At 44.7% G+C, this 57,671-nt stretch carries 37 protein-coding genes and 1 tRNA gene (1 of these 38 running past the window's edge); 21 read left to right on the top strand and 17 right to left on the bottom strand.

The features are described 5' to 3' along the window. Together DWX84_RS16385 and DWX84_RS16380 are read left to right on the top strand one after the other, a co-directional pair. A protein-coding gene (locus tag DWX84_RS16385; RefSeq protein WP_048927943.1) for a phosphatidylcholine/phosphatidylserine synthase crosses the window boundary here: on the top strand, nucleotides 1–39 show its 3' end. It extends 663 nt beyond the left edge of the window; only the last 39 of its 702 coding nucleotides appear in the window; its start codon lies beyond the left edge, outside the window; its stop codon occupies nucleotides 37–39. 56 nt (nucleotides 40–95) lie between these two features. Further along, nucleotides 96–374: a DUF4834 family protein gene (locus DWX84_RS16380; protein WP_008773877.1), complete on the top strand. Its 279-nt coding sequence runs from the start codon at nucleotides 96–98 to the stop codon at nucleotides 372–374. Nucleotides 375–377: 3 nt separating this feature from the next. Here the strand turns inward: DWX84_RS16380 and DWX84_RS16375 are convergent, their stop codons facing one another. Both DWX84_RS16375 and DWX84_RS16370 read right to left on the bottom strand, forming a co-directional pair. Continuing rightward, entirely contained in the window at nucleotides 378–818 is a 441-nt protein-coding gene (locus DWX84_RS16375; RefSeq protein WP_008780688.1) for a nucleoside deaminase, read from the bottom strand. Beyond that, nucleotides 815–1,042, bottom strand: a complete 228-nt coding sequence (locus tag DWX84_RS16370) for a hypothetical protein (RefSeq protein WP_005866807.1) — start codon at nucleotides 1,040–1,042, stop codon at nucleotides 815–817. Before DWX84_RS16370 ends, DWX84_RS16375 begins: the two co-directional genes overlap by 4 nt. Nucleotides 1,043–1,111: 69 nt before the next feature. Here DWX84_RS16370 and DWX84_RS16365 point away from each other — a divergent pair, with 69 nt between their 5' ends. The 11 genes from DWX84_RS16365 to DWX84_RS16315 all read left to right on the top strand — a co-directional run bounded on the left by DWX84_RS16365 (nucleotide 1,112) and on the right by DWX84_RS16315 (nucleotide 14,137). Continuing rightward, entirely contained in the window at nucleotides 1,112–1,477 is a 366-nt protein-coding gene (locus DWX84_RS16365) for a YraN family protein (RefSeq protein WP_008773876.1), read from the top strand. A gap of 12 nt (nucleotides 1,478–1,489) precedes the next feature. After that, nucleotides 1,490–1,849, top strand: coding sequence for an MmcQ/YjbR family DNA-binding protein (locus DWX84_RS16360; RefSeq protein ID WP_048927944.1), 360 nt, complete (start codon nucleotides 1,490–1,492; stop codon nucleotides 1,847–1,849). Further along, nucleotides 1,836–2,588 (top strand): biotin--[acetyl-CoA-carboxylase] ligase, encoded by a 753-nt coding sequence (locus DWX84_RS16355; protein ID WP_122297532.1) that lies wholly within the window; start codon nucleotides 1,836–1,838, stop codon nucleotides 2,586–2,588. The genes DWX84_RS16360 and DWX84_RS16355 overlap by 14 nt, the downstream gene beginning before the upstream one ends. Before the next feature lie 399 nt (nucleotides 2,589–2,987). Continuing rightward, the gene (locus DWX84_RS16350; RefSeq protein ID WP_048927946.1) at nucleotides 2,988–6,311 is read left to right on the top strand and encodes a DUF6383 domain-containing protein; all 3,324 of its coding nucleotides are present in this window, start codon (nucleotides 2,988–2,990) and stop codon (nucleotides 6,309–6,311) included. A 1,316-nt stretch (nucleotides 6,312–7,627) separates the two neighbouring features. Beyond that, entirely contained in the window at nucleotides 7,628–8,407 is a 780-nt protein-coding gene (locus tag DWX84_RS16345) for a ParA family protein (protein ID WP_005861254.1), read from the top strand. Next, nucleotides 8,395–9,282 (top strand): ParB/RepB/Spo0J family partition protein, encoded by an 888-nt coding sequence (locus tag DWX84_RS16340; RefSeq protein WP_008773872.1) that lies wholly within the window; start codon nucleotides 8,395–8,397, stop codon nucleotides 9,280–9,282. The genes DWX84_RS16345 and DWX84_RS16340 overlap by 13 nt, the downstream gene beginning before the upstream one ends. Then, nucleotides 9,279–9,989, top strand: a complete 711-nt coding sequence (locus DWX84_RS16335) for a DUF5683 domain-containing protein (RefSeq protein ID WP_005866821.1) — start codon at nucleotides 9,279–9,281, stop codon at nucleotides 9,987–9,989. The genes DWX84_RS16340 and DWX84_RS16335 overlap by 4 nt, the downstream gene beginning before the upstream one ends. A 5-nt stretch (nucleotides 9,990–9,994) precedes the next feature. After that, nucleotides 9,995–11,530 (top strand): lytic transglycosylase domain-containing protein, encoded by a 1,536-nt coding sequence (locus DWX84_RS16330; RefSeq protein WP_048927948.1) that lies wholly within the window; start codon nucleotides 9,995–9,997, stop codon nucleotides 11,528–11,530. Nucleotides 11,531–11,598: 68 nt separating this feature from the next. Next, nucleotides 11,599–12,657, top strand: a complete 1,059-nt coding sequence (locus tag DWX84_RS16325; RefSeq protein ID WP_172514233.1) for a sensor histidine kinase — start codon at nucleotides 11,599–11,601, stop codon at nucleotides 12,655–12,657. 6 nt (nucleotides 12,658–12,663) lie between these two features. Then, the gene (locus tag DWX84_RS16320; RefSeq protein ID WP_048927950.1) at nucleotides 12,664–13,419 is read left to right on the top strand and encodes a LytTR family DNA-binding domain-containing protein; all 756 of its coding nucleotides are present in this window, start codon (nucleotides 12,664–12,666) and stop codon (nucleotides 13,417–13,419) included. A 319-nt stretch (nucleotides 13,420–13,738) separates the two neighbouring features. Further along, nucleotides 13,739–14,137: a hypothetical protein gene (locus DWX84_RS16315; RefSeq protein ID WP_005861266.1), complete on the top strand. Its 399-nt coding sequence runs from the start codon at nucleotides 13,739–13,741 to the stop codon at nucleotides 14,135–14,137. Nucleotides 14,138–14,239: 102 nt separating this feature from the next. On the opposite strand, the gene DWX84_RS16310 is transcribed toward DWX84_RS16315, so the two are convergent. After that, nucleotides 14,240–15,529: an O-acetylhomoserine aminocarboxypropyltransferase/cysteine synthase family protein gene (locus DWX84_RS16310; RefSeq protein WP_048927951.1), complete on the bottom strand. Its 1,290-nt coding sequence runs from the start codon at nucleotides 15,527–15,529 to the stop codon at nucleotides 14,240–14,242. Nucleotides 15,530–15,697: 168 nt separating this feature from the next. On the opposite strand from DWX84_RS16310, the gene DWX84_RS16305 reads away from it, so the two are divergent. Next, nucleotides 15,698–16,168 carry an Lrp/AsnC family transcriptional regulator gene (locus DWX84_RS16305; protein WP_005861270.1) on the top strand — a complete coding sequence of 157 codons (471 nt, stop codon included), beginning with the start codon at nucleotides 15,698–15,700 and terminating at the stop codon, nucleotides 16,166–16,168. 97 nt (nucleotides 16,169–16,265) lie between these two features. Next, nucleotides 16,266–18,551 carry a bifunctional (p)ppGpp synthetase/guanosine-3',5'-bis(diphosphate) 3'-pyrophosphohydrolase gene (locus tag DWX84_RS16300; RefSeq protein WP_005861271.1) on the top strand — a complete coding sequence of 762 codons (2,286 nt, stop codon included), beginning with the start codon at nucleotides 16,266–16,268 and terminating at the stop codon, nucleotides 18,549–18,551. A 45-nt stretch (nucleotides 18,552–18,596) separates the two neighbouring features. Here the strand turns inward: DWX84_RS16300 and DWX84_RS16295 are convergent, their stop codons facing one another. From DWX84_RS16295 to DWX84_RS16280, 4 genes are all read right to left on the bottom strand, one after another. Continuing rightward, nucleotides 18,597–19,547: a calcium/sodium antiporter gene (locus tag DWX84_RS16295; protein WP_005866891.1), complete on the bottom strand. Its 951-nt coding sequence runs from the start codon at nucleotides 19,545–19,547 to the stop codon at nucleotides 18,597–18,599. Nucleotides 19,548–19,553: 6 nt separating this feature from the next. Beyond that, on the bottom strand, nucleotides 19,554–19,955 hold the full coding sequence (locus DWX84_RS16290; RefSeq protein ID WP_005866893.1) for a DUF3127 domain-containing protein: 402 nt from the start codon (nucleotides 19,953–19,955) through the stop codon (nucleotides 19,554–19,556). A 79-nt stretch (nucleotides 19,956–20,034) separates the two neighbouring features. Then, nucleotides 20,035–20,391: a MerR family transcriptional regulator gene (locus DWX84_RS16285; protein WP_005861277.1), complete on the bottom strand. Its 357-nt coding sequence runs from the start codon at nucleotides 20,389–20,391 to the stop codon at nucleotides 20,035–20,037. Between the two features lie 14 nt (nucleotides 20,392–20,405). Then, nucleotides 20,406–21,389 (bottom strand): M23 family metallopeptidase, encoded by a 984-nt coding sequence (locus DWX84_RS16280; RefSeq protein ID WP_005861279.1) that lies wholly within the window; start codon nucleotides 21,387–21,389, stop codon nucleotides 20,406–20,408. A gap of 98 nt (nucleotides 21,390–21,487) precedes the next feature. Between DWX84_RS16280 and alaS the strand changes: the two genes are divergently transcribed. From alaS to DWX84_RS16260, 4 genes are all read left to right on the top strand, one after another. After that, nucleotides 21,488–24,109 carry an alanine--tRNA ligase gene (gene alaS, locus DWX84_RS16275; protein WP_122377562.1) on the top strand — a complete coding sequence of 874 codons (2,622 nt, stop codon included), beginning with the start codon at nucleotides 21,488–21,490 and terminating at the stop codon, nucleotides 24,107–24,109. 154 nt (nucleotides 24,110–24,263) lie between these two features. After that, nucleotides 24,264–25,325 (top strand): 3-dehydroquinate synthase, encoded by a 1,062-nt coding sequence (gene aroB, locus DWX84_RS16270; protein ID WP_048927955.1) that lies wholly within the window; start codon nucleotides 24,264–24,266, stop codon nucleotides 25,323–25,325. A gap of 36 nt (nucleotides 25,326–25,361) precedes the next feature. Then, nucleotides 25,362–25,436: transfer RNA gene (locus DWX84_RS16265), tRNA-Pro, on the top strand. Between the two features lie 866 nt (nucleotides 25,437–26,302). Beyond that, the gene (locus DWX84_RS16260; RefSeq protein WP_121961099.1) at nucleotides 26,303–29,224 is read left to right on the top strand and encodes a DUF6383 domain-containing protein; all 2,922 of its coding nucleotides are present in this window, start codon (nucleotides 26,303–26,305) and stop codon (nucleotides 29,222–29,224) included. Between the two features lie 759 nt (nucleotides 29,225–29,983). Here DWX84_RS16260 and DWX84_RS16250 read toward each other — a convergent pair. The 10 genes from DWX84_RS16250 to DWX84_RS16205 all read right to left on the bottom strand — a co-directional run bounded on the left by DWX84_RS16250 (nucleotide 29,984) and on the right by DWX84_RS16205 (nucleotide 52,408). Then, complete coding sequence (locus DWX84_RS16250) at nucleotides 29,984–31,255, bottom strand: ATP-binding protein (RefSeq protein ID WP_048927957.1); 1,272 nt, start codon at nucleotides 31,253–31,255, stop codon at nucleotides 29,984–29,986. A gap of 239 nt (nucleotides 31,256–31,494) precedes the next feature. Continuing rightward, complete coding sequence (locus DWX84_RS16245) at nucleotides 31,495–32,913, bottom strand: calcineurin-like phosphoesterase family protein (RefSeq protein WP_122377561.1); 1,419 nt, start codon at nucleotides 32,911–32,913, stop codon at nucleotides 31,495–31,497. A gap of 38 nt (nucleotides 32,914–32,951) precedes the next feature. Beyond that, nucleotides 32,952–36,122, bottom strand: coding sequence for a TonB-dependent receptor (locus tag DWX84_RS16240; RefSeq protein ID WP_121961100.1), 3,171 nt, complete (start codon nucleotides 36,120–36,122; stop codon nucleotides 32,952–32,954). Between the two features lie 169 nt (nucleotides 36,123–36,291). After that, on the bottom strand, nucleotides 36,292–36,942 hold the full coding sequence (locus DWX84_RS16235) for a hypothetical protein (protein WP_005866912.1): 651 nt from the start codon (nucleotides 36,940–36,942) through the stop codon (nucleotides 36,292–36,294). A gap of 267 nt (nucleotides 36,943–37,209) precedes the next feature. Then, nucleotides 37,210–40,899, bottom strand: a complete 3,690-nt coding sequence (gene purL / locus DWX84_RS16230; protein ID WP_121961101.1) for a phosphoribosylformylglycinamidine synthase — start codon at nucleotides 40,897–40,899, stop codon at nucleotides 37,210–37,212. 178 nt (nucleotides 40,900–41,077) lie between these two features. After that, complete coding sequence (locus DWX84_RS16225; RefSeq protein ID WP_005866917.1) at nucleotides 41,078–42,670, bottom strand: RagB/SusD family nutrient uptake outer membrane protein; 1,593 nt, start codon at nucleotides 42,668–42,670, stop codon at nucleotides 41,078–41,080. Nucleotides 42,671–42,719: 49 nt separating this feature from the next. Then, nucleotides 42,720–45,836: a TonB-dependent receptor gene (locus tag DWX84_RS16220; RefSeq protein ID WP_005866918.1), complete on the bottom strand. Its 3,117-nt coding sequence runs from the start codon at nucleotides 45,834–45,836 to the stop codon at nucleotides 42,720–42,722. Nucleotides 45,837–46,381: 545 nt separating this feature from the next. Then, complete coding sequence (locus DWX84_RS16215) at nucleotides 46,382–48,865, bottom strand: prolyl oligopeptidase family serine peptidase (RefSeq protein WP_122377560.1); 2,484 nt, start codon at nucleotides 48,863–48,865, stop codon at nucleotides 46,382–46,384. A gap of 74 nt (nucleotides 48,866–48,939) precedes the next feature. After that, nucleotides 48,940–51,261 carry a glycoside hydrolase family 20 protein gene (locus DWX84_RS16210; RefSeq protein ID WP_122377559.1) on the bottom strand — a complete coding sequence of 774 codons (2,322 nt, stop codon included), beginning with the start codon at nucleotides 51,259–51,261 and terminating at the stop codon, nucleotides 48,940–48,942. A gap of 295 nt (nucleotides 51,262–51,556) precedes the next feature. Further along, complete coding sequence (locus tag DWX84_RS16205) at nucleotides 51,557–52,408, bottom strand: MBL fold metallo-hydrolase (protein WP_008780703.1); 852 nt, start codon at nucleotides 52,406–52,408, stop codon at nucleotides 51,557–51,559. Between the two features lie 373 nt (nucleotides 52,409–52,781). Here DWX84_RS16205 and DWX84_RS16200 point away from each other — a divergent pair, with 373 nt between their 5' ends. Both DWX84_RS16200 and DWX84_RS16195 read left to right on the top strand, forming a co-directional pair. Beyond that, complete coding sequence (locus tag DWX84_RS16200) at nucleotides 52,782–55,844, top strand: SusC/RagA family TonB-linked outer membrane protein (RefSeq protein WP_005866926.1); 3,063 nt, start codon at nucleotides 52,782–52,784, stop codon at nucleotides 55,842–55,844. 16 nt (nucleotides 55,845–55,860) lie between these two features. Further along, entirely contained in the window at nucleotides 55,861–57,567 is a 1,707-nt protein-coding gene (locus tag DWX84_RS16195) for a RagB/SusD family nutrient uptake outer membrane protein (RefSeq protein WP_005866928.1), read from the top strand. Nucleotides 57,568–57,671 lie beyond the last annotated feature (104 nt).

The following is a 57,671-nucleotide window of genomic DNA, read 5'->3' as shown; positions in this document are numbered from 1 at the left end:
TTATATATAGTCTTGTCTATTTTTAACAAAAAGGGATAAACAAGAATTCTTATCTTTGTGTTTGTGATAGTAAAGAATCATTTAAGTATCGGATTATGTTTAAGTTTTTGTTTGTAATATTCTTTTTCTTTATCCTGTTGGTGTTTCTGATGGGTTTCTCCATCTTGCGTACCTTTAAGAACATCTTTTTTGGTAGCGGAAACAACACTCGTAAGGGAGAACAACGTCGTCAAACAAATAGCAATACTTCCGGACATCGTTCTACGACTACTACCGCCCGGGACGATGATGATGATCGTACACCTTATGTGCACCGTAAGAAGATATTCGCCAAGGATGAAGGGGAGTATGTGGATTACGAGGAAGTTAAATAGAGCTTAGCGTCTTTGCTTGAAGAAACGCTGCATTTCTTCCGCGCACTCTTTTTCAAGGATACCTTTTTTGATAATCGCTTTCGGATGGAAGGCTTGAGGGGCGAATTTGGAGAAACCTCTTTTATCATCGGATGCCCCGTATACGATCGTGCTTAATTGTGCCCATCCGATCGCGCCGGCACACATTATGCAGGGTTCCACGGTTACGTATAGACTACAATTTGTTAGGTATTTCGCTCCTAAGACTCCGGCGGCGGCCGTAATCGCCAACATCTCGGCATGTGCGGTCACGTCGTTCAAGCATTCGGTTTGATTATGCGCCCTCGCTATGATCTGGTTGTTGCAGACGATAACAGCTCCTACGGGAACCTCACCCTCGGACGCTGCCGCACGAGCTTCCACCAACGCTTGCTTCATGAAATATTCGTCATTGAAAGGATTCATCTTCTCATCTCATTTTCGTTGAAAAGAGTCGGATAATCCTCCTCCAAGGTCTTGAGGATGTGAGAAAGGATCGTCTCTCGGTACCAACGGGACTTGTTCTCGATCTTGTAGCGTGAAAGATAACGTTTTACCGCTTTATGCTCTTCGTCATTCAGCATAAAGGTCACTTTGTGTACCCTCGGATGATTGGGGTGAGCCGATGAATATTTACGTTCTTCTCTCATACATTTGCAAATGTACGAGTGAATAGCCGAATAACAAAGAAAATGGCTATATTTGTGCAAATTAATGCGATGGCAAGACAGAACGATATGGGTCGGGAAGGTGAGTCTGAGGCTCGTGCCTATCTGGTAAAACATGGATATAACGTGTTGCATACCAATTGGCATTGGCATCATTATGAACTGGATATTATCGCTGTCAAGGAAGATGAGTTAATCGTGGTGGAGGTAAAGACACGCTCTGAGGATTTTTTGCTTTCACCGGAAGATGCGGTAGACACCAAGAAGATTCGGAGGATTGTCGCCGCTGCGGATGCCTATGTCCGTTATTTTAATATAGACTTACCAGTCCGTTTTGATATCGTGACATTGATCAAGAAAGAGACGGGTTTCCTGATCGACCATATCGAAGATGCTTTCTATGCTCCTTGCCGTTAAAAGATAAAAGTTATGAATATAGAAGAAGTACGTGAATACTGCCTTTCCTTGAAGAATACCATCGAGTGTTTCCCGTTCGATGAGGTATCGCTGGTCTTTAAGGTAGAGAATAAGATGTTCCTGCTGCTTCCTTTGGATGCGGAGGAGCCTCATGTCTCCTTGAAATGCAGTACGGACTATGTGGAAGAGTTACGGGAGCATTATACGGCGGTTGAGCCGGCTTATCATTTTAATAAGAAATACTGGAATAGCATTTATCTGGATCGGGATATGGAGGACGAGGAGGTTAAACGTTGGATCTTCCACTCTTACCGGGAGGTGATCGCTAAACTACCAAAAAATATAAGGGAGATTTATAATGATGAGCACTGATAATGAATCTCCCCGCATCTTGCGTGTGGCGGAAACCACTTCTACGAATAGCCTGCTTCGTGAGTTGATCATCAAAGAGTCTCTTTCGGAAGGAAGTGTGGTAGTTGCCGATTTCCAGACTGCCGGACGTGGGCAGATAGGGAATGTCTGGGAGTCTGAGGCGGGAAAGAACTTGATGTTTAGTACAGTCCTGTATCCTACGTGCATCCCGGCAAATCGCCAATTCTTGATTTCTCAAATAGCAGCCTTGAGCGTGAAAGAGACGTTAGACTTATATACGGATCATGTCACAGTGAAATGGCCGAATGATATTTATTGGAAAGATAAGAAGATTTGCGGAATGTTGATCGAGAACGATCTATCAGGGCATAATCTATATTGCTCCATCATCGGGATCGGCATAAACTTGAATCAAGCGGTGTTTCGGGGAGATGCTCCGAATCCTGTTTCTTTGTTTCAAATAATCGGTAAGGAAGTAGATCGAGAAGAGGTTTTGGACCGTTTCCTCTCTGTATTCTATCGCTATTATTTATCTCTTCTCCAAGAGGAATACGAGAATATTCGTATCCGCTATCAATCCGCGTTGTATAGAAGGGAGGGCTATCATGCCTATAGGGATGAGGCGGGAGAATTCGAGGCCTGTATCCATGATATTGAATCAATCGGGCATCTTTTGCTAGCGTTACGGGATGGAAGCATCCGTCGTTATGCTTTTAAGGAGGTTTCTTATTGTAAGTGATGTTTTTGAGCAGCGAAGGTACGTGTTATTAATATATCTAGTTCCAGATAGCTCTATGTATTATTTGCGGAAAATAATATATTTATATATTAAGGTACGTGTACATTATATATAGATCTCTATTTATTAATGAAATTAATCGGAAAATATATATCTTTTGTACCGAACAATAGTGGGTTTGTCTTTGTAATCGGTGGTTTTGTAATGAATAGTCTATTTGATTGATAAGAAAGCCTATATGGCGAGAAAAAAATGATAAAGAAGGGTTGCGCGAATCAAAGAAACGCGTACCTTTGCAAATGATGAATAAAGTCGATCGCCGTTTGTTTTGATTTTTAAGAGAGCGATCGTTGTTAAAGAGCTTATTACACTTTAGTATTAATATTAAATTATTTAATTATGAACAAAAAGTTTTCTACTCTTTTGGCTGGTGTTGCGCTTTTAAGTGCGATGTCAGCAAATGCGCAGACAACACCGGCACAAAACGTTTTGCCTACGGCAAACGGTGCTTATTCAATCGGGAAATTAGTTGAGGGTGCTAACTCTGGCCTTTTCCAATTGAAAGATGAGGCATCCGGTAAGGTCTTGTCTATGGACGAAGATGGTGTTTTATCATTGGTTGCGTCTTCCTCTACTTCCACTGGCTTAGCAAACACGCTTTGGTGTGTTACTGTTTCTTCCGAGAATCAAGGTCAAGCTCCTAAGTTCGACTTCATGAACAAGGGTACAGGTCGTATGTTGGATATCACGATGGCTGAAATTTTGAAATCTCAAAGCCAAGTGGATTTGACTCCGACTACAGGTGGAGAAATCGCAGGTTGGGCTTTCTCTAGAACTATTACGAAATTGGAAGATAAGAGACCTTTGTTCTCTTACTTTACAACTGACTCTGTTGTTGGTTTCACTACTACCAATGGTGTGAAAGTTCAGAAATGGGCAGCTAAGGATGTTCAAAATAATACTTTTGCAGCATTTACATTGCAAGCTCCTGGACAGGTTTATTTGAGCGCTAACGAGTTGAACACTATCTTTGGTAACCAAAAAGCTGATGCTGGTGTTAAGTTAGGTTTCGATAAGGATATCTTAGGTACTACTTTGAAGAATCCGTTCAACGCTGAGAAGTTCGTTGCAGCTGAATCAGGTGAAGATAAATATTTGTATGTATCTGATGTTAAGAAAGAAGCTTATTTGAAAGTTGATACAGCTTATACAAATGAGACTGGTTACAAGTTCTTAGCTTATAACTGGACGAAAAAGGGTGAGACTGGTACAGCTCTAGATGCAGTAGAGAATAGTGCTATTAAAGATCAACACAAGTTCGCTTTCCTTTATTCTCCTGCTTATGATAGCTTGTATATCTATGTAAAACAAATTACATGGAAAGAAGATAACGTTAAGTATTGGGAAGATGCTGCTGCAAATACTGGTGCTAACTGGCGTGTTTCTTTGCAGGATTTGATCAAGAACGAGACTCGTATCTTGACTGTTGACAGCAAAGACCAAAATACTCATATCTCTTTGGGTTACAAGGATTGTACAGCTGTAGAGTCTACTAAGACTTCTTTGAAGGATGGTGTATATTACATCACAAATAAGGCTGGTAAGTATTTGGCTTCTCCGATCTACAGAAATGGTGAGATCGAGTGGACAACTGTTAATGCTAATGAGCAGAATGTAGCTCATATGCCGGCTTATCAATGGGTAATCTTAAAGAAGAACGTAACAGATAAGAATAATATCTCTACTTTAGAGGTTTATAACCGTGAGTTCTCTGATGGTGTTCTTGCTGATTATACTTTGAATTTGAATAAGAAGGCTGGTGCTACTTATTGGTACTTGACAGCTGATGTAAATTCTGCAAATGGTGTTACTATCAATTCTACAGATTCATTGTTCTTTGAACTTGTTCCTGCTGCTTCTGTAGCAGATTCATTGTTAGGTTACAAGAACTTGGATAAAGAAGAGTTGATGATCAACAAGTATACATTCAACTACTGGCATCCGTATGCTACAGACAAATACATCGCTAAGTCTTCAAAAGACTCTACGTTGACTGTATTAGAAGGTAAGACTGCTTTCAATTTGGATACTTTGGTAAATGACGCAGCTGCTGTTAAGGCTCAATATGGTTTCCCTGTTACTGCTGCGGTTGCTAAACGTATCAATGGATTAAAGAACCTTTACAGAACTGTTTATGTAGCAAGTAATGACAATGCTAAAAAGAATATTTGGTCTGTAAATAAGGAAGAGAAATTCAACGTAAGTCAATATTCTACTGACAATAACACGAAATTGACATCTGGTTACTACTTCAAGGAAAATAACCAAATCGATGGTAAGTGCTATCATGCTGTTATTGCTGTAACGAAAGAAGCTGGTAAATATGTGATGAAACTTACTTCAACAAAGGCTGGTGTATCTGACTATGATGGTGCTGCTACATTGAAAGCTCAAATGTTGAACGAGACTAGAACTTCTGCATTCTACATCGCTCCGGATGAGACTCCGTTGTATCGTCAATTCAACAATGCACTTCTTGGTGAGAACGTTGATAATTCAGCAGATAGCTTGATGTTTAAGGAAACTATCCGTGGTGAATATTTGATGGATGAGCATAATGGAAACTTGTTGAACAAGGATGTTGATTACGCAGGTATCTGGGGTGAAGCTAAAGCTGATGGTAAGTTAGCTTTCCGTATTGACACTGCATGGTTAACTCGTGGCGCAGGTAAGGTTAAACCTCAATACTTGGTTTCTGCTTATCGTGAGTTGATCGAGGGTGAGAAGATCATTCCTTGTACTGAGACAGGTAAGCACATCACTGCTGATGGTCAAGTTACAGACGACCCATATCAATGTGTACACGCTATTCATGTGAAGACTCCGGCATTTATCTATGGTAAGTATTTGGTTAACTACTCAGACTCTGCTGCTGCTGTTGCAGATCGTAAGGAGGCTCTTAACCCATACTTGTTCAATACGAAGGCTGTTTCTAACAGTAGCTACACTCGTGTAGGTTTCGTTCCTGCTGTTCAATATGGTGATACTTTGTTTGTCTTGACTGGCAAATACAAAGGTATGACTGCTGATCAATTGAAGAATGAGGGTATCGAGGCAATCAGCGCTGACTACCATAAGAACTATGCTAAGTTCATCAATGTATTGACAGGTGACAAGCACAAGAACGTAACTTGGTCATTCCGTTATGTAAATCCGGATAAGGCTGCATTAGCTTATTTAGATGGTGAAGAGGGTGCGAACAACTCATTCTTGATTGAGTCTAATGTATATGGTGCAACTGATAATCAATATCAGACTGTAGCTGGTGATGTTGCTAGTGCGATTGCTCCGACTAAGAAAGCTGCTTGGTTGAAGATGCACAATGGTTGCTTAGTATTGACAGATGCTAGCTCTAGATTTGATGCCGCTAAGACTGGTGGTGATGGTGCATTAGTATTCAATGCTTATCCTAAGACTGATGCTGATGATATGGTAACATCTAACGATAACATCAACAATGTTGAAGGTGTATCTGTAGTAGCTGGTAACGGTACTGTAACTGTTCAAGGCGCTGCTGGTAAGTCAGTAGTTATCACTAACATCTTAGGTAAGGTTGTTGCTGAGACAGTTCTTACTTCAGACAACGCAACTATCGCTGTACCTGCTGGTATCGTAGCTGTAGCTGTTGATGGTGAAGAGGCTGTTAAGACAATCGTTAAATAAGTAGAAAACTGACCGGATTTCCGTAAGGAAAGACACAGTTCATAAGATAGAGCCCCGTCGATGTATTTCGGCGGGGCTTTTGTGGTTTTGCCTATTTGCCTGACTGTAAGCGAAACCGCAGTTATCCGAACTTTTTGATGGATAAATGGGGATATGCGTGATAAAGCCCTCTTGTAAAGACGCAGAAATAGAGGGAAAGCGGTGGCTTCAACGGGCGTTTTTGACAGGAAAAGTCCCCTTTTTGCACACGATAGGCGGTTAAAGCATATGCGATAGGTCGCGTTGGGCAACGCCAGTAGTGCCGTTGGGCATCGTAAGTAGTCAAGAATAGGGTTGTCAATACTCTAGAATGGGCATCGTAACCCTGTTACTTCCCGGTCGTAACCCTATGGAATCGCCCGAAGAACTCAATGGATATGAATTACGATGAATAAATCTCGCTAGAATGAAAGGTCGTTTTTCGATAAAGGATTGTTATGCAGATGATTGTCGAATTTTTTTCTCGTATTTGCGCACGAACTGTCCGTATGCCCGGAAAAATCGATTCTCCGGGAGTTGATATTACAAATTGTCAGAATGATAATTGCGAAAATCCTCAAAGGGGAAGGCTAAGAATAAATAAATAAACATTGCTGATGTATTTTGATGAGCCCTTTTGTTTTTCGATATGAAAATATATTCTAACTTTGCATTAGTCACTAGGCTTGCCTGTGATTAGAGAATTTTCTCGAAAGTCGGGTTATTCTTCGTAATTATCCGGTAGAGTATAAGAAGATCTCCTCTTTTTTATTTTCCAGTGTGATGATGGAGTGCATTCCACCTTTGAGACTTATCGCTTGATTTAATGTAAAAGACCTCTGCTTACGGAACTAGAGTATAACTATAGGTGGTCTGGAAGTATTTGGAAAATCAACGTATAGAGGAACTAGCCTGTAGGACGGACGATAATTACCATACCGCTATTATTAAGTTCAAGAAGCCTCTCACTTTTAAAGAAAGCGCTGTTCTCCATATAAAAACAAGCAATGATGACGCAAAAGGAGATGCTCTCTCGTCCGGACGCAGGGTATTATTATCGTATTGATTGGGAGAAATAAGATGTGAGAGGAGCCTCTGTTTGTTTAAAACTTCGTTATCATTTCCAAAAAAACACCTATATACCAGCCTTATAACCCTCTATTTGATTTATTCTGCTTATATTTGCGAGTTATCAACAGTTAGGGCGATTTATCAACAAAACAAGCATTGTTTTGATTGAACCCTGTTTGGTTCAGTTTTTAATGTTTAGTTTTGCCCTCGAATTAATTAGGTATAGTATGGGAAAGATTATCGCTTTAGCAAATCAGAAAGGTGGAGTCGGGAAGACAACCACCACGATTAATCTGGCTGCGTCATTGGCCGCTCTTGAGAAAAAGGTGCTGGTCGTAGACGCTGATCCGCAGGCGAATGCCTCATCCGGTCTGGGTGTGGACATACGTAATGTAGAACTTTCTATCTATGAATGTCTGGTGAACGGTGAGGACGCGAGTGGCGCTATCACACAGACTGAAGTGGAAGGACTGGATATCATCCCCTCTCATATCGATTTGGTGGGAGCGGAGATCGAGATGCTAAACTTGGAGAATCGTGAACGGATATTGAAGCAGATATTGACACCGCTGAAAGAGAAGTACGATTTTATCCTGATCGACTGCTCTCCTTCTTTGGGATTGATAACCGTGAATGCCTTGACAGCCGCCGATTCGGTGATCATCCCGGTACAATGCGAGTATTTCGCCTTGGAAGGTATCAGTAAGCTGTTGAACACGATCAAGATTATCAAATCAAAGCTGAACCCGGCACTGGAGATAGAGGGATTCCTCTTGACTATGTATGATTCCCGCCTGCGTTTGGCGAACCAGATTTATGAGGAAGTGAAACGTCCGTTCCGCGATTTGGTATTTACTACCGTGATCCAACGAAACGTGAAGTTGAGCGAGGCTTCCAGTTACGGTAAACCTGTCTTATTGTATGACGCGGATTCGAAAGGATCTATCAACCATATGCAGTTGGCACAGGAGATTGTTGAAAAAAATAAAGGATTATGGCAGCATTAAAAAGATCGGCGTTAGGCCGTGGATTAGACGCGTTAATTACGATGGATGACCTGAAGACAGGTGGTTCATCGTCTATTAGTGAGATCGAGTTAAGCAAGATCCAGCCTAATCCGGAACAACCTCGATCTGTCTTTGAGGAAGAGACCTTGGAGGAGTTGGCTACCTCTATCCGCTCGTTAGGCGTGATACAGCCGATTACGTTGAAGGAAATCGGCCCCGAGCAATATATGATCATCTCTGGCGAACGCCGTTATCGTGCGTCGCTTAAAGCAGGTTTGGAGCGTATTCCCGCTTATATTAAGACGGCGGCCGACGAGAACGTGGTGGAGATGGCTTTGATAGAGAATATCCAACGAGAGGACTTGAACTCTATCGAAATCGCGTTAGCTTATCAAAAATTAATCGATAATTACGGCTTGACCCAAGAGGGGTTGAGCGAAAGGGTTGGAAAGAAGCGTGCTACGATCGCCAATTACCTTCGTTTATTGAAACTTCCGGCCGAGATCCAAGTAGGATTGAAGGATAAGAAGATCGATATGGGACATGCCCGGGCATTGATCCCGGTGGATGATCCGGAGGTTCAATTAGCTTTATATGAGCAGATATTGGCTCAAGGACTCTCCGTTCGTAACGTGGAGGAGATGGTGCGTAATATAGCCGAGGGAATACAACCGGAATTGCCGGAAAAGAAAAAATCGGATCGTAAGCCGATACTTCCGGAAGAGTTTAAATTGCTGAAAGATCATTTGTCCCGTTACTTCAATACGAAAGTCCAGTTGACTTGCAATGAGAAGGGAAAAGGTAAAATTACGATTCCTTTCGCCACGGAAGAAGAGTTGGAGCAATTGATCGGGTTACTGGATAAATTGAAATGAGAAATCGAATCATACTCCTTTTGATCGGATTCATGTGCTATGCCGGGATGGGTAACGCACAGGAGGATAAGACGGAGAAAGCCGTTCCTGCTATAGTTTCCGATTCCGTGGAGGTAGCTGCCCCGGATTCTACCGTGCAAGCCGTCTTGATGGCGGCCGATTCGGTGGGCGTACCGGAAGTGAAGATGAAGCTGGCTTTTAAGCCGAATCCGACAAAAGCGGTCTTGTTCGCCTTGGTTCCGGGTCTGGGACAGATCTATAACCGGAAATATTGGAAATTACCGATCGTTTACGGTGGCTTGATGGGATGTATGTATGCCGTGACTTGGAATAATAAGAATTATAAGGATTATTCGACGGCTTATAAGGATATCATGTATGATGCCGCTAAGAATCTGGAAAATCCGGATGCTTGGAGTAAAAGTTGGCAAGACTTGACTTCCATGGCTCCTGAGGATGCGATTAATAATTCCAATTTCAAGGATCAATTGAAAAGACAGAAGGATTATTTTCGTCGATATAGAGACTTGAGTATAATTATTACGGTCGGGGTGTATGCGTTGAGTATCGTGGATGCTTACGTGGATGCCCAGTTATTCGATTTTGATATATCACCGGATTTATCCTTGCATTTGGAGCCGGTTGTTAGTCCGAAGACGAGTGTCACGCCTCGTACTTACGGATTGAATTGCAGTCTAAAATTCTGATATACATGAAAAGATACCTGCTAGCACTCATTTGTTTAAATTGTTTGGTCTCATTGGTCTATGCGCAGGAAGAGACCCGAATTGAGGAAAAAGATACCTTAAGCTCGCTGGAGTCTGAGGTCGGATTGATTCCGGAAAGCTTGGATGCGAACGTGGATAGTTTGCTCCGTACTTGGCATGTGCAATATTTCTCAAAAAGAGAGGACTTTTGCCATGATGACGACGAGAATGTCTATTTCCCGGATTCGGTCTATATCGACCGCCTGTCTAGGCTTCCCAGCGTGATCGCTTTGCCCTATAATAATATAGTGCGTGATTGTATTGACTTATATGCGGAGCGTAAACGAAATTTAGTGCGTTATATGCTGGGGATGGCGGACTTTTATTTTCCGATAATCGAGCAGGTGTTGGATGAGCATGGCCTGCCTATTGAATTGAAATATCTCGCCGTCGTGGAAAGTGCCTTGAATCCGGTAGCCCTCTCTCGTGTGGGCGCTTGTGGTTTATGGCAATTCATGCTTCCTACGGGTAAGAGCTATGGCTTGGAGATTAATAGCTTGGTGGACGAGCGCCGGGACCCCTTGAAAGCGACCGAGGCCGCTTGTAAGTATTTCAAGGATATGTACGCTATCTATGGGGATTGGAATTTAGTGTTGGCATCTTATAACTGCGGGCCGGGCAACGTGAATAAAGCGATCCGTCGTTCGGGGGGCAAGACGGACTTCTGGGATATCTTCCCTTATTTACCGAAAGAGACTCGTTCATACGTCCCCTTATTTATCGCCGCCAATTACGTCATGAATTATTATTGCGAGCATAACATCTGTCCGATGCAAACCAGCTTGCCGTTAGCCACGGATACGGTCATGGTGAATAATGCCCTACATTTGCAGCAAGTATCGGATCTATTGCAAGTAGATATTGAGACGTTGCGTGCGTTAAATCCACAATATAAAAGAGACATCGTTCCGGGTAATACCCGCCCTTCGGTCTTGAAACTACCTGCGGCGGAAACCTATGCTTTTATCGATAAAGAAGATACGGTCTATACGCATCGGATCGAGGAACTGTTGGCGAATTGCATTTCTGCGAATAACTCTAATGGCTCTTTACCAAGTGGTGCGACCCGGGAAAAAATCACCCACGTGGTATTGAGTGGTGAGAATCTTTATACGATCGCTAATCGCTATGGAGTGACAGCGAAAGATATCCGTAAATGGAACGGGCTAGGCTCCAACCGGGTAGCGAAAGGAAAACGGTTAAGATTATATGTAGATAATGGGGGTGTCGCTTTTGCCTCGGCTGCCAAGACTCCGGTGAAATCAACTGCGACAACAACGAAAAAGTCGGCTTCCGTCGCTACAAAACAGATCGCTTCCGCCAATAAAGATTTTGTCTCTTATAAGGTTAAATCGGGAGATTCACTTTATTCGATTTCCAAGAAATACCCTGGGGTTACCGCTTCTTCCTTACAAAAGGTGAATGGGCTGTCAAGTCCGGATATCCGTCCGGGCCAAGTACTGAAGATACCGGTAGGATGATCATTCGGGGATAAATTCGTCTTTAACTCTTTTTTTTCGCTTTCTTCGTGCACTGGAGAAGGATGTGAATGATTTTTTATTCCTTTGTATACGAAAAAAGATACAATCGTATGGGTTCATTGGATGAAAAGATATCAGTGGTCAAGGCTAAACCTTGGTTGGTCAGTTTGGTTTGCGCAGTGTTTATCGCCTATCCGAATTTGGCATGGATCTTTTGTGACATGAGCTATCTGGCTCCGAACGATCATCAAGGGTTTTTGCTCTTCTTTGGGTTCCGTTTTCTTTACTTTTGGGGACTTATTTGGTTTTTGCTGAAAAGTAACTTGAAGCATGAGGATTGTACCTCCTTCTTCGAGCGGTTGTTCTGGAATGCCTTGTACGTTTCTGGAGGCTTTGTTGTCTATAAATTGATCTCCTTCCTGACTATTAGTTATGATCGTTTTTTGAGTATCATTATCTTCCAGTTTATCGTGTTGGCGTTGTTATGTACCTTGATCGGCTATATACAAATGCTATATCACAATCAACGGGAAAAGGATCAATTGATCGAGAATCTGCGTGTCGAGAATTTGCAGAGCCGCTGCGATGCATTGGTGAACCAGATCAATCCGCATTTCTTTTTCAATTCATTGAATGGAATCTCCTCCTTGATACGGAAGAAAAACGATGAGAATACCTTGTTGTATGTTACGAAATTGTCCGATATATTCCGTTATATCCTTCAGAGTGATAAAAAGAATTTGGTACCACTGTCGGAGGAGCTTGCGTTTATAGAGGCTTTTCAGCATGTAATGGTAGTCCGTTTCGCCAATAAGCTGACTTTTACGATCGAAGTTCCCGAAGATAAGCGGAACTTGCGAATTCCCGTATTATCTTTGCTTCCGTTGGTAGAGAACGTGACGGTACATAATATTATAGACAGCGAGCACCGAATGGATATCTTGATCCGGCTGAACGAGCGAATGGAACTGGTTGTTTCTAATCCAATCTATCCGAAATTGACCTTACCGGATACGAATGGAACCGGGCTTAAGAATCTGGAGAATCGTTTCTTTCTATTAATGAATAAACAAATACGGGTAGAATCTGATGAGGATGAGTTTCAGGTATACCTACCCCTAAAATGATGCTATATGAGAATACTGATCGTAGAGGACGAGACCGCCGCCTATGAGAACTTAGCGGATATGTTGGTTACAATAGATCCCACGATTGAGATCATGGGAAATACGGAGAGTGTCCGGCAAACGGTACGTTGGCTGCAAGCCAATCCGAGGCCGGATTTGATTTTTATGGATATTCATTTATCGGACGGTTCCGCTTTCGCTATTTTTGACCAGATAGAGGTGGAGGTACCGATCATCTTTACTACGGCGTACGATCAATATGCGATCGACGCTTTCAAAGTAAACAGCATAGACTATATCTTGAAGCCGATTAAGCCGGAAGAATTGAAACGGGCCTTAGATAAGTTTAGCCGATGGAATCATCAAGATATCATCCATTATTTATCCCAATTAACACAGTTGTCTACTACTCCTAAATACAAGGATAAACTACTGATTCCTGTTAAGGATAAATTGTTGCCTATTAGCTTGAAAGATGTGTCTTGTTTCTATACGGCTGATAAGAATACATATGTTTATTTAAAGACTGGTAATTCGTATCCATATGCTAAAACATTGGAACAGATAATTTCTTCTTTAAGTCCTGCTGATTTTATCCGTGCGAATAAACAATTCATCATTTCTCGTGATAGCGTGAAGGACATAACAATTTGGTTTGATAGCCGTTTGCTCGTTACTTTGGATATAGAAGTGCCTGAGCGTATATATATTAGTAAAAATAAAGCATCCGAGTTTAAGTCTTGGATAGTAAGTCTGGAATGATAATTAAATAGAAATGCCGGTTCTCTTAAAGCCGGCATTTTTTTGCCCTTTTCGTGTTCAATCCCCATTTTTTCCTTTTCGTCAACAATCGGAAACTGCCTATCCGATAATTCTTCATCTTTGCAATACAAACAAGGAGATACATCAATAAGATGTAAGTTGAAATTTTGATGTTAATCCGAGTTTTATCATACACATTAGATAGGTTAATAGGTTTGTAAAAAAGGATTAGTCCGAAACAAAAGAATGTTTAGGCTATCTTCTCTAAAATGAGTGTTTGTTTTGTGAATGGTTTTGTAATAGGTAAATTGTAGGTATTATGAGAAAGTTAATTATGGCGGTAGCGGTTTTGGGAATGAGTGCTACAATGAATTTTGCGAAAGCGCAATGTGTGAATGAATATGGGAATAAAGAACCGTTTGCGGTAGAGTTTAGCCGATTGAGTTCTTATCTAGGATTGGCTCCTTACCAAATGGAGGAGGTACTTAACATTAATGATTATTTTGTACAAGAACAAAGAAAGAGTTTGAGCAAAGACCTGAAGCGTCAGGATGAACGATTGCAAAAAGCCGTGTATGGCAATTTGAAGCTGATGAAAGAGGCGTTGACTGCCGATCAGTATCGCAAGTATGTCATATTGTTAAATGTAACTAACAACAATAACCGATTAACCGGAGCTGTGACATTTACGGATATCTATTTGGCTGAGAATAAATGAGTGTAACCTTGGCTCGATGTGATGTTGATTAGAAAGGCGATCCTTGTGTCGAACAGGGATCGTCTTCTTTGCTTCTGTCCTTTTCCTTTTGGAAGTGCGCTATCAGATTTTAGCGAAAGCTTGATCCAGATCATCTATAATATCATCTATATATTCGGTTCCGATGCTCAAGCGTACGGTGGATGGTGTTATGTGCTGTTGGGCAAGTTCTTCCGGACTCATCTGGGAATGAGTGGTCGTGTATGGATGAATGACAAGGCTCTTTACATCGGCGACATTCGCTAGTAGGGAAAAGATCTCCAGTGAGTCGATGAATTTCCAAGCGGCTTCCTGCCTGCCTTTGATCTCGAAGGTGAAGATACTGCCGGCACCATTTGGGAAATATTTATTGTAAAGTTCGTGGTCCGGATGGGTAGGAAGTGATGGATGATTCACCTTTTCTACTTTCGGATGTTTTGATAAATAATCCACGACTTTCAATGCGTTTGCTACATGGCGTTCCACGCGTAGGGATAAGGTCTCTAATCCTTGCAACAAGATAAAAGCATTGAAAGGAGAGATCGTTGCCCCGGTATCGCGAAGAATGACCGCACGGATACGGGTGACAAAGGCGGCGGAACCTGCTACGTCCGCAAATATGGCTCCATGATAACTTGGGTCTGGTTTGGCTAATGTAGGAAACTTATCGGCATTCGCCTTCCAGTCGAAAGTACCTCCATCTACAATTACGCCTCCTAGACTACTGCCATGTCCCCCTATGAACTTTGTGGCGGAATGGATGACGATGTCAGCTCCATGTTCGATCGGACGAATCAAGTAGGGGGTTCCGAACGTATTGTCTACGATTAATGGAATATGCTGTCGGTGGGCGACTTCCGCTACCGCATCCAGATTCGTTACGTCAGAGTTAGGATTCCCGAATGTCTCTACATAAATGGCTTTCGTGTTTTCCCGGATAGCTGCTTCTAATGCGTTTAGGTCATTTACATTGATAATCGTATTAGTAATGCCTTGGGAGGCCAGTGTATGGGTGATCAGGTTGAAGGAACCGCCATACAAATTATCGGCTGCGATAATATGATCTCCTGCCCTCACTATGTTCTGTAACGCATAGGTGACAGCCGCTGCTCCTGAAGCCACGGCCAAACCTGCCACGCCTCCTTCTAAGGCAGCTACACGTGCCTCGAAAACGCCTTGCGTGGAGTTTGTCAAACGTCCGTAAATATTCCCCGTGTCACGTAGGCCGAAACGGTCTGCCGCATGTTGTGCGTTATGGAATACATAGGAAGTTGTTTGATAAATGGGTACCGCACGTGCGTCGGTTGCGGAATCCGGTTGTTCTTGTCCTACATGAAGTTGTAATGTCTCGAAATGTAACTTCTTTGTTGCCATAGTCATCTTGTTTATTTAGTTCTTATTCTGTTGGCAAATGTATGATGTGTGTGCTTTTTGGACAAGATTCGTTGAGAATATAGAAAATAATACTATTTTTAGGGCTATAAATAGAATACATCTTCGGCGAAGGACGTTGGGGAATCAATCCGATAGAATTTTTTTCTTATGAATGTTTCAGATAAGTTAGACAAGGTGGATCTGCAAATCCTCCGAACGTTACAAGATAATGCCCGGTTGACTACGAAAGAGTTGGCGGCAAGGGTCAGTCTCTCGTCAACCCCGGTGTTCGAGCGTTTAAAACGTCTTGAGAATAGTGGATATATAAAGAAGTATATAGCGGTACTAGATGCGGAGAAGCTGAATCAAGGCTTTGTTGTCTTTTGTAGCGTGAAATTGGTTCGGCTGAATAAGGATATAGCTTTTGAGTTTACCCGGATTATCCAAGAAATCCCCGAGGTAACGGAGTGCTATAATATTTCAGGCGATTATGATTACTTATTGAAGATACACGCTCCCAATATGAAATATTATCAAGAGTTTATTTTAAATGTGTTAGGAACGATCGATAGTTTGGGCTCGTTGAGAAGTACTTTTGTCATGGACGAGGTTAAACACGACTATGGGATCCATATTTAAGCAGTAGATATTCTATTTTTGTCTTTTGTTAGGGTTTCCTTCCAAATATTTGTATATATTTGTGGCTATACAGTATAAAAATGGGAGGTGTAAAACCATGGACGATACAAAGGACACAAAAGATATAAAAGAAACGGGCGAGGCTGCGTCCGTTCTCTCTGCGGACGAACAGATGATACAAGATGGGTTCAATGCGTTGTTGAACGATTATTTGAAGTCAAACCACCGCCGTAAGGTCGAACGAATCACGAAAGCTTTTAATTTCGCTAATCAAGCGCACGCCGGAGTGAAACGGCGTTCCGGCGAACCTTATATAATGCATCCTATCGCCGTGGCTCGTATCGTATGCCGGGAGATGGGTTTGGGCTCTACCTCTATTTGCTCTGCGTTACTGCATGATGTCGTGGAAGATACCGAGTATACAGTGGAGGATATCCGGGATATGTTCGGAGACAAGATCGCCCAGATCGTGGATGGCTTGACGAAGATATCCGGTGGCATTTTTGGGGAACAGGCCTCGGCTCAAGCCGAGAACTTCCGTAAGTTGCTGCTGACTATGAGTGACGATATACGGGTGATTCTAATCAAGATCGCAGACCGTCTTCATAATATGAGGACTTTGGGTTCCATGCTTCCCGCCAAGCAATTTAAGATCGCGGGTGAGACTCTTTATTTGTATGCTCCTCTGGCGCATCGTCTGGGTCTCTTCTCGATCAAGACGGAGCTGGAGGATTTGAGTTTTAAATATGAGCATCCGCAAGAATACGATTTCATCAGCGCTAAGTTGAAAGCGACGGAAGAGAGCCGTAATAAATTATTCGAGCGTTTCGCCGCCCCTGTGGACGAGAAGCTGAAATCGATGGGACTTCAGTATGAGATGCGTGCCCGTGTGAAATCGGTCTATTCCATTTGGAATAAGATGGAAAGCAAGGGTGTCGCTTTCGAGGATATTTATGATATTTATGCGGTCCGCATTATTTTTGACCCGCTTCCCGGTGTGGACGAGAAAAACCAATGTTGGGATATCTACTCGGCTATTACGGATATTTACCGGATTCGTCCCGACCGTATCCGTGATTGGGTGAGCCGTCCGAAAGCGAACGGTTATCAAGCGCTTCATCTGACCGTTATGGGACCGGATGGACAATGGGTAGAGATCCAGATCCGTAGCCGCCGTATGGATGATATCGCAGAGAAAGGCTTCGCTGCCCATTGGAAATACAAGGAATCCAACGTGGAGGAGGATACGGAATTGGATAAATGGATACAAACCATTACCGAGATATTGGAGAGTCCGGACCCGAATGCGCTGGATTTCTTGGATACGATCAAACTGAACTTATTTACTTCCGAGATATTTGTTTTCACTCCGAAAGGAGATATAAAGACATTGCCCCAAGGGGCTACCGCCTTGGATTTCGCTTATGCGCTTCACTCCGATATCGGTAATAAATGTATTGGCGCTAAGGTAAACCATCGTTTGGTGCCATTGAGTCATCCGCTGTCCAGTGGAGATCAGGTGGAGGTCTTGACTTCACGTTCTCAGGAGCCGCAACCGGAGTGGTTGAACTTCGTGACTACCGCTAAGGCTCGTGCGAAGATCGATGCCGTATTAAAGCGTGTCCGTAAAGAGGTCGCTAAGTATGGAGAGATAAAAGTTCTTGATGCCTTCAAGCGTTCGGAGCTTGAGGCGAGTACATCCAATCTGGATAAATTAGGTATGTACTTTGGATTCTCGAAACGCGAGGAATTCTTTTATGCGGTAGAGAAGGGGGATGTGGTTTTGCCCGAGAATTTAAAGAAGCTGTTGAAGGAGAAGACGGATAATGTCTTGTTTAAGTATGTGAAACAGGCGTTGGGTGTCGCTTCCAAGAAGGTGAAACAACCCGAAGAGGAGGAAGCCAAGAAAGAGAAGCCTAAATATGATAAGAAAAAGCCTTATTTATTGAAAGAGGAGGCTTTTGAGCGTAATTATGTAATTGCCGAATGTTGTAAGCCGATTCCGGGAGATGACTCTTTAGGTTTTATCAATGACGATGGTAACGTAGTGGTTCATAAACGTTCCTGCCCGATCGCCATGCGCTTGAAAAGTAGCTTTGGCGAACGTATCTTGAATACGGTTTGGAGCAGCCATATGAACGCTTCTTTTGAGGCCACGCTAGAGGTGAAAGGTATAGACTCGATAGGTGTATTGAATACGATCACGAAAACGATTTCCGAGGATTTCAACGTGAACATCATGCGCTTGCTGATCGAGGCGAAAGACGGCGTGTTCGAAGGTAAGATAAAGATGAAAGTTCATGACGTAGAAGATATCCAGAAAATGTGCGTGACTTTGTCGAAGATACAGAATATTAAATCTGTCGGACGTGTAGCGGATTAAGTGTAGCGAAGTGCTTCGCTACACTTTTGTTTTATAAAAGCTTTATCAACCGACAATCAAATAAGTTATATAAGCTATATAACAAGCGATCAATAGGATTCCCTCCGGCCTAGTGATGGTCCGTTTCTTGAAGAAAAGGCCAAAAATGTAAAGCAATACGCATGAACCGATCATGACGCCCAAATCCAGATTGGTAATGCCTTGTATGTTCATCGGCGTGATTGTCGCGCTACAACCTAATACGAAGAATATATTGAAGAGGTTGGAACCGATAACATTTCCGATCGCCATCTCCGGGTTCTTCTTTAATGCGGCCACGACGGAAGTCGCTAACTCAGGAAGAGAGGTTCCTCCGGCCACTAAAGTCAAACCGATAATAGATTCGCTGACACCCAGTCCACGGGCGATACCAGAAGCTCCATCCACGAAAAATTGTCCTCCGTAAATCAAACCGGCCAATCCTCCAATGATGAATAAACTCGCTTTCCAAATGGGCATTATTTTAATCGTGCTCTCTCCATTTTCCTCTCCATTATGTGCGATCGCGAATGTATAGCCAAGGAAAATGGCGAAGAAGCATAATAGTAACATTCCATCGCTACTACTGATACTATTTTGCGACGCGCCGTTGATCAAAACGTCATTCGCGCAAATAAATAATACGATTGAGGCAAGCACGCAAAGAGGGATTTCTTTGCTCAACGTACCTTTCGTGACGCTGATCGGTACGATAGCGGCCGTACAGCCGACAATCATCAAGGCGTTAAATATATTGCTTCCTACTACATTACCAATAGCGATATCTGAGCTTCCTTTCAAGGCAGATACGACACTGACCGTTAATTCCGGTGCGGAAGTCCCAAACGCCACAATAGTTAGCCCGATTACTAAGCTGGAAATATTGAAGCGTTTGGCTACCGAGGCGGCACCATCCGTCAAGGCGTTAGCCCCAACTAAAATTAGTAGTAAACCGCCAATTAGTAATACGATATCCATTAGTCTTTAGAATGGCAAATCATCGATAGGATTGGCCGGTCCGAAATCAGGAGCGGATGAGGCTGGAGCCGTAGGAGCGGAAGCCGGAGCGAAATTATCCGGAGTTACTCCCATCGGAGCGGCTTGAGAAGCTGCCGCCATCGGACGGTCTACTTTCCATGCGTTGATACTGGTGAACCAGCGGCCTTGGTACTCACGGCTGTCAATGTCGAAAGAGACTGTCAATTCCTCGCCCGGCTGAATGGCCGCTTGAGCGATCTTATCCGCTCCGAATATCTGGAAGCATACTTTCTTGGGATATTGATCGTGTGTCTCTAATACGTACTCTTGTTTTTTCCATTCGTTTCCGGCTTTGCTGACACCGCCTACTTCCGGTAGGACTTGAATAATTTTTCCTGTAATTTCCATGTCTTGTATTTTATTTGCTTATGTTTTATTTAATTGGGGACGAAGGTACGGTTTTGTTCTGGTTTTATCAACAGAATAATCACACTTTCGGGGCAAAAGCATCGAATGCGTCTTTCATAGCTAACAGCTCTTCTTTGATCTGTTTCAGGCGGTTTACGATCTCTTCTTGCCGGATCGTCGTCTCTTTATTGTCCTTCAGTTTTTGCCGTGCGCCGGCCAAGGTCATCCCTCTCTCTTTAACCAGATGGTAGATGAGGCGTACCGCGTCGATATCCTCCTGCTTATAAAAACGGGTACCTTTGCTCGTCTTCCTTGGATTGATGATATCGAACTCCTTCTCCCAAAAGCGAAGGGTGGACTCGTTCACGTCGAACATCTGCGCCACCTCGCTGATGGAAAAATAGAGTTTGAGATCTTTATTCTTTTTTAGACTCATACTGCTAATGAAGTTTAATCCATAACCTGACCATGATTCTCGGCAATCTGGATCATACGGTCGTATTCCTCAGGTGAGAGATCCATGTAATAGTATTTAGATGGGTTATCATACTTCCCTCGTACGATTACCTCATAATGCAAGTGAGGACCGGTAGATTTCCCGGTATTTCCAACCTCGCCAATCACCTCTCCACGAGTAACCTTTTGTCCGACACGTTTCTTGAACTTACTCATATGACCGTATAAAGTCTGATAGCCGTAGCCATGATCGATAATCAAACAATTTCCGTATCCCTGTTTCCAAGCGGCGAAAGTGACAACGCCATTACCTGTCGCATAGATCTCCGTTCCCACTTTAGCCGAGAAATCCATTCCGGAATGGAAACGAGGTGTACGGTAAATCGGGTCGATACGTACGCCATAGCCGGAAGCGGTACGACGCAGATCCTTATTGGAAATCGGCTGGATCGCCGGGATACATTTACTTCTCTCTTCTTGGTTCTTTCCTAGGGAGATCAGTTCTTCCAAGGAATTGGATTGGATATATAATTGCTTACGTAGCATATCCATCTTTTGGGTCGTGGAGACAACAAGCTCCGGATTGGACAGGCTCATCAAATGCTCGTAACGGTTTGTCCCTCCAAACCCGGCTTTCCGAACGGACTCGGGGATGGACTCGGCTTGGAAGATCGCCCGGTACAGATTCTCATCACGCTGTTGGATATCATCCAATACGTCCAATGCGTTATTTAAGCGAAGGGAAAGTACCTCGTATTGAGTTTGCAATAGGCGGTTCTCCTTACGTAACTGAGATTCCATCGGAGAGTCCACCAAATGCATCATGACGAAAAAAGTGGCTACGCCGAACGCTATTCCGGTGCTTAAATGGCGGAGAACGGTGAACAGCCGGTCTTTGCTAGATGGGTATACACGCTCATAATTGAGAGTGTTCGGATTGTATAAATAGTATGTTTTGCGACTTTTAAAGAGTTTCATCTACATTTTTTGTTATCTGAATGCACGCAAAAATAATAATTTGCAGTACTTTTGCAAATTGTTTTTCAGAATATTAACGAGAACTATATAAATAGATTATGTTGACAGCAAAAGAAATCCGTGAATCCTTCAAGCAATTCTTCGCTTCTAAGGAACACCAGATCGTGCCTTCCGCTCCAATGGTGGTAAAGGGTGACCCCACGTTGATGTTTACGAACGCGGGAATGAATCAGTTTAAAGATATTATCTTGGGCAACGTGCCCCGTAAGTATCCTCGTGTCGCGGACTCTCAGAAATGTCTTCGTGTTAGCGGTAAGCATAACGATTTAGAGGAGGTAGGGCATGATACCTATCACCATACGATGTTTGAGATGCTCGGAAACTGGTCGTTCGGAGATTATTTTAAGAAAGAGGCGATCAACTGGGCTTGGGAATACTTGGTAGAGGTATTGAAGCTGAATCCGGAGCGTTTATATGCCACCGTATTCGAGGGAAGCCCTGCCGAAGGCTTAGATCGTGATAACGAAGCTGCTGGTTATTGGGAGCAATATTTACCGAAAGATCATATTCTGAACGGTAACAAACATGATAACTTCTGGGAAATGGGGGACACGGGTCCTTGCGGTCCCTGTTCCGAGATCCATATCGACCTTCGTTCGGACGAGGAGCGTGCGGCGGTCAGCGGTGCCGATATGGTAAATAAGGATCATCCGCAGGTAATCGAGATCTGGAACCTTGTGTTCATGCAATTCAACCGCAAGGCCGACGGCTCTTTGGAACCGCTGCCGGCTAAGGTAATCGATACCGGTATGGGATTCGAGCGTCTGTGTATGGCATTGCAGGGTAAGACCTCAAATTATGATACGGACGTATTCCAACCGATTATCAAAGTAATCGCAGAAATGGCGGGTACGACTTACGGTACGGATAAACAGCAAGATATCGCCATGCGTGTGATCGCCGATCACATCCGTACGATCGCTTTCGCTATCACGGACGGACAGTTGCCTTCCAACGCTAAGGCCGGTTATGTAATCCGTCGTATCTTGCGGCGTGCCGTTCGTTACGGTTATACGTTCTTGGATCGCAAGGAAGCGTTTATGTATAAGCTTTTGCCTGTATTGATCGAGACGATGGGCGACGCTTATCCGGAATTGATCGCTCAGAAAACCTTGATTGAGAAGGTTATCAAGGAGGAGGAAGAATCTTTCCTTCGTACCTTGGAAACCGGTATCCGTTTGCTGGATAAGAAAATGGAGGAGACGAAGGCTGCGGGCAAGACAGTCTTGAATGGCGTAGATGCCTTTACATTATATGATACCTACGGATTCCCGTTGGACTTGACGGAATTGATTCTTCGTGAGAACGGCATGGAAGCCGATATCGAGGCCTTCAATAAGGCTATGCAGAAGCAGAAAGAGCGTGCCCGTAACGCCGCCGCTATCGAGACAGGCGACTGGATCACGCTGAAAGAGGGTGAATGTAAGTTCGTGGGTTATGATTTGTTCGAATGCGAGGCAGAGATCTTGCGTTATCGCCAGATCAAACAAAAGAATAAAGTATTATACCAGATCGTTCTGGATCAAACCCCGTTCTATGCGGAAATGGGTGGACAGGTCGGTGATACGGGTTGGTTGATCGCCGACGACGAGAAGATCGACGTGATCGATACGAAACGAGAGAATAATTTGCCGGTTCATTTGGTTACTAAACTACCGAAGGACGTAACGGCTACATTTACCGCGAAGATCAACGTGAAAAAGCGTATCCAGTGTGAGTGTAACCACTCTGCCACGCACCTTTTGCATGAGGCGTTGCGTGAGGTATTAGGTACGCACGTAGAGCAGAAAGGTTCGTATGTTTCGCCTGATTCTTTACGTTTCGACTTCTCTCATTTCCAGAAAGTGACGGACGAGGAAATCCGTAAGGTGGAAATATTGGTTGGAGAGAAGATCCGTGCGAACTTCCCGTTGGAAGAGCATCGCAATATGCCAATCGCCGAAGCAAAGGCGCTAGGGGCTATGGCTTTGTTCGGTGAGAAATATGGCGATGAGGTACGTGTCGTGAAATACGGAAGCTCCGTGGAGCTATGTGGTGGTACGCATATCCCGGCAACCGGTATGATCGGTTCTTTGCACGTGATAGGAGAGAGCTCTATCGCCGCAGGTGTCCGTCGTATAGAGGCGGTTACGGCCGAGGGCGCCGAGCAATTCGTATATGCCCAGCAAGATCTGATCCGTGAGTTGCGTGCGTTGATGAACCATATGCCGAATTTGGCGCAAGCGATGAAAAAGTCTATCGAGGAGAACGCGGAGATGAAGAAACAGATCGAGGATTATATCCGTGAGAAGTCTATGCGTTTGAAAGAGGAGATCGTGGCGAAAGCTTCGGAGAGCAATGGTATCAAGGTTATGCAGTTCGTTGGTAAGGCAAATGCGGACGCTATGAAGAACGTGGCTTTCCAGATCAAGGCGGAGACAACCGATAGCTTTGTCTTTGTTGCCGGTATCATAGACGATAACAAATGCACGCTCATGCTTATGTTAAGCGATGATTTGGTGAAAGAGGGCTTGCATGCCGGTAAGATCGTAAAAGAGGCCGCTAAGCATATCCAAGGCGGTGGTGGTGGACAACCCCATTTCGCTACGGCCGGCGGTAAGAACATGGAGGGCCTTTCCATTGCGGTTGGCGCTGTGAAAGAGGCTGTTGGAGTACAGTAAAATCGGTTCGGAAGAAATTGACTTTTCTTTCGGACTTAATGATAGATTCCTTCGGATCGAATAAGAATTCCATCCGAAGGAATTTTTTTATGTCGTTTTGATAATCGGAATACATGTTTTACCTTTGTGGTCTAAGGTTTTAAATAAAAAAGATATGTCAGAGCAAAAAGTGGTTATTTGCAAGGACCTGAAATCGGAACTGCAAGATTTTCTCTCCTCTCTAAAATACGATAAGTTGTTCATCCTTATGGATACGAATACCAAAGAGAAATGTTTTCCCTTGGTAGAGGATATACCGGCCTTTCAAAAGGCGCCGATTCTCGTGATGGAAGCGGGTGATATGAATAAGGGTTTTGTCTCATTAGCCCAGATATGGACAGCTTTGTCGAATGAGGGGGCTTCCCGTAACTCCTTGCTGGTGAATTTGGGCGGCGGTATGATTACGGATATGGGTGGTTTTGCCGGCGCTACTTTCAAGCGGGGCATCCGTACGATCAATATCCCTACGACCTTGATGGCGTCCGTCGATGCTGCGGTTGGCGGTAAGACGGGTATAAACTTCAATGGGTTGAAGAACGAGGTCGGTTCTTTTTATCCCCCCTTGTGTGTATTCATCGATTGCGATTTTTTGCGCACGTTGGATCGCGATAATATCCTTTCCGGTTATGCGGAGATGATCAAGCACGGGTTGATTAGTTCGATGGAGAATTATGCGTCTGTCATGCTTTTTGATATCGACACCATGAATTATTCGTATTTGAATAGTTTGGTAGGCCAGTCGGTCGCCGTGAAAGAGCGGATCGTAGAGGAAGATCCCAAGGAACAAGGTATTCGTAAGGCATTGAATTTCGGTCATACGATCGGCCACGCTTTCGAGAGCTTGTCTTTCCTGAAAATGCGTCCGATCTTGCATGGTCATGCGGTAGCGGCGGGTATCGTGAGCGAGCTTTACCTCTCGCATAAGCTGTGTGGCTTCCCGATGGAGAAATTGAGTCAAGTCGTTTGTTATATAAAAGAGTATTATCCGGCGCTCTTCTTTGACTGCACGGACTACGATACCTTATATGAGTTAATGACACATGATAAAAAGAATGAGGGCGGTATCATCAACTTCACTTTACTGAAAAATGTAGGAGATGTCCGTATCAACCAATCGGTCACCAAGGAAAAAATCTTGGAGTCTCTTGATTTTTATCGTGAAAGTTTTGGCATTTAACGGAAAAAAACTACCTTTGCACCCGTAAAATAAAAGCGGGATGTAGCTCAGCCCGGTTAGAGTACGCGTCTGGGGGGCGTGTGGTCGCTGGTTCGAATCCAGTCATCCCGACTAAAGCTGAGATAAAAGGAGTTAAGTCTATGGCTTAACTCCTTTTTTTGCTCTCTACCACTTTCCTAAAACAATGAGGCAGTAGAAATTCCGACTCATCCGATATTCATGGGGGATAGCCTTAAATCATGACAACAGATTAAAATTGATATATTTCCGTTTGAATTTAGTGCGGTCATTCCAGCCTGTTTTAGCCATTATATCTGTTAATGGTTGCTTAGTGCCGACTTATCGGTGCATGCTCTGTGAGTTCAAAGTCTTTTGGGGCACGATTGTTTATCGGAGTAGGGAGGCCTAGCTGTTTGATAGAGTGCCATTGGCTGCTGAAGTGAATAACTAACGGCTTGTCGAATGAATAACTAGCGGCTATATATAGCCGCTAACTAACGGCTCGGGAAGTGAATAACTGATCACTTGGAAAGCCTTCTACGGCCTGCGAAATCAAGTATGCGCTAACCTAGAGGAGGATTTTTGGAAATTATATTATATATGTACACGTACATTAAAGAATATGATATATGTGAATAGGTTTTAGTAATACATACCAATAATATCAAGGACTGATTTATCTAATAAAACGGCTAGTATAAACGATCGTTTTAATCAGTCATTTGCAAAGGTACGCGTTTCTTTGACTTCTGCAACCCTTCCGAGCTATTTTTTTCATCCCTTATTCTCTTTCTTATCAATAGGATAGCCTATCCTTTACGAAACAACCGATTCCTTCAACGAACTTCTCTTTTTACTCCTCGAAAAACGCAAGATTTAGACGATGGTCTAGACTAGTCGTTTTGGTATGGCGAAGGATAATTAAAGAGTTGAGAGATATTTAATTAACACTATTATTAATATTTAAATTAGAGATTATGAACAAGAGAATTTCTACTATGTTTGCGTCGTTCTTGCTTATGGCAGGTGTGGCGTTTGCTGCGGATGGAACTACTTATTCTCAGAAAGAAGCTAAGCCAACAGAAGGTCTGAAAGTCTATTTGGGAAATGAAGAGGGTACATCTTTCTTGAAATCTGCGAAAGTGACGGACGCTGCTTATAAGTTTGCGAATACCGTTACAGAAGGCGAAGCTGGTGTCTTCACGGTTACAGGCGTAAAGACCGAGAATGGTAAATTGATGTTTAAACTGGTAGACGCTGCTGGAAAGGTGGTTTATGGTAAGGAAGGATCCACGGTTGTTGAGGCCGCTGGCGAGGATGATGTGAAGAAAGGTTATTGTTGGTTTACTTATGATGACAATAATACCTCTGATAACTATAATGATGATAAAATTACATTAGGAGGTAAAACTTTGGCTTATGATATGGCTACTGCCGCAAATGTAGCAAAAATGCTTATCGCTAAAAAAGGAACAACCTCTAGTGATTTGAACAGCAATCTTTCCGGTAAGGGTTTCTCTTTTAAATTCCCGAACGCCGCTTCCGAGGCTGACGTGAATCCGTTTGGAGAGCAGATGTTCGCTATCGACGCTTCTACTGTTAATTCTACATTGGAGTTAGGTGAGACTGAGGTTTCCGGCGAGTGTTTCGTTGTAGCTAACGCAGCCGGTTTGAAGTTGGCTAAAGAGGGTGGTGTAACCGCGGATAACTTGAAAGCCGCTACTTTCATCGTATTGAACCCGAACGCTACATTCGGTATCACGAGCTTGGATGCTGCTAAAGGTGAGGGTTTCGGTTTCACTACCGTAAAGGGCGAGAAACTGAACGCTACCAATGTTAAGAAAGACGGTAAAATCGCTTTCATGAACGCTATCTATAGTGTTTCTGAAAAAGACTTGGCAAACAAGGCTGGTCAATATACGATCAAGATGACAGGTGTGAAGGTAACGAAGGGCACAGATGAGAACTTTGGTTCAGAGTTAGCTGTTTATGTAGGAGCTTATTCCTTGACCACTGGTGGTTTGAAGACTTATATCACTACGAAGGGTTCCACTGATAAGCTTTCCTTGGCCCAGACTACAGGAAATACATGGGCAAAGGCTTCTGATCTGTTGAAGACTGACGGTGCCGCTATCTATAATATCTACTTCACAGGAACTAAACCTGCCGATGGTGAAGAAGGTGAGTCTTTGTATGGTAAATATTTGGTTTCTACGTATGCGAAAACTGAAGAGCCTCGTGCTACCGCTTCTTTCTCTAAGGAGGCTTTGGCTCCTGCTAAGGTTGACTTGAAGGCTCCTGTTGCACAATGGGTAATTGTAAGTATGCAGGGGTCCGGTGCTGTTACGTTTAAGAATCTTGAGACGAATGAAACGTTTAATGCTAATTTGTATAAGACAGACAAGGCTGGAATTTATCAAGCCGTAAAGACTTCGGTTGGTGATATTCCTGCCGAGAATATCAAATTAGTTGCCGTAAGCGCTAATGATGGCTTCTTGGCTCTTTCTGACGCTCAATTGAAGCAAAAGGCTCAGTTGGTATTTAATGGCGAATCCTCTGTTGCCGTAGAGAAAGTGTATATGAACTATAATACCAATGATTCTAAATTTGAGCCGGTAAGTGATGCCGCTAAGAGCTACGCTTGGAGCTTGGAGAAGGCAGAGGCTGTTAAAAATAATGTTGAGTACATCTATTTGAAGGATGACGAGGTGGCTAAGAAGAAAGCGGATATGTTGACTATTCAAGCTTACTATTTGGTTGACGATAAGAAGGGTTTGAAGCATGAGAGTTCCGACTATAAGTTGGTTGATTACAACGATAAGAAAGCGGACTATCTTTCTCGCTTGGTATTCAAGAAGAACGTTGACGGCACTTATTCCGTAATCTGCTTGGATGATGCTCTTAACGCTGACGAGGCTGCCGATAATTATAATGACGTTGTCAAGGCTGACGCTAAAATGTTGAAAGTGGATGTGAATACTCCTAGCTTCGATGAAGTTCTAGTTGGTGCGGAAAAGGCGGATTATGCGAAAGTAGTGGTAGATTTCTTCCAGATGGGTGCTAGCTTGGATGCTGTTCCGAGACATGCGACATTGGATAGTGAGGAAGGTTCAATCTCCTTGAAGGAAAATAAGAATGGTATCCTTGAGGGTATCATTGGCGCAGAAGGTCTGACTTTCTGGTTGGATACGGCAGATAGTAAGGCAGAGCTTCCTTCTTTCTATATCTCTAAAGGTATCGCTGAAGGTGACTCCGTTGCTCCGGTAAGAAATTTCTTGTATTTCGCTCAAGACTCATTACGTTATTGGAATGAGGCTCATGCTGAGTTTACTTATGATGAGAACTATGGTTTGGAAGGTACTTATGGAGCTGAAGCTGATGAGAATACAGATGTTAAAGCCATTTTCCGTCCGGCCACTTTAGCAGGTGTCGATACGATCAATACAACTGTAAACGGAAAGAATGTGGTTGTTGCGGCAGAAGCTAAGGAAGATGTTTGCCTTGGAGGTATAAATAACTTCAAATTTTATATCACGAAGTTGGATGGTGCTTACTCGGTGAGACCGGTAGATCAACCTACAAAATATTTGTATGCGTTGAACGGTAAGTTAGGCTTTACTACTGATACTTCTAAAGCGTTGCCGGTAACAGTAGGTGAGGGTAATCCTACATCTAATGAGTCTATCGATAACTCTGCGTCTTCTTCTATCGTAGTAACAGGCAACGCCGGTTCCGTAACGATCCAAGGCGCTCAAGGCGAGACTGCTTATGTTCGCAACTTGTTGGGTATGCCGTTGGCAGAGACAGTTGTCACTTCCGATAACGCTACGATCGCTGTTCCTGCTGGAATCGTTCTTGTAACGGTTGGCGACGAGACTGTAAAGGTGGTCGTTAAATAAGACATGTAAAGGAATAATGAAAAGATAAATCGAAAATCATTCCCGTGCGGATTATCCAAGTACCCCGAGAGGGCGAACAAGCGGGAATGGATTAATATTAATACTAAAGTAATAAATTAAAGTTCATCCGTAAGTACTTCCGTGAGGATGGAAACGGATCAAAGGCAAGGGGAGACAGTATTGCGCTGTTTCCCCTTATTTGTTGATAAAGGTAGATAAGGGCTTTGTTGGTGAAATGGACGGTATTCGATCTTTTTGATTGATATAAGGGGGATATCGTGACATACCCTTTTTGAGAGAGGTATGAAGTAGGGGAGATCGGAGGGGTATAAATAGCCTTTTTCATGCAAAAGGACCACTTTTTACACACGATAGGTGGTAAAAGGCAGTGCGACTAGTCGTGTTTGGCAACGACAGTAGTGCCGTTGGGCATCGTAAACAGTCATGAATAGGGTTGTTAGTACTCATGAATGGGCATCGTAACCCTGTTATATCCCTGTCGTAACTCAATGAGATAGCCCGGATAAGCTATAGGATATGAATTAGGATGAATTAAATTCGCTAGGATAAAAGGCTGTTTTTAACTAATGCGGTATAAGACAAATGATTGCTAATATTTTTTCTCGTATTTGGGGATAAGCTGTACGTTTGCCCGAAAAAAGTGATTCTCCGGCAGTTGAGTTTACAAATTGACAAAATGCCAAGGTGCTTTTTTTGTGAGCTTATAGGAAGGGCTAGATCCGAAAACAAACCTTGATTTTAGAGAATGGCATGGGATAAATTCCATGCTTGTACGTGCTTTATTCCTTCTTTGGAAGGAAGCGGCAAATCATCGAGCGAGACAACGATCTTCTCGTAATTATCCTCAATGGCCTCTAACGAGGCATATTCCCGTTCGATGGTTTCTTTGTCGATTAGTAAATAAGTGGATTGGAGATAGATAACCCTCTCTCCTTTGATAGCGACGAAATCCACCTCTTTGTTCTTTATGCTGCCTACGTATATTTGATAGCCGGTCCTTAATAAATCTAGATAAATGAGGTTTTCTAGTTTATACCCAATGCCGTAGCCAAAGCCTTGATATAAATAATTGTTGAAACCTAGGTCATTGATGTAATACTTACAATTCCCGGCGATGGTCTCCTTTCCCTTGATTTGGTATTTCTCGACTTTATGTACCAAAAAAGTGTCCTCTATGTAACTAATGTAGGAGGCGATCGTATCATAGCTGGTCTTCCTTCCCGAGCTCTTGAAATAATTGGTGATATTCCGAATTGATATTAAATTAGATGCGTTATTTACCAGATAGACAAAAATGTCCTCAAGCAACTTAGCGTCTTTTATGTTTTGTCTTTGTATGATATCACGTAGTAATACGGTGTCTTTTAATGCGGATATATAATTTCTTTGTACTTCTGGTTGAGATAGATGGTATAATTCAGGCATACCACTACTTTGCATATATTCTAGGTAGTGTACCTTGTTGTTTTCTTTTTGGGTGATTCCAAGAAACTCTGTGTATGAAAAAGGATAGATGGCAAATTCCACATAACGTCCGGCTAATAACGTGGCGAGTTCTCCAGATAGCATTTTAGAGTTGGAGCCACTAATGAATAACTCATATTCGGCGGTATAGTCTTGTGAGTATGAGTTGGCGAAGCGTTCCCATCCCTCTACATTTTGGATTTCGTCAATGAACAGATAGATACGACCTTGAGGATTTATTTGTTTTAAGTAGAGATTAAACAGGGAATCAAGATCTTCATTGGTTTTCAAAAAATAGAAGGCGGATAGCTCACAGTTAATGAAGAATATATTTCGGGGATTTACTCCACTATTGGCGAGATGGCTAGCTAACTGACGAAGGAGATAGCTTTTCCCTACACGTCGCTGTCCTACCAAGACTTTGATTAATCTGTTTCCGGTGTAGGATAATATCCTATCTAAATAATCTTGCCGTTTATAGCCTGTTGGAAAATCGTTTCCACCCCATAGGTTATACTTCTCTAATGTCTTAAATCTATCGTCCATACTCGAAACTTTTGCGTAAAAGTACAAAAGTTTCGAATGAACTCGAAACTTTTCCCGTTAAGAATGGGATATACCCTTAAAAAAATAACGGCAACCGCCTTCCGCCGAAAGCCAAGTTGCCGTTCAAAGTTAGGAATAAGGTTTGGTTTGTTCCTTTGTAATGATTCTAACATTAATATGTAATGAGAGTTTTCTACATTTTATCGATACAAAAGTAAATGCCACTTGTTACGACTTGATTACGGGAGTGTTACATTTTTAGTAAAGGTCTCGCCAAATCGGTTGATAACCTTGATCTGTACGTCTTTGACTCCGGCAGAAGGGTGGCAACGGAATAAGTGCGATGTATGATATCCGGAAGGTTTTCCGTGCATGTCGATATAGTCTTGGTCTTCATCATCGAATTGCTCCATGCGACCTTTCTCTATGCCGTTTTCGCTCCATGTAACTTGGTAGGTCGGGTCCCAATCCCATACGTTCACCACTAGGTAATCCGCTTGCGATTTGAACTCATTCGGCTTATAAACCCTGAATTGATAATCCGAATCATGGCCGGTTGCCTTATAATACCAAGTAGCGGTATTCCCTTTCACCTCAACGACCAGATAACCGTTCGGGGCGCCGCACCGGTTTACATGGCCGGCCCACCAAGCTCCGCAAGCGGCTCCGATATTATGCTCGTACAGATTCGGTGTGACTTGGTTGTTCTCGAAGAAATGCGTATGCCCGGCGAAGATATGGACATTATAAGGGCCGACGATCTCTTTCAGGCTCTCAGCGTCCTCGGCGTTTCCTCCCCCTTTATCCGTCTGGTTGAATACCGGGGCATGTACGTTGATAAATACAAGTGTCCCGGGTTTAACGTAACTCAGGTCGTTTTTCAGCCATTCCAGTTGTTCCTTTCCGAAGCGTTCGTCATATTTCTTGTCTTTATAATAATCAATATCTTTTAAGGTGATGATATGTGCATCCCCGACATTGAACGAATAATTGTAAGGGCCGAAATGATCCTCGTAGATACGCTCCGCGTAGCTCTCCTCGGTTACCTTTTGATTGGATAAGGCCGGGTAACGTAAGTCGTGGTCGTGATTGCCGATCACGGAGAACATCGGGATGCCTAAGACCGAGACCGCTTCCTTATAAGGAGTGAATAAATCCATGCGATCCCAAGTAATGTCTCCCAGCGCCATACCGTAGACCTCTTTTCCTTGGTAGCGCTCTATAGTCTGCTTCAAGTCGGGGATGGTCTCTTCACGGAAACGTTTCATCTGCCGTTCGTCGATGGTCTGAGGATCGGAGATTGCCAAGTAGACAAACCCGTCGATTGGCTGTTTCCTAGGGGTGAGCGTAAAATCATGTTCATTGATCTCCTTACTTTTATCAAGTTGCTGATAGAAAAGATCCGGTATACCTTTTGTTTGCTCGATCTCGTAGTCACCCGGTACGGAGAGGTAGACAAAGCGGCTTTTGTCCAGATTCGAATCTAGGCTATATTCTCCCCGCTCATTTGTTTGCGTGAAATTATAACCATCCGTAACGACTACGCCTTGTAGCGGTTTGCCTGCCGTATCGGATACAGTGCCTCTTACGGTAGCGGCTTGCGCTATCCAAGTGGATAACGCAAGTAAAAGCGTGAATGATAAGAATTGTCTCTTCATCGTAATTTTTTTTATGATTTGAATATAGAATATGTTAGTTAGAATTTATAACGTACGCCGATTTGAATCTGCCAAGGATTTCCGTTCATATTGGATACACCCGTGTTTTTGTTTACGTTATATACGTATTGCTTCTTCTCCGCGTCAAAACTCTTGATGGAGTAGATATTCTGCTTGCCTAGATTATGTCCGGCACCCCAGTCCTTGTTCAGCATATTCAGGAAATTGAAAAAGTCTATCGAGGCCTCGATGGAATGAGTCTTATAGATCTTGAAGTTCTTGTTCAAGCGCAAATCGAAAGTACCGTAGAAGCCATTTACGCCACCGTTACGCTCGGCAACCTTCCCATAGTTTTTACGGATATAATCTTTTACGCTCTTCTCCGCTTCCGGATTGTCCAAGATCGCTTGGATACCCTCACGAAGATATTGAGGCGTATTACTATCGTTCGGGTCATAGATATAAGCCAAGTCGTTGGATGATACGAAATCACCGTTCATATTACCACTAACCGCTAAAGAGTAGCGGGTTCCACCGATCCCGGAGAAACGCAAGCCAACGCTGATCCCCCAGAAAGAAGGAGCCGTACCGTAGAATACGACCTTATGGCGGAATTGGTTGTCCGAGTAAGTCATGGTACTCAAATCACGAGGATCATCTTTTACCATCAAGGCTAGAGTCGCTGTATTCGCTACGTTACCGTTGTAAGAGGTGTTATCCTTGGAATCGTTCCACGTATAGCTGAAAGAAAGCTCGCCATCCTTGAAATAACGCCAAGTTCCATCTACAACGAACGCGTATTGGTTGATTTTTCCATCGCTGATTAATTCCAGCACACGGCCTACCTTATCACTTTTACGTCCTTGCATCCAGTCGGTCGCTCCGTTCTCGGTATTGATACTCTCGGCGGGGACGAACACGCCACGATTCCCCTCGGCGGCGATACGGAAGTAAGGCTCGTCCACCATATTACGGTCTACGTACATATAATTATGGCGTGCCCAGTTGGCGTAAGCACTGATACCTACCCGCAAGCGATCGGAGAAGAAATGCGTGTAGCTGGCGTTCAACTTATATACTACCGGTACACGGGCATCCTTACTATTCATATTGATCGTGCTGATCTTTTGGATATTCGGGTTGTTGAATAAATCAACGCCCGGAGCGGTAGAAGGGTCTTTTCGGTATGCCGGGAAATTCGGTGTTGGAACCAAATTGCCTTGTATATCCACGGACGCTACCTTCGTACCGTCGAACAGCATATTGTTGATCATCGAATAGTTGTTTAAATCCGAACCGAAGATACCGGCGCCAAGGCGGATAATATCTTGATGTTTATCATTCACGTCCCACGTGAATTGAACGCGGGGTTGCAACTGGAAGGTGGAGATTACGTTGTCCGTACGTAAGCCTAGTTCGTCATAAACGGTCTGGTTAAAGTTCGCGTGGTTGAAATAGCGGGTATAATCCGCACGGATACCGGCCATGACCTCGAATCCGGTGAAAAGCTTCGTTTGTAATTGTCCGTAGATAGCGGAGTTCAAGGTGTTCATCTTTACGGTAGGATCATCTACCAAGGCGATTTCCCGGGCATAGCGGTAAGGAGTCATATGCTCGAAATTATCCAGTCCCGTGAAATAAAACCGTCCGTTCATCTCACTGCCGTAGAGTGATTTCATATTGGTGTACATGAAGTCTGCTCCGAATGTATAGTTGATGCGGTCCGTATTATAATACATATTGTCTACCAATTGAAGTACATTATCCTTAAAATGTTCGGGAGCGTAGCGTTGACCTCCAAGTTGGATGGAAGTGTACATGCTCTTGTCACCAGAAATAGATTCCACGTTCTCTACGATTGCTCTCGGAATATTAGAACTAGGCAATTGCTTGTTCGGGGTCGTAGCCTCGTAAACCAAGAAATGTTGAAGCTTCAACTCGTTGGTCAGCTTTGGGCTTAATACCGAGCGTAAGGTAGCGAGTAAGCTGTTGTTATGCGATTTGCGATCGATCCAAACCTCGTAGAGATTGATACTGGAGTTATCGCTCTCGCTCTGTTTATTATCCTCGTTGATGAAATTATTGCGAATGGTTAACAAGTTGGTTGCGTTCAACTGCCAGTCGATACGGGCGAAGACCGCGTTCGTCTGCTTCTTCTTACCGAACTCCCCGAATTGAGGTTCATTCGAGACTCCGTATTTAGTACGGGCGATATCCAGATAACGGTCTAGCGTAGATTGAGTGACATTATAGCGAGACTCGTCCGCCGCCGTCTTGATATCCGCTATATAAATCGGACGGGAATCCTGTTGGTGATCCCATACGACATAGAAGTGCGCACGGTCTTTCACGATCGGGCCTCCCAAAGAGAAACCATATTGATAGGTAGAGAAGTCGGAAGTCGATTTATTTCCCCGTATATCATAGGAACTGGATAACCAATCGGCACGACCGAATCCGAATACACTTCCGGTGAAAGTATTGGTTCCTGATTTCGTAACAGCGCTCACGGTACCGCCCCCGGAACGTCCGTTGGTCACGTCATATTGATTGGTTACCACCTCAAACTCGCGGACGGCTTCCATGGATATCGTATAAGCGCCGGAAGTCGTTCCGCTCGCTACGGTTCCTTTAGCCGTCATACCGTCGATGGTGTAATTCGTTGAGGATGATAATTGCCCGGCGATATTTCCTCCGCTACTCAATGGCGAGAGATCCATCAGGGATGTGAAGTTACGGCCGTTTACCGGAAGCTTCGTGATATTTTGAGCGGAGATAGATGTTGCCGCGCCGATCTTCGGAACCATGTTCTTCAAGGAATTAGCGACTACCTCGACAGCTTGGATCTCCACCGATTCCTCCGCTAGCTTGAAATCCACTCGAAGCATATCCCCTTGGTTCAATGCGTATCCTGTCTTTTTCTGTTCCCCATAACCGATATAAGAAGCTGTAACGGTATAAGGAGAACCTAGCGGAAGCTGCTTGATGGTGTATTCTCCTTTATCGTTCGTGATAGAGCCCGTGAAGAATCCGGTAGATTCATTCTTGACTTGGATCGTGGCCCCGATCACTGATTCCCCTTTATTATCCACGACCGTACCGGTGATAATGGCTTGCGTTCCTTGCGCGAATAGGAGAGCCGGTAAGCAATTAAAAAATAACAAACAGGCAAGTAACCTGCAAGTAATGCGTTTGTTAAACATCCTCATAACAATCTTTTTAAAATTAAACCTAAATATCTTTTACGGCGCAAAAGTAAGTGTCCCGTTTTGCAAAGAGATTACATCCGTGTGTAGGTTTAAATAAAGAAAAAAGCCTAATGAAGGATATCCATTAGGCTCAACGAGAAAATTATAAATGTGTCTATAAAGAAGAAGGTTAGTCCTCATCCAACGTTTTGATAATGCTAGATGCTATCTTGGATGAACTCTTGCGGCTGCTCTTTCTGAGTTTATCCGGATTCTCAAGATTCATACAGGTAAAGAAGTTATTCCCCCGATATACCTCGTTTTTATCTTTATCGAATAGGGTATAGCTGACGATATGGAAAAGTGTGCGCAACGGTTGGTCTTGCCATTTAAGATAATGCTGGTTTAATACCAGCAGATAATCAGCGCCGGCATTATCCAATACCTTTTGTAACTCTTCGGTCGGCACGGCTGAAAGATCGGAATAGCAATCCTCGCTCTCCCCGTTCACCTTGATCTCATTCAGTACCTGTCCGGTCACTTGTGTAGCGTTTGCCGGGATAAACTTACAATCTCCGTTCTTTACGGATGCGGCGATATTCTCGGCGATGATCGTATTATACGTTTGGTCGATACTATCCGCTTTCATACCGGTCTCTTCGGCGATCATCCCATTGTAGAAATAGTTTGATTTCACGTTATCGTGCAAACCTACGATGAGAATTTGCTTCGCATGATAATTGTCACCTTCCTTCTTACTTTCTTTAGCGTTCGCTGCTATAGAAGCTACGGCTAAAAAGAACATAACCGTAAAGATTCTGATTTTAAATAACCTTTCCATGATTCTTCTATTAAATTCTGTGTCTATTAATTTCGAAGGCAAAGATATTAGCGAGGTGTTGCAGGGATATTACGGTTGTATAAAGTAATGGTTACCGATAATCCCCCTGTACCGGCTTGGATATTAAAATCGTGGATTCGTTGTAAAGTCTATTCTGCCGTGTGGATGAGTTCAATCAAAAGGCGGTTACCAAGAAACTTTAAGGAGATATAGAAACAGGGGTTGTTTTTAAGGTTCAAAGAACGCTAAAAACAACCCCCGTTATTTTTACTTATTATTCTCGATCCACTTGCGAGCGTTCACGAACGCCTCGATCCATGGAGTGACCTCGTCGTTCTCCTTACGGTCGGCGGGGTAATAACCGCACTGCCAAGGGAAGATCGCACGTTCGGGGTGAGGCATCATAGCTAAATGGCGGCCGTCCTTTGAGCAAACACCGGCAACGGACCAAGGAGAACCGTTCGGGTTGGCGGGATAGCCATCGTAGTTGTATTTAGCGATGATGTTGTACTCCTTCTCCTCGTAGGGGAACTCGAACTTACCTTCACCATGAGCTACCCATACACCCAACTTCGTGCCGCTCAAGGAGCCGAACATTACGGAGTTGTTTTTCGGTATCTCCAAGCTAACGAAGTTAGACTCGAACTTATGGGAATCATTGTGAACCATCTTATGCTTTTTCTCGTGCTCCGGATAAACCAAGCCTAACTCGGCCATCAACTGGCAACCGTTACAGATACCCATGCTCAACGTATCTTTACGTGCGTAATAGTTGTCGATCGCTTTCTTGGCTTTCTCGTTATACAAGAAACCGCCGGCCCAGCCCTTGGCGGAACCTAATACGTCGGAGTTGGAGAAACCACCGCAGAATACGATGAAGTTTACATCCTCCAAAGCCTCACGTCCGCTAGCCAAGTCCGTCATATGGACATCCTTCACGTCGAAACCAGCCAGATACAAGGCGTAAGCTGTCTCACGCTCGCATTGCGTACCCTTCTCACGGATTACTGCGGCCTTGATGCCGTTCGGAGTGCGGCGTTCCGCAGAGAGTCCGTAAGAAGAAAGTTTTCCGGTAAAGTCCTTGTGGAGCTTGTACTGTACGGGCTGCATCTTATAGTTCTCGAAACGGTTTCCGGCACAAACGCTTCCGCTCTGCTTTACATCCAGCTTATAAGAAGATTCGTACCATACGTCACGCATATAGTCGATGCCGAAGTGATATTGGATGCCGTCTTTCGATACCAATACATGGCGCTCGTCGGTCGGTTTGGCGATGATGGCGAAACCTACGCCAGCTTCTTCCATCAACTTTTCGAATGCCTTCTTGTCCTTTACCTGAACCAAGATACCCGGATTCTCGGCAAACAGGATCTTCACGATATCGCTCTCGGAGATCTTATCCAAGTTGACATCCAAACCACCCTCTACGTTAGCGAAGCACATCTCTAACAGGGCGGTGATCATACCTCCCGCTGAGATATCGTGTCCGGCAAGGATGAGTCTCTTCTCGATCGCGTCTTGTACGGCGTTGAAAGCGTCACGGAAGTATTCCGGATCTTTCACGGTAGGAACCTCGTTACCCAGCTTGTTCAAAGCTTGGGCGAAGGCGGAACCACCCAGCTTCAAGGTATCGAAAGAGAAATCTATATAATAAATGGATGTATTCTTGTCTTGTGCCAATACGGGAGAGACGATCTTCTTGATATCGCTAACCTCTGCACCTGCGGAGATAATCACCGTACCCGGGGCGATCACCTTATCGTCGCCATATTTCTGCGTCATGGATAAGGAGTCCTTACCAGTCGGGATATTGATGCCCAAGCTGCAAGCGAAATCGGAAGCGGCTTGTACGGCTGTGTATAGACGGGCGTCCTCACCTTCGTTGCGGCATGGCCACATCCAGTTGGCACTTAAGGATACGCTCTCCAACTTATCTGTCAGCGGAGCGAATACGATATTGGTCAATGACTCGGCGATTGCCATAACGGAACCGGCGGCCGGATCAACCATGGCTACCTGGGGAGCGTGACCGATAGAAGTTGCGATACCAGCTTTCCCGCGGTAATCCAACGCTACGGCACCTAAGTCGCTCAACGGCAATTGTAATTCACCTTGACATTGCTGGCGGGCGATCTTACCGGTTACGGAACGGTCTACTTTGTTTGTTAACCAATCCTTGCAGGCTACGGCCTCCAATTGAAGTACGTTCTCCAAATAATGGTGAAGTTCGGATTCTTTGTAAACAACCGGTTGATAAGATTCAGTGACCGTATGGTCTGTCATAACCGTTCTAGGCGGTTTACCGAACATATATTCCAGCTTGATATCGATAGGTTTTACGCCGTCCGCTTGTTCGAAGACAAACTTCATGTCGTTAGTAGTCTCGCCTACCACATACATCGGGGCACGTTCACGATCCGCGATACGTTTTACACGGGCTACATCTTCTTCTTTCATCAATAAGCCCATGCGCTCTTGGCTCTCGTTTCCTACGATCTCCTTCGCTGAGAGAGTCGGGTCACCAATCGGCAATTTGCTCATATCGATGTGTCCGCCGGTAGCCTCCACCAACTCAGACAAGCAGTTGAGGTGTCCACCCGCACCATGGTCATGGATAGAGACGATCGGGTTCTCGTCAGACTCGGCGATCGCACGGATCACGTTAGCCGCACGTTTCTGCATTTCCGGGTTGGCACGCTGTACGGCGTTCAACTCGATACCGCTTGTATATTGTCCCGTGTTTACGGAAGATACGGCTCCACCACCCATACCGATACGGTAGTTATCGCCACCGATCACAACCACTTTCTCGCCCGGTTCCGGATCGCCCTTCAAAGCATCACGCATATTTGCGAAACCTACACCGCCGGCAAGCATGATTACTTTGTCGTAAGCGTATTTCTTATCGTTCTCCGTGTGCTCGAAAGTCAATAAAGAACCACAGATAAGCGGCTGCCCAAATTTATTACCGAAATCGGAAGCACCGTTGGAAGCCTTGATCAAGATCTGCTCCGGAGTCTGGTATAACCAAGGACGGGGGTCTAAGATTTTCTCCCATTCGCGAGCGCCTTCCGTACGCGGGTAAGAAGTCATATAGACAGCTGTTCCCGCTATCGGCAAGGATGCCTTACCACCGCCCAGACGGTCGCGGATCTCACCACCTGTTCCGGTAGCGGCACCGTTGAACGGTTCAACGGTTGTCGGGAAGTTATGCGTCTCGGCTTTCAAGGAGATAACCGTCTTGATATCTTTTACGGCGAAGAAATCAGGTTTGTCACCGGATAGGGGAGCGAATTGCTCTACCGTCGGGCCTTCATTGAACGCTACGTTATCTTTATAAGCGGAAACCAATTTATTAGGGTTCTCGGCGGAAGTCTTCTTGATCAAGTTGAACAAGGAACTTTCTTTTTCCTCGCCGTCGATGATGAATACACCTCCGAATATTTTATGGCGGCAGTGTTCCGAGTTTACTTGAGAGAAACCGAACACCTCGCTATCGGTCAACTTACGTCCCAACTTCTGGCTTACCTCGTTCAAGTAAGCGATCTCCTCTTGGCTTAGTGCCAAGCCCTCTTGTTGGTTGTACACTTCCAAATCCTCAATATAGACAATAGGATCCGGTTTTTTACTGATCGTGAAGATCTCCTGATTCAAGCCATTGTAGATACGTTGTAACATCGGATCGTGATCCGCGTCGCCAGAAGAAACAGGAAAATATTCCTCAATACGGGAAATACCGGTCAGGCCCATGTTCTGGGTAATTTCAACGGCGTTCGTACTCCACGGGGTAATCATTTCCCGGCGTGGCCCTACGTACCAGCCTTCCAATGTTTCTGATTGAACAGGAGTTGCCTCGCTAAACAACCAAACCAGTTTTTGAGTGTCTTCAGGAGAGAAAGCGTGCGCGGCCTCTACAGCCAGCACCGTCTTTGTTGAAGATTGAAAGAATAGAATCATATCGTTGATTTATTAGTATTTATCACGAAATAACGAATAAGCCTCTTTTAGAGAGTGCAAAGATAATGATTTCCCGTGAATTATTATGTCAATACGTTTTAAAAGAAAAGAGGGCGGAACCTCCCGGTCTCGCCCTCTCATGTCCCCTACATAGTAAAAAATAAGAGTGTGTCTATGTTTACCAGCCTGCGTTTTGTTGTGCGGCTAGTGTGGGGTTACGTAATAAGTCGTTTTGCGGGATCGGCCAAATGAAACGTTTGTCCGTGTATGGAATGAACGCCTTGTTACTGCCGAACCACTCGGATTTCACCTCACCACCTACCACGAAGGCACCTTGCCCTTTCGTGTTGTTGTACTCTATCTTAGCGGGGATACCTCCGGAAGGACAGAGGTCGTCCGCTGCTAAACGGTGAATGTCTTCCCAACGACGTCCCTCTCCGTGGAACTCGATACGTCGTTCCCAAAGGATCGCTTCCGTCAAGGCCTTCGTGTCGGCGAAGTCATTTGCCTTATACGTTTGGCTGGCAGGATCCGCCAAGGAGCGATCGCGTACTTCATTCAGTTTCTTCAAGGCCAAGTCCTTGTCTCCTTGACGTGCGGCAGCCTCCGCCTCATTCAGCAATACCTCCGCATAACGAATGATCGGGGCATATTCCTCACGTGTAGTCGGATTCTGATACTTGTCGCAGAAATAGTATTGGTCAGACTCCCGATAGAGTAATAGATTGCGTCGTTTGTCATCACCTCTCCAAAACTTGGAATTGTAAAGAATCGGAGAAGACGGACACATCGCACGGCCACCGTCGCGTGCCGACATCATAGAAGACATCGCGCCGTTCACGCTGGCATTGTCATCCGAGCTATTGGCGATCGAGAAGATAGACTCCATGTTATTTGAATAGGAGGTAAATGGAGTGGCGGGATCCGACTCCAGTTTGAAGCGACTATTTTCCAGCTTCTTCGCATCTTCGATTACGCCTGCCCAATCACGCATGTGCAGGTGTACGCGGCTTTTCAGTGCGATAGCTGCGCCTTTGCTCGCACGGGCGATCTTGTTGACTTCGATCACATCTGGAAGCAGGCTCTCCGCTTCGTCGAGGTCTTTCAATATCTGCGCATATGTATCTTTTACGGAAGAACGTCCGATTTGCAATTGGTTTTCCACTTGCGCAGGGTCGCTTACCGCGTTCAGATAGATTGGCATACCATAATTATTGTTGCCCTCCACGTTGTAAGGTAGCGCGAAATGGATCATCAAGTTGTGATACGTCAGCGCACGCAAGAACAGTAACTCTCCTTTGTACTGGTTTCCTAATTCTTGGGAGATTATTCCGTTGGCAACAGCTCCCTCGATGCCGTCCCTTACGATGTTGTAGCGATTGATCGCCTCGAACGAGGTCTCCCACATCGCCACGTTATTGGCGGTAGACACGTTATAGGTCGCGGAATAAGTATAATCATAGAACACGGCGGTCAGGTTCATGTCCTCCCCGCGCATCTCGCCTTGTAAAATACTGGCAGCCCCAAAAGGGTAACCACGTGTACGGCCGTTGCCTGTGTTGATATACAGACCGCATTGTGCGGCATCATAAGCACCGATTACGGATAGCTCACAACGATCAGGCGTGCTGTAAGCTGTCAAATCCGAGAACTTGTCGATAGGTTGCAGATCCACCACATCACTTTCGCAGGCGGTGAATAGCGGTAGCGAGAAAAGGGCTGTGCCCAACGCTACGGTTAAAATCTTTTTATATATTTTATTCGATATCATAATTGTATTGTTTTCAACAGTTGTTATTTATGCGAATTTCTCGAAGTGATTAGAATGTAACGTTAGCACCGAACGTGAACGAGCGTTGTTGTGGCATACCATTCCAATCCACACCATTACGAGACTGTGTCTCCGGATCCAAACCGCTATAGCCGGTGATCGTGAATAAGTTCTGTCCTTGCAGATAGAGGCGGATCTTAGACATACCCAATTTGGACACGATCGTCTTCGGGATCGTGTAGCCTAAGGTTAGTGTAGCCAGTTTCAGGTAGCTGGCGTTCTCCACGAAGTGAGAATCACTGAACCCGTCATTGAAAAGCGCGGCCCCGTCACCGTAACCGATCTTCGGGGTCATACCATCACCCGGTTGCTCGGGAGATACCCAACGGCCTAAGAGCTCCGTTCCGTTGTTTGCGAAATCCATGTTCAGCAATGAGCTTTGACGTGATGCGTTCATCAACTTGTTGCCACCGGAGAAACGGAAAAATACATTCAAGTCGAAATCTCTGAAAGTAACCGTGTTGTTCCATCCTCCGTACCAAGTCGGCATGGATTTACCCAATATCTTACGATCGTCGTTGGTCAATGACGATGGTTTGGATACATCTTCGGGGTTGGAAGGATCGTATTCGGCATAATCATATGCTCCGAAAGTATCGAACTGTACCAAAGAGCCGTCCGCCTTTCTCCAAATCGGATTACCGTTGGCGGCATTCACACCGTAATAATCATAACCGTAAAGTGATTGGTAAGATTCACCTTCCCGAATGATCGTATAGTTGTCGATGATATCCGTTCCACCATACAGCTCTTTCACCGTGTTCTTCACGGTAGAGAAGTTGATGTCCGAATGCCAATTCCAGTCCTTCGTATTGATAATCGTACCCCCTACTGTCAACTCGAAACCGGAGTTCTTGATCTTTCCGATATTGTCATAGTAGTAGTTGTTGGGGATACCCATCGTCGGAGGAGTCGGTACTCGCAATACTAGGTCTTTGGAGTTCTTCTGCCAATAAGCGATCTCGAAAGTCATACGGTTATTGAAGAGAGCACCATCCAAACCGATATCGAAAGTCTCGGTTGTCTCCCATTTCAAGTTATTGTTACCCATTACGTTCCAAGCGATACCTGCCATCGGTCCTACCAATTTGGCACCATACGTTCCCAAATAGGGATAATCGCTGCCTAAAGCAGAGTTACCGATTGTCGCATAGCTGGCACGCAAGCGGAGGTCGTTGAACCATTCGTTGACAGGTGCTTCTGTCCAGAATTTCTCGCGAGACAAGCGCCAAGCGGCGGAAGCCCCCCAGAATGTACCCCAGCGAGTATCCTTCGGCAATTTAGAGAGGCCATCGTAACGAATGGAAGCGCCGATATAATACTTGCTATCATAATTATAGTTCGCACGGAACATATAAGAAGCCAAGCCATTCTCCGATTTCCATCCACCTACGTCCTTCTGTCCGAACGTATTGCTGATGATATGCTCGGAAAAGAACGGATCAGACAACTCATAGACACTTCCGTCCATATATTCTGTCTCGCTGTGTGTATATTCTTGTACAGCCGTAGCAGTCAGATTATGTACCGAGTTAAACGTGCGTGTGAAGTTCAATACGTTCTGCCAGTTCCAAGTGGCGTATGTGGAGTTTACCTCCTCGATTAAACCGCCATATCCGTATCCATCACCGGATTCTGTATCCCAATACATATAGTCGCGTACGTTAGCGATGTCTAGGCCAGCTTGTGTCTTAAACGTAAGACCATCCATAAAGGTGATCTCACCCCAGCCACCTCCGATTACACGGGTGTTTGTCGTACGATTCACGTTGTTGTCTAATGCCCATACGATGTTCTGCACACCGTTATCGATATAACTCAAGTTGCCACCACGTCCCAAGGCTTTGCGGTTTTCCGCATCGATATTGTAGCCGGTAGGATCGTCTGGGTTGTACACATCCACGTTCGGCAACATACGGGTTCCGGCGAAACCTACACCGCCTAAGGAGTTTTCTCCATTCATGACACCATTCATGATCGTGCGTGTCATTTGTCCGTTCAATCCGATTCGGAACCATTTCGTAGCCTGCTGCGTCAAGTCTGCTTTCAAGCTCAGGCGGTTCAAGTCGTTGGCACGTACGATACCTTCCTGCTCCGTGAAACCGAGCGATACGTAATATTGGCTCTTATCGGTACCGCCGCTGGCAGACAAACTGTGATTGTGCTGGAAGCCCGTACGGAAGATATAGTCGTTCCAGTTGGTATCCGGGCCGTTCGGGTCGTATACGGCTTGTCCCTTCATACCCCAGTTCTCGTATTTCTCGTTAGCGATAGTGACGAAATCCTTCGCTCCTAACAGGTCATGCAATTTAGCCGGGCTGGCCGCTGTGATATAACCATCGTAGTTTACGCTGGTGCGTCCCTTGGAGCCCTTTTTCGTTGTGATCAAGATAACGCCGTTTGCCGCACGGGAACCATAAATAGCCGTAGCGGCACCGTCTTTTAAGATCTCGATCGACTCGATATCGTTCGGATTGATATCCGACATGGCGTTATATTCAGCATACAACATACCCATACCGGTGGATCCGGAACTGTTGTCTCCTACCGCCAATGGCATACCATCGATGATGAATAAAGGTTGTGAGCTTGCGGAGATGGTGCTCATACCACGTACTTTAAACTGAGGGCCGGAACCCAACACGCCGCTGGGTGTCGTTACTTGTACACCGGCGGCACGGCCTGCTAATTGGGTATCAAATGAAGGTGCCGCTAAGTTAGCTAGGTCTTCACCCCCAACTTTCGAGATGGCGCTTGTTACATCCTTTTTTCTTTGTGTACCATAGCCAACTACTACAATTTCATCCAGATTCTGCGAGTCTGATTCCATGCTAACTTTAATAATCGGTTTTACTGTTACTTCTACAGATTTCATACCGATGTAAGAGATGATTAGCTTTTGGGCATTGGAAGGAACATCTAGTGTGAACGCTCCATTGTGATCGGTTACCGTTCCGATAGTAGTTCCTGCTACTACGATAGAGGCTCCGATGATAGGTCCATCGTCTTCCGCCGAGATAACCGTACCGGTCACCTTCGCGGTCTGTGCTGTTGCGAACGCTATACTTGCAAACAAGCATAGTAAAAGATAAGTCAACCTTTTCATAGATACATACTTTTTGTTTAATTTGTTAATAAATAGATTGTTATAATCAATTTCTGCCATTTAGTAGAGCGACGTAGTTTCCGGAGAACTAAATCAATTCATCTCTTGGCATTTATTAATTATTACAAATATTTTAATAAATCACAAAGCATACAATCTATATAAACACCTACTGTATCTAATTGTATTATTTACATTAAGTGCTTTGTTTTGAACTTTATATTGCAAATATAGAAGTATATTTGCAATAAACAAGCGTATTGGTGTTAAAAATGAATTTGTGTAGCAGTTTGTAAATATTGCTTGCCTTGGGTATGTGTTAATTTAGTGCATTATGGTATTAATATATGATGTTAATATGCAAATTGTTTTTAACTCAATCCCGCATCAATGCTAAAAAGTAACACCAAAAACACCTTGCTCTCATGAAGTTCTCCGGAAACTAAGTTCTTTCATGAATACTATCTAATGTATTTAAATAAAAAAGAGTATCTAACTAAAGATACTCTTTAAATATGTGTGAATAAAGTGAACTATTCTAACTCCTATAGGCTTTTGGGAGGATATAATGCGTCCCACCACTCGGGTTGGTCTTTCAGCCATTTAGCGAACCATGCGTAAATCGTGTTATTCCACAATATTCGTTTGTCATAATCCAATATATGGTGATTTTCTCCTTCTACCTGGACAAACGCTGTAGGCTTACCCAATAATTTTAATGCGGTAAACATCTGGATGCTCTCTCCAATCGGAACATTCGTGTCTGCGGTTCCATGTAAGAACAAGATCGGGGTATTGATCTTGTCCGCATTAAACAGCGGACTTTGTAAAGTGTACATATCCCGGGCATTCCATGGATAACTGTTAGCGCTAGCCAACGAGCTGTATGAATATCCCCAGTAACCTTCTCCCCAATAGCTGGTGATGTCGCTGATTCCCGCGTGAGACATGGCCGCCGCGAATATATCTGTTTTTGTTTGTAGGTATTGAGTCATGAAACCTCCGTATGAAGCCCCCATGCAACCGATTTTCTTCGTGTTGACAAAAGGATGCTGCTCACAGAACTTTTTCGTGCCTTCGATGATCTCGTCAGCGGTAAGTTTACCCCATGCGTTGACATGGCGTGCGGAGAACTCTTGACCGAACCCAGTCGCTCCACTGGGCTGTATGATGTAGACGATGTACCCTAAGCCGGCGTATACATGCGAAGGATAACGGCTCTCCATCACCCGGGCCGTAGGGGTTGTTCCTCCGTAATAATTCACGATCATCGGATATTTCTTGGTCGCGCCAAAATGAGGAGGGAGATAGAAGCGGCCGTAAATCGTATCCCCTTGGGCGGAAACGAAATTCCAATCTTGCACTTCTCCTAAAGTGACGTCTCTCAAGATCTCTTTGGAGAGATCGATCAAGCAGGAAGAGGCGTCGTTTTTCAGGTTATAGGTATAAAGCCTTTGGGAATTGGAAGCGCTTAATCCGAAATAAACCATTTCGAAAGCTTGATTGGCGATGGAGTAATCGGAGATGACATCTTCCTTGGCTTGAAGTTGCTTAATCTTTCCGTTGGACGGGTTTAGACTATATATGCGAACACGGTCCTTATCTTTCGCCGTGATATAGATTTGTTTATCGAGGGCGTTCCACTCGTAGGAATCGACAGAGGGATCAAAATCTTTCGTAAGCGGCTTTATACTTTTATCTGCTATATTGTATAGGAATAATTGCCCGTCGCTCGTATTGGATGTCTGTCCTTCTTTGATCTTTAATCCGATACCATCGAAAGCCTCTCCAGACGCGTCAACGAGTAATTGGGTGGCATCCGGGGAGAAAACGGCACGGCTTACGAATTTCTCACCTTTTATAAGGGTATCCACATGCATGGTTCGTAGATCCATCTTATATATATATGTACGTGAGAAAGGGCGCTCCGTTAAATTCGGTTCCCTGCGACTGAATAGCAGATAGTGGCCGTCTTGAGATACATCGTTGATGTAAGTAGAAGTATGTCCATAAGTGAGCCGTTGGAACAATCCGGTTCGCAGGTCATATTTATGGATAAACATACGGTTTCTCCATCCCGGTTGGCGATCATCCGGCACCAGTATCTCTTGGATCTCTTTTCGTTCTTGCGGTCCTTTCTCCCGTATGGAGAATAATAGATAGTCTTCGGTAGGCCCGAAGCTGAAAGAACCTTCAGGCAATTGGCTGGAAAGGATGTTCTCCTTTTTACTGGTAGGGTCTAAGGTCACCAATTCCGTGCCTTTCATCCCTTTCCGGGTGTAATAGGCCAGATTGCTTTTAGGCATCCAGCGTAAGCTCTGTCCGTTCTCAACCAATACGGAACCGGTAGCCTTGTCTAGTATCTGGGTAAATGAGGACTGCTTTCCACCGGGATAGGTTTCTTGATAGGAGATGATAATGAATTTTCCATTCGGGGACAGGCTGGCGGATTGGATGCGTTTACCATCAAATACATCACTTAATGTATAACGTTTCTCCGGATTGACGGTCGCGGTTACCACCGCGTCTTTTTCCGGGTTGAATGAGGCTTTTAAGGCATTCTCTTTGTGGCTCTCAGATAAATATTTAATTACGATTTCATAGCGTCGCGGCTCCAAGGTCAACGAGGCTTCTCCTTGGGTTAGTTTTATGGGTTGTCCATCCACGTAGACTTCTGAAATCTCAGGGCCATTGATCCTTAAGGTACCTTTTGTATAGCGGTCACTATTCAGGTAGAAGGAAACCAAATGTAGCGCGTAGGAAGAGGCCGAGGTTGGCAAGGTCAGCTCTCCGGAAGACGCCGCGTCAAGGGTTTGTCCGCTTTGGGAAAGGTTGCAGAAAGGAACGGTCGTGTTCAATAGTTCCTTGTCGGAAAATCTCTTACTGTTTACATCCAAGCTATCTGCTAGGAAAGGCTTTTTCACCTCGTAAGGGCCGGCGTAATTGTAATGTCGCACGACAACCTCATCCGCCCATAGTGAGCAACAGGAGCATAGGGCTGAAAGAATTAAGATGTTTTTGTTTATCATGATATTTGTTATTTAGTTTAAAATAAGAAAGCGAGATGGCGGGTATCTCTCAGCCATCTCGCTGTATCATTATCTTATAAGATTTCTATCTCATCTACGAACAAGAATGCGGGACTTCCGGCGCCACCGTGCCATTTTGGTAGTTTGCTGCTGTTGATGATAATCTCGACATAGCGGGCGTTTACCGGGGCGAAGGATATCTCTTGGGGATATAAACCGTCCTTGTCGTTTTGGGTTAGCTCCGGGATTTTCTTGGAAGCTACTTCCTTGAAATTCTTGCCATCGTCGGATACCTTTACGGTTACGGCGGAGGCTCCCATGATCCAATCGCCTTTCACCACGTTTGTGTTGAAAGATACCTTCTGGATTTCGGTTGGTTCCTTTAGATCGATCGTGGCGTCAAGGTCTTTTCCTTGGAAACCCAGCCAATGGCCGGTCTTGTAATTACTACCTCCACGTAAGCCGTCTACCAATACCTGTGCCCCGTTGAAAACGTATCCTTTGCTGGGTTGCTCTTTCAAGGTGATGGGCTTCATCGTCGCTTTATTGAAGAAGATATCTTCTGAGAAGATGCGGCTCGTACCGTTCGGACGGACAACGATCGCCTTGAATTCGCAATCTTGGTTGATCTGTACCGGGCCTTCATACTTGATGCTGGCGATCGTAGGATCGCTACCGTCTACCGTATAATAGATATCTCCTTCACCCAACTTCGTCAAGGCTATGTCGAGTGTTCCGTTCTCCGTATTGGTGGTCAGGGAGGCGTTAATATCGAAGATATGCTTTCCGTAATTATATCCCAAGCGATCGTAAAGTTGTGTCATGCGGGCCACACGGGGCAGGAACGTCTGATAATCTTTCTTGGACGGATCGCTCCACTGGATATCGGCTACGGCGTCGATACGGGGCATGATCATGTATTCTACCTGTGAGAAGGTCGGGATATATTCCGTCCAGAGGTTGGCTTGCGCCCCGATCACGTACTTCTGGTCTTCAGGAGAGATACCGGCTGTCGGCTCAAAAGAATATACTTTCTCTAACGGCAAGTAACCACCGATAGCATCGGGCTCAAGATCCGTATCCGCTGATTGATAGTAATCCAGATATACATATGTATTCGGTGTCATGACTACGTTATGCTTTTGCTTGGCGGCCTCGATACCTCCATCCATGCCTCTCCAGCTCATTACCGTGGCATTCGGGGCCAAGCCTCCTTCTAGGATCTCGTCCCAGCCGATGATATGGCGTCCTTTGCTCTCCACGAATTTCTCCATGCGGGAGATCACGTAGCTTTGCAAATATTCCTCGGCGGAATGCTTCTTATCTCCCTTGATACCTTCCGCCTTGATGCGAGCTTGGCATTTCGGGCATTTCTCCCAACGTACCTTCGGGCACTCATCACCACCTACATGGATATATTCGGACGGGAAAAGATCGATGACCTCGCTCAATACGTCTTCTAGGAATTGCATGGATTTCTCGTTTCCGGCGCAGATCACGTCGTCGGCTACTCCCCATTGGCCCCATACGTCATAAGGGCCCCCGGTGCATCCCAGTTCCGGGTAAGTAGCCAAGGCTGCCAATTGATGTCCCGGCATATCGATTTCCGGGATGATCGTGATATGGCGTTCGGCGGCATAGTCGATGACATCGCGAATCTGGTCTTGTGTATAGAAGCCCCCGTATTCTTTTCCGTCATATGTTCCGGAGTTATGGCCGATCACGGTTTCCTTGCGTTTAGATCCGATCTGTGTCAATTCTGGATATTTCTTGATCTCGATACGCCAACCTTGGTCATCGGACAGATGCCAGTGGAACGTATTTTGGTTGTGCAAGGCAAGGATATCGAGATACGTCTTTACCGAATCCACGGGGAAGAAATGGCGGCTGACATCCAGCATCATGCCTCTATAGGCAAAACGGGGATAGTCGTTGATGGTAGCTGCCGGTAATTCTACGTTCATCCCTTGGGCCGTGGCCGGGATCGATTTACGTAATGTCTGGATACCATAAAATACGCCGGCATCCGTACTTCCGGCGATCCGTATCCCGTTATCGCTAACGGTCAGTTGATATCCTTCCGGATTCTGGATGCTTTGGTCGATAACGAGGCTGATCCCCTTACCGGGCTGGCCGGTAGCGGTTGCTAATTCATAGCCCGTGATTTCCTTGATATAAGAAGCGAGGAACTCGGCGTTCTTCTTCATCTTATCATTGCCCTCCGGATAAAATATCTTCGTGGATGGACTTAGGACGAAAGGATTTCCGTTCGTCAATGTTACTTCTTGTGGCAAAGGCACTACTCCGTAATCTCCTTTTACGGCCTTACCACCGGAGCAAGCGATCATTCCCGTGCAAAATGTCAGGACGAGCGCTAGTTTGCTTAGGCTGTTCATGTGTTTAGAGTTTAGAATGTAAAACAATAATTGATTCAGTATCACCGCCCAAAGATAAATAGAATTAGCCGTTTTATCTAATGCTTTTACACTTTTGATGCGATAACCTTAGGGATTTTGTCTATATATATAGACTATTTATCAACTGGTGCATGATCGTCCACCAGCTGTTGCATGATCATCCAACAGTTGGTAGACGATCATGCAACGGCTGGTGGATGATGAATACTTCTATAAGAAATGTCTAAGGAATATGGAAGAAACACCTAAGGTCTAAAGGGAAAAGGGCTAGGGACTAAGGGAAAAGAAACGTCTTCTTGAGAGGTATTTCCTTGTCTTTCTTATAATAAGAATTCACACGTTTTACGGTTGTGCAGCGGATGTAAGCGTCATGGCAGTAGATGAGCGCTTGCCTTTTTTCGGCGGCTTCGGCAAGCATGCGCAGTTTCTCGTTGTATGACGTGATCGGATACGTATCGTAAGCCGAGATCCATTCCGGAGATACGCTGGCTACAAGGGGGATAACATCCCCGGCAAAGACAAAGGTCCGGTCCTCCGTATGGATATAGGGAACAATTTGTCCCGGAGTGTGCCCATCGTACAGGCGTAGCTCTATAGTGGGGCAAATCGATGTGTCGGCATCTAGCAGCCGTAAGGAATTAGCGTCTGCGACGGCTTGCATATTCTCGATGAAATAGGAATCTCTCTCCAAGGCGTTCGGATGAAGGAAATTCTCCCATTGCTTGCGGCTAACCCAGTGGTTCGCATTTGGGAATGAGAGAAATAAATGTCCGGTAGATTCATCCTTTTGCGTGGTATAACCGCAATGATCGAAATGGAGATGGGTGAGGACAACATCCGTGATTTCCTCCGGTTGAATTCCTCGGTTTCGTAATTCCGTGCCGAGGTCTACCAAGTTGAAGAAGCGGTAATAACTTAGTTGTTTTAAGTGTTTATTTCCCGCTCCGTTATCTACTAGGACGATGCGTCCGTCATCTGTTTTTATGACAAGGCTACGCATGGCGAGCACGCAACCATTTGTCTCGTCGCTCGGATAGCGACGGCTCCAAGCACTTTTAGGAATGGCCCCGAACATGGCGCCTCCGTCGGCGTAGAAGTAGCCGGTATCGATGATTTGTAGTTTCATGGTTTCTGCATTCTTTCTTTGGGGGAGTAAAGGTATGGTTTTTATCATACTCAATAGTATAATAAATGTGAAAATGACTGGTTTAAACGTTCGTTTAGACTAGTCGTCCGCGAAGTTAACCATTAATTTAAATTAAGCAACATTCATTTAAATCATTTTTCGATTCTATTAGTAATAAGACTTATAATCAACACATTACATCCAATATTAAAATTGTGTCAAATGCACTATCCCATCCATCAAAATGACTAGTCTAAACCAACGTTTTAGCTAGTCATTTTTATTAGGGACTGCGCTCAGAGATAGCAGAAAGTAGGTTTTTGGTGTTTGAATATTGTTAATCTCAATTAATTATAACCATTTAATAATAAAGATGGAAAAATGTAGTAAGAAGAGCAAGCAATTGTGTTTAAGCTTGTTCAAACCAAGTGTTATGATGCTTACCACGGGATTCCTATGTATGGCCTCCTTTCAAGGATTGGCGGCTGTGGAACCCTCGCACAACTACGGACCGAATGTTGAATCGGTCATGCAAAATGGTAAGACTATTACGGTTAAGGTTTCAGATTCAATGGGTGAGTTGATCGGCGCGAACGTGTTGGTCAAGGGAACTACTATCGGTAACGTAACCGACATGAACGGCTCGGTTACGTTGCAAGATGTGCCCGCAAACGCTGTTTTGGAAATCTCTTATATCGGTTACACGACCAAGGAAGTCCCGGTTGGCAGTCAAAGTGTTATAAATGTTACGTTGTCGGAAGATTCCCAGGCTCTTGAAGAGGTCGTGGTCGTAGGTTACGGTACGATGGAGAAGAAGCAAGTGACCAGCTCCGTTACCTCATTGTCTGCCGGCGATATGATGAAGGGTGTGGGTGGTGCCGATATCACCAGCTCTTTGCAAGGTAAGATCAGCGGTTTGATCTTGCAAAATAATGGTAGTGCCAATGGTACGACCACGATCCAGTTGCGTGGTTTGACCTCTATCAACTCTGGTAAGGCTCCATTGATCGTTGTCGATGGTTTCCCGGGAGGTGATATTCGTGCCTTGAACCAAGACGATATCAAATCTATCGATGTGCTGAAAGATGCTTCCGCTGGTGCGATCTATGGTACACGTGCTGCTTCGGGTGTGATCTTGATCACAACGAAGAGTGGTTCTAACACGAATGGTAAAGTAAAATTGAATTATAGTACTGAGCTTTCGAAGAAACAAAACTATGGCCGTCCGGATATGATGACCGCCGATGAATATCGCAATCGTACGGACGTGAATATCACTGATTACGGGCAGAACGCTGATTGGTGGGACGCTCTTTTGCAGAAGGATAACTTCTCGCAAAAACATCACCTCTCTTTGGAGCTAGGTACCGAGAACGCACAAGTGTACACCTCTTTCTTCTATGAGACCAACGAAGGCATCACGATTAAGGATAACCGTAAGGACTATGGTGGACGCTTGAATGCAAACTTTAAGCTGTTCGATGGTTGGTTAGAGATCCGTCCGATCGTGGATTATCGTCAGACTGCTCGTACTTCCGATGGATCGGATGAGGATAAGAAGGCAAACTTCAAGCAGGCGTTGTATAATAACCCGACTCGTTCGCCATTTGACCCGGAAAGCCCGACAGGCTATAATGTGTGGACTGGCGAGACATTGGACTATAATATCGTAGCCGACCGTATGTTGACCGACTATGAGGGATTGGACAAGTGGTTCAAGCCTGAGGTTACAATGAAGTTGAACATCAAGCCCATTGAGGGATTGAGCTATTCTCAGACATTGGGTTACGAGAACCGTCAGTGGGAGCTCCACCAGTTCCGCTCTCGTTACCACCGCGATGAGGTGACAAACAACCGTGGCGGTTGGGCTAAACTTGAGTTCTCAAAGACTGAGCACCTTACATCTGAGGGTTACTTCACATATCTGAAGGAGTTCAAGGGTGGCCATAGCTTGAATGCCGTTGCTGGTTACTCTTATTTCGAGAAGAATGGAGAGAATTTCAATGCTGAGAACTATGACTTCGGTGTTGAGGGACTGAAATATTGGGACTTAGGTGCGGGTTCATATCTGACAGATGGTAAGGCTGCCATGGGATCAGGTAAGAATATCACAGAGCGCCTGTTTGCATTGTATGCTCGTGCCAACTACTCTTACAATGACAAATATATGGTTTCTGCCACAATCCGTCATGAGGGATCATCAAAGTTTGCCGCCGAGAACCGTTGGGGTAACTTCTGGGCGTTGTCCGGAGGTTGGCGTGTATCTGCCGAGGAGTTCATGAAGGAGTTTGACTGGGTGAGCGACTTGAAGGTTCGTTTTGGTTATGGTGTTACAGGTAATAACGACTTCGATGCTTCCTATATGGCTAATACGTTGAGCCGCGACCAATACTGGATGCTTCCTAGCGGAAGCTGGGCTTATGTCTATGGTCCGAGCTCTAACGTGAATCCTTATTTGGGATGGGAGGAGAAGAAGGAGTGGAATATCGGTGTGGACTACTCATTCTTTGGCAACCGTATGTATGGTAAGTTCGATTACTATCGTCGTAAGATCGATGGTATGATCTACGAGGTGAATGTTCCACAGCCACCGTATCCAAATGGCAAGCAATGGCAGAATATTGGCGAGATGGAGAGTAAAGGATGGGAGTTCGAGGTTGGTGGTGACATCATCCAGAATAAGGACTTCACTTGGACTTCCAGCTTGAATATGAGCCATAACTCGGGTAAGATCCTTACGATGTATGGCAACAATTCACGTATGGATGGTAACGCTATGGATGAACCGGGATGGCCGGGCGATGCCGCTCGTATTGAAGAGGGGGCAGAGATCGGTGCGTTCCATATGTGGAAATTCGCTGGATTCGACGATAAAGGAGACTTCCTTTTGTACAATAAGGATGGTGAGGTTATACCTGCTTCCCAGAAGAGTGTAGACGACAAACAATATATCGGTAATTATCTGCCCAAGGTGATGATGGGATGGAACAATACCTTTACTTATAAGAATTTTGACTTGGGTATTAATATGCGTAGTTGGATAGGTTTCGATGTCTTGAATACTTATCCGATGTACTTGGGTATCCAGGGACAGAGTGGTGCCGGCCAGTGGAATCTTTGGAAACCGGCGCTTGACGATCCGAAGTTTAAGGACATTCGCGGCGTGAAGCAGCTTTGCGATTACTTCTTGGAGGATGGCTCGTTCTTGAAGATAGATGCGATTACGTTAGGTTATACATTGGCGTTGAATAAGTATACAAAATGGGCAGAGCGTCTGCGCGTATATGGAACTGTCGGCAATGTAGCGACTATTACAGGATATAGCGGACATAATCCAGAGGTAGATATCACAGGCTGGACAGGTGGTACCGATAAGGTTTGGAACTGTGACCCGATTGTCCGCACATACACTTTAGGTATTCAAGTAACATTCTAAAAAAGGTAAGAAGAAAATGAAAATTAGCAAGATAACAAATTGGATGGTAGCCGGGGCTGCTTGCTTGCTGCTGGGTACCTCATGTGATGTGGATCCTACCTTCTATTCGCAGGTTGTTCCCGACACGTATTATACGAATGCAGACGCGATTTGGTCGCGTTTTAATCGTCCTTTTACGCATTGGCGTTGGTGGGTAGCTCATAACGACGCTCGTGTGCGCTTGATGGAAGTGGGAACTGATGCTATGTGTGTGCCTACTCGTGGTAATGACTGGTTTGATGGCGCCGTTTATCAGAACATGCATCATCATCATTTTATGGATGATATGAGCCCGATGAAGGATGGATGGGACTTGACGACGATGGGTGTGGCTCAGTCGTGGAGTGCCTTGGAGGATTTGGAGAATATCGATTTCGTATCGGTGGGCTTGACTGAGGAGGATCGTGTATCAATGATTAATCAGTTGAACGTATTGGCTGCCTCTTTTTATTTGGATGGTTTGGACATGTTTGGTGGTATGCCTCTTTACACATCTACGAAGGAGGATGTGAAGGCTCGTGCTACAGATGTGGAGACTTTCCATTTTATCGACTCCTTGTTGGATGTATCTATGCCGAATCTTCCGTTGAAGGAGACCTTGGGAGCACCCGAGACGAACGTTATCCATCGTGCTGTGGCTGCGGCTTTGAAGGTTCGTTTGTATTTCAACGCTGAATCGTATATCAATAAACCGATGTATGAGGAGGCCGCTAAGATTTGTCAGGATATTATCGATGGAAAGTATGGTCAGTATAAATTGGCCAACCATTTCACCGAGATCTTTGGTTGGGGTAATGAGACTTGCCCGGAGATTATCTGGACAGTACCTTCCGAGAATGCCAAAGGTGAGACGGATGGTGGTTTGACTGCCTTCACTCTTCCCTATAATTTCAAGGATTTCTTAGGGGGCTTGCAGGATGCTAGTGGTAATAATGGGCTTTGCCTATGCCCTAGTCGCGATCCGGAGGGTAACTTGTATAAGTTTAACGTAGGTAATCCATACGAGACATTCAACGACAAGGATATCCGTAAGCAGCAGTATGTATATGAGGGTGGTCGCAAATACCGTGGTATGTTTATCGTTGGTGAGTTGCAAAACCCGGATTTCCCCGAGTACAAATGCTTGGGTGCCCGCGAGTATGCCGGCAAGGTCTTGAATGTCGTAGACCAGATCGCTCATATCAGCCAGGTGGGCAATACGGTAGCCAGTCTTAAGGATCTGACTTCTACGATTGCCGATGCAGAGGAGAACTCAGGCGTGCGTGTTCTTAAATTTAGTCCTCTGCCTAATCAAGATGAGTTCAAGGAACGTTTCAACCCAGATTGTCCTGTAATTCGTCTGACAGAGATCTATTATACTTTGGCGGAATGTAAGATGCGTTTGGGCGATAAGAATGGTGCGGCCGATATCATCAACTCCATCCGTAAGCGTAACTTCGAGGGTGGAAACGACCCGGATCCTGTTACCGCTGCCAATTTGGATAAATACCGTATGCTGAAGGAATGGATGCAAGAGTTCTTGCGCGAGGCCCGTCGTCGCACGGACTTAATCCGTTGGGACGCATATGTGACAGAGGATTGGTGGGATCATAAGGCTACGAACGATGAGAAATACAATCGTTATCCATTGCATCAATTGTCATTGGGTGCGAACCCGTTGTTGGAACAGAACCCGGGATATTAATAAGTTAAACTTAATATAAAAAAGGAGGTATGTCAGTTGGGCATACCTCCTTTTTTTGATATGGTGTGGAAAACGCAGTGACATGATACAGATTTACTTCACAC

Origin of the sequence: Parabacteroides sp. AF21-43, from assembly GCF_003635435.1 — a bacterium.
Taxonomy (GTDB): domain Bacteria; phylum Bacteroidota; class Bacteroidia; order Bacteroidales; family Tannerellaceae; genus Parabacteroides; species Parabacteroides distasonis.
The sequence above is the reverse complement of the archived record's forward strand: the minus strand, read 5'-3'. Positions and strand labels throughout refer to the sequence as shown.

Coding starts and splice junctions, on each gene's coding strand:
- DWX84_RS16295 (WP_005866891.1), bottom strand. CDS start 19,547: ATGGATATCGTATTACTAATTGGCGGTTTACTACTAATTTTAGTTGGG.
- DWX84_RS16285 (WP_005861277.1), bottom strand. CDS start 20,391: ATGAGTCTAAAAAAGAATAAAGATCTCAAACTCTATTTTTCCATCAGC.
- DWX84_RS16360 (WP_048927944.1), top strand. CDS start 1,490: ATGAATATAGAAGAAGTACGTGAATACTGCCTTTCCTTGAAGAATACC.
- DWX84_RS16305 (WP_005861270.1), top strand. CDS start 15,698: ATGAATGTTTCAGATAAGTTAGACAAGGTGGATCTGCAAATCCTCCGA.
- DWX84_RS16200 (WP_005866926.1), top strand. CDS start 52,782: ATGGAAAAATGTAGTAAGAAGAGCAAGCAATTGTGTTTAAGCTTGTTC.
- DWX84_RS16260 (WP_121961099.1), top strand. CDS start 26,303: ATGAACAAGAGAATTTCTACTATGTTTGCGTCGTTCTTGCTTATGGCA.
- DWX84_RS16215 (WP_122377560.1), bottom strand. CDS start 48,865: ATGATAAACAAAAACATCTTAATTCTTTCAGCCCTATGCTCCTGTTGC.
- DWX84_RS16335 (WP_005866821.1), top strand. CDS start 9,279: ATGAGAAATCGAATCATACTCCTTTTGATCGGATTCATGTGCTATGCC.
- DWX84_RS16310 (WP_048927951.1), bottom strand. CDS start 15,529: ATGGCAACAAAGAAGTTACATTTCGAGACATTACAACTTCATGTAGGA.
- DWX84_RS16240 (WP_121961100.1), bottom strand. CDS start 36,122: ATGAGGATGTTTAACAAACGCATTACTTGCAGGTTACTTGCCTGTTTG.
- DWX84_RS16235 (WP_005866912.1), bottom strand. CDS start 36,942: ATGGAAAGGTTATTTAAAATCAGAATCTTTACGGTTATGTTCTTTTTA.
- aroB (WP_048927955.1), top strand. CDS start 24,264: ATGTCAGAGCAAAAAGTGGTTATTTGCAAGGACCTGAAATCGGAACTG.
- purL (WP_121961101.1), bottom strand. CDS start 40,899: ATGATTCTATTCTTTCAATCTTCAACAAAGACGGTGCTGGCTGTAGAG.
- DWX84_RS16245 (WP_122377561.1), bottom strand. CDS start 32,913: ATGAAGAGACAATTCTTATCATTCACGCTTTTACTTGCGTTATCCACT.
- DWX84_RS16375 (WP_008780688.1), bottom strand. CDS start 818: ATGAATCCTTTCAATGACGAATATTTCATGAAGCAAGCGTTGGTGGAA.
- DWX84_RS16340 (WP_008773872.1), top strand. CDS start 8,395: ATGGCAGCATTAAAAAGATCGGCGTTAGGCCGTGGATTAGACGCGTTA.
- DWX84_RS16325 (WP_172514233.1), top strand. CDS start 11,599: ATGATTTTTTATTCCTTTGTATACGAAAAAAGATACAATCGTATGGGT.
- DWX84_RS16300 (WP_005861271.1), top strand. CDS start 16,266: ATGGACGATACAAAGGACACAAAAGATATAAAAGAAACGGGCGAGGCT.
- DWX84_RS16345 (WP_005861254.1), top strand. CDS start 7,628: ATGGGAAAGATTATCGCTTTAGCAAATCAGAAAGGTGGAGTCGGGAAG.
- DWX84_RS16350 (WP_048927946.1), top strand. CDS start 2,988: ATGAACAAAAAGTTTTCTACTCTTTTGGCTGGTGTTGCGCTTTTAAGT.
- DWX84_RS16380 (WP_008773877.1), top strand. CDS start 96: ATGTTTAAGTTTTTGTTTGTAATATTCTTTTTCTTTATCCTGTTGGTG.
- DWX84_RS16355 (WP_122297532.1), top strand. CDS start 1,836: ATGATGAGCACTGATAATGAATCTCCCCGCATCTTGCGTGTGGCGGAA.
- DWX84_RS16330 (WP_048927948.1), top strand. CDS start 9,995: ATGAAAAGATACCTGCTAGCACTCATTTGTTTAAATTGTTTGGTCTCA.
- DWX84_RS16250 (WP_048927957.1), bottom strand. CDS start 31,255: ATGGACGATAGATTTAAGACATTAGAGAAGTATAACCTATGGGGTGGA.
- DWX84_RS16370 (WP_005866807.1), bottom strand. CDS start 1,042: ATGAGAGAAGAACGTAAATATTCATCGGCTCACCCCAATCATCCGAGG.
- DWX84_RS16365 (WP_008773876.1), top strand. CDS start 1,112: ATGGCAAGACAGAACGATATGGGTCGGGAAGGTGAGTCTGAGGCTCGT.
- DWX84_RS16195 (WP_005866928.1), top strand. CDS start 55,861: ATGAAAATTAGCAAGATAACAAATTGGATGGTAGCCGGGGCTGCTTGC.
- DWX84_RS16320 (WP_048927950.1), top strand. CDS start 12,664: ATGAGAATACTGATCGTAGAGGACGAGACCGCCGCCTATGAGAACTTA.
- DWX84_RS16315 (WP_005861266.1), top strand. CDS start 13,739: ATGAGAAAGTTAATTATGGCGGTAGCGGTTTTGGGAATGAGTGCTACA.
- DWX84_RS16225 (WP_005866917.1), bottom strand. CDS start 42,670: ATGATATCGAATAAAATATATAAAAAGATTTTAACCGTAGCGTTGGGC.
- DWX84_RS16220 (WP_005866918.1), bottom strand. CDS start 45,836: ATGAAAAGGTTGACTTATCTTTTACTATGCTTGTTTGCAAGTATAGCG.
- DWX84_RS16205 (WP_008780703.1), bottom strand. CDS start 52,408: ATGAAACTACAAATCATCGATACCGGCTACTTCTACGCCGACGGAGGC.
- DWX84_RS16280 (WP_005861279.1), bottom strand. CDS start 21,389: ATGAAACTCTTTAAAAGTCGCAAAACATACTATTTATACAATCCGAAC.
- DWX84_RS16290 (WP_005866893.1), bottom strand. CDS start 19,955: ATGGAAATTACAGGAAAAATTATTCAAGTCCTACCGGAAGTAGGCGGT.
- alaS (WP_122377562.1), top strand. CDS start 21,488: ATGTTGACAGCAAAAGAAATCCGTGAATCCTTCAAGCAATTCTTCGCT.
- DWX84_RS16210 (WP_122377559.1), bottom strand. CDS start 51,261: ATGAACAGCCTAAGCAAACTAGCGCTCGTCCTGACATTTTGCACGGGA.